Annotated in this window: 32 protein-coding genes and 2 pseudogenes; 6 read left to right on the top strand and 28 right to left on the bottom strand. The window is 50.5% G+C overall.

The annotated features are described in order from the left end of the window. Positions 1-3 precede the first annotated feature (3 nt). The 17 genes and pseudogenes from miaA to leuC all read right to left on the bottom strand — a co-directional run bounded on the left by miaA (position 4) and on the right by leuC (position 26,066). Positions 4-939 (bottom strand): tRNA (adenosine(37)-N6)-dimethylallyltransferase MiaA, encoded by a 936-nt coding sequence (gene miaA, locus Q9O24_09395; GenBank protein ID MDQ7075345.1) that lies wholly within the window; start codon positions 937-939, stop codon positions 4-6. A gap of 47 nt (positions 940-986) precedes the next feature. Further along, positions 987-4,092: pseudogene (locus tag Q9O24_09390) on the bottom strand (type I restriction endonuclease subunit R). A 196-nt stretch (positions 4,093-4,288) separates the two neighbouring features. Next, the gene (locus Q9O24_09385; protein MDQ7075344.1) at positions 4,289-4,819 is read right to left on the bottom strand and encodes a transposase; all 531 of its coding nucleotides are present in this window, start codon (positions 4,817-4,819) and stop codon (positions 4,289-4,291) included. Between the two features lie 554 nt (positions 4,820-5,373). After that, positions 5,374-6,623 (bottom strand): annotated as a pseudogene (locus Q9O24_09380) (restriction endonuclease subunit S). A 2-nt stretch (positions 6,624-6,625) separates the two neighbouring features. Continuing rightward, entirely contained in the window at positions 6,626-7,231 is a 606-nt protein-coding gene (locus Q9O24_09375; protein MDQ7075343.1) for a Fic family protein, read from the bottom strand. Continuing rightward, positions 7,228-8,784: a type I restriction-modification system subunit M gene (locus Q9O24_09370; protein ID MDQ7075342.1), complete on the bottom strand. Its 1,557-nt coding sequence runs from the start codon at positions 8,782-8,784 to the stop codon at positions 7,228-7,230. The genes Q9O24_09375 and Q9O24_09370 overlap by 4 nt, the downstream gene beginning before the upstream one ends. 83 nt (positions 8,785-8,867) lie before the next feature. Further along, the gene (gene mutL / locus Q9O24_09365) at positions 8,868-10,688 is read right to left on the bottom strand and encodes a DNA mismatch repair endonuclease MutL (protein ID MDQ7075341.1); all 1,821 of its coding nucleotides are present in this window, start codon (positions 10,686-10,688) and stop codon (positions 8,868-8,870) included. Positions 10,689-10,703: 15 nt separating this feature from the next. Continuing rightward, complete coding sequence (gene dbpA, locus Q9O24_09360; GenBank protein ID MDQ7075340.1) at positions 10,704-12,092, bottom strand: ATP-dependent RNA helicase DbpA; 1,389 nt, start codon at positions 12,090-12,092, stop codon at positions 10,704-10,706. Positions 12,093-12,157: 65 nt separating this feature from the next. After that, positions 12,158-16,228, bottom strand: a complete 4,071-nt coding sequence (locus Q9O24_09355; protein ID MDQ7075339.1) for a DUF5011 domain-containing protein — start codon at positions 16,226-16,228, stop codon at positions 12,158-12,160. A gap of 208 nt (positions 16,229-16,436) precedes the next feature. Next, the gene (locus Q9O24_09350) at positions 16,437-16,598 is read right to left on the bottom strand and encodes a hypothetical protein (protein ID MDQ7075338.1); all 162 of its coding nucleotides are present in this window, start codon (positions 16,596-16,598) and stop codon (positions 16,437-16,439) included. 168 nt (positions 16,599-16,766) lie between these two features. Next, on the bottom strand, positions 16,767-17,552 hold the full coding sequence (gene truA / locus Q9O24_09345) for a tRNA pseudouridine(38-40) synthase TruA (protein ID MDQ7075337.1): 786 nt from the start codon (positions 17,550-17,552) through the stop codon (positions 16,767-16,769). Positions 17,553-17,601: 49 nt separating this feature from the next. Next, positions 17,602-18,291, bottom strand: coding sequence for a CbiQ family ECF transporter T component (locus tag Q9O24_09340; protein MDQ7075336.1), 690 nt, complete (start codon positions 18,289-18,291; stop codon positions 17,602-17,604). A gap of 7 nt (positions 18,292-18,298) precedes the next feature. Next, complete coding sequence (locus tag Q9O24_09335; GenBank protein MDQ7075335.1) at positions 18,299-21,661, bottom strand: FimV/HubP family polar landmark protein; 3,363 nt, start codon at positions 21,659-21,661, stop codon at positions 18,299-18,301. 212 nt (positions 21,662-21,873) lie between these two features. Further along, the gene (locus Q9O24_09330) at positions 21,874-22,899 is read right to left on the bottom strand and encodes an aspartate-semialdehyde dehydrogenase (GenBank protein ID MDQ7075334.1); all 1,026 of its coding nucleotides are present in this window, start codon (positions 22,897-22,899) and stop codon (positions 21,874-21,876) included. Positions 22,900-22,928: 29 nt separating this feature from the next. Further along, complete coding sequence (gene leuB / locus Q9O24_09325; GenBank protein MDQ7075333.1) at positions 22,929-24,014, bottom strand: 3-isopropylmalate dehydrogenase; 1,086 nt, start codon at positions 24,012-24,014, stop codon at positions 22,929-22,931. Next, positions 24,011-24,664 (bottom strand): 3-isopropylmalate dehydratase small subunit, encoded by a 654-nt coding sequence (gene leuD, locus Q9O24_09320; protein MDQ7075332.1) that lies wholly within the window; start codon positions 24,662-24,664, stop codon positions 24,011-24,013. Before leuD ends, leuB begins: the two co-directional genes overlap by 4 nt. Position 24,665: 1 nt before the next feature. Beyond that, a complete protein-coding gene (gene leuC / locus Q9O24_09315) occupies positions 24,666-26,066 on the bottom strand; it encodes a 3-isopropylmalate dehydratase large subunit (GenBank protein ID MDQ7075331.1) in 1,401 nt (466 codons plus the stop codon). A 226-nt stretch (positions 26,067-26,292) separates the two neighbouring features. Between leuC and Q9O24_09310 the strand changes: the two genes are divergently transcribed. Continuing rightward, a complete protein-coding gene (locus Q9O24_09310; protein ID MDQ7075330.1) occupies positions 26,293-27,324 on the top strand; it encodes a carbonic anhydrase family protein in 1,032 nt (343 codons plus the stop codon). 47 nt (positions 27,325-27,371) lie between these two features. Here Q9O24_09310 and mnmC read toward each other — a convergent pair whose 3' ends face one another. Both mnmC and Q9O24_09300 read right to left on the bottom strand, forming a co-directional pair. After that, positions 27,372-29,330, bottom strand: a complete 1,959-nt coding sequence (gene mnmC / locus Q9O24_09305) for a bifunctional tRNA (5-methylaminomethyl-2-thiouridine)(34)-methyltransferase MnmD/FAD-dependent 5-carboxymethylaminomethyl-2-thiouridine(34) oxidoreductase MnmC (GenBank protein ID MDQ7075329.1) — start codon at positions 29,328-29,330, stop codon at positions 27,372-27,374. Positions 29,331-29,339: 9 nt separating this feature from the next. Continuing rightward, positions 29,340-30,560, bottom strand: coding sequence for a putative DNA binding domain-containing protein (locus tag Q9O24_09300; GenBank protein ID MDQ7075328.1), 1,221 nt, complete (start codon positions 30,558-30,560; stop codon positions 29,340-29,342). A 112-nt stretch (positions 30,561-30,672) separates the two neighbouring features. Between Q9O24_09300 and Q9O24_09295 the strand changes: the two genes are divergently transcribed. Next, positions 30,673-31,560, top strand: coding sequence for a LysR family transcriptional regulator (locus tag Q9O24_09295; GenBank protein MDQ7075327.1), 888 nt, complete (start codon positions 30,673-30,675; stop codon positions 31,558-31,560). On the opposite strand, the gene Q9O24_09290 is transcribed toward Q9O24_09295, so the two are convergent. Continuing rightward, positions 31,548-31,958, bottom strand: a complete 411-nt coding sequence (locus tag Q9O24_09290) for a helix-turn-helix domain-containing protein (protein MDQ7075326.1) — start codon at positions 31,956-31,958, stop codon at positions 31,548-31,550. The genes Q9O24_09295 and Q9O24_09290 overlap by 13 nt on opposite strands. A 78-nt stretch (positions 31,959-32,036) precedes the next feature. On the opposite strand from Q9O24_09290, the gene Q9O24_09285 reads away from it, so the two are divergent. Genes Q9O24_09285 through Q9O24_09270 form a run of 4 tightly spaced genes read left to right on the top strand, consistent with a single transcriptional unit; the run spans position 32,037 to position 33,682 of the window. Then, positions 32,037-32,249, top strand: coding sequence for a GDCCVxC domain-containing (seleno)protein (locus Q9O24_09285; GenBank protein ID MDQ7075325.1), 213 nt, complete (start codon positions 32,037-32,039; stop codon positions 32,247-32,249). A gap of 4 nt (positions 32,250-32,253) precedes the next feature. Continuing rightward, positions 32,254-32,649, top strand: a complete 396-nt coding sequence (locus Q9O24_09280; GenBank protein ID MDQ7075324.1) for a hypothetical protein — start codon at positions 32,254-32,256, stop codon at positions 32,647-32,649. 12 nt (positions 32,650-32,661) lie between these two features. Then, a complete protein-coding gene (locus tag Q9O24_09275) occupies positions 32,662-32,961 on the top strand; it encodes a heavy metal-associated domain-containing protein (protein ID MDQ7075323.1) in 300 nt (99 codons plus the stop codon). Next, on the top strand, positions 32,951-33,682 hold the full coding sequence (locus tag Q9O24_09270) for a hypothetical protein (GenBank protein ID MDQ7075322.1): 732 nt from the start codon (positions 32,951-32,953) through the stop codon (positions 33,680-33,682). The genes Q9O24_09275 and Q9O24_09270 overlap by 11 nt, the downstream gene beginning before the upstream one ends. Positions 33,683-33,821: 139 nt before the next feature. Here Q9O24_09270 and Q9O24_09265 read toward each other — a convergent pair whose 3' ends face one another. The 8 genes from Q9O24_09265 to Q9O24_09230 all read right to left on the bottom strand — a co-directional run bounded on the left by Q9O24_09265 (position 33,822) and on the right by Q9O24_09230 (position 45,508). After that, a complete protein-coding gene (locus tag Q9O24_09265) occupies positions 33,822-37,280 on the bottom strand; it encodes an SNF2-related protein (protein ID MDQ7075321.1) in 3,459 nt (1,152 codons plus the stop codon). A 2-nt stretch (positions 37,281-37,282) separates the two neighbouring features. After that, a complete protein-coding gene (locus Q9O24_09260; GenBank protein MDQ7075320.1) occupies positions 37,283-38,719 on the bottom strand; it encodes an EH signature domain-containing protein in 1,437 nt (478 codons plus the stop codon). After that, complete coding sequence (locus tag Q9O24_09255) at positions 38,716-39,468, bottom strand: OmpA family protein (GenBank protein MDQ7075319.1); 753 nt, start codon at positions 39,466-39,468, stop codon at positions 38,716-38,718. The genes Q9O24_09260 and Q9O24_09255 overlap by 4 nt, the downstream gene beginning before the upstream one ends. Continuing rightward, positions 39,468-41,804, bottom strand: coding sequence for an anti-phage ZorAB system protein ZorA (gene zorA, locus Q9O24_09250; GenBank protein ID MDQ7075318.1), 2,337 nt, complete (start codon positions 41,802-41,804; stop codon positions 39,468-39,470). Before zorA ends, Q9O24_09255 begins: the two co-directional genes overlap by 1 nt. 249 nt (positions 41,805-42,053) lie before the next feature. Then, a complete protein-coding gene (locus tag Q9O24_09245) occupies positions 42,054-42,863 on the bottom strand; it encodes a class I SAM-dependent methyltransferase (protein MDQ7075317.1) in 810 nt (269 codons plus the stop codon). Next, positions 42,860-43,171, bottom strand: coding sequence for a helix-turn-helix transcriptional regulator (locus Q9O24_09240; protein ID MDQ7075316.1), 312 nt, complete (start codon positions 43,169-43,171; stop codon positions 42,860-42,862). Before Q9O24_09240 ends, Q9O24_09245 begins: the two co-directional genes overlap by 4 nt. Beyond that, complete coding sequence (locus Q9O24_09235) at positions 43,122-43,769, bottom strand: hypothetical protein (protein ID MDQ7075315.1); 648 nt, start codon at positions 43,767-43,769, stop codon at positions 43,122-43,124. Before Q9O24_09235 ends, Q9O24_09240 begins: the two co-directional genes overlap by 50 nt. Beyond that, positions 43,766-45,508, bottom strand: a complete 1,743-nt coding sequence (locus Q9O24_09230; protein MDQ7075314.1) for an AAA family ATPase — start codon at positions 45,506-45,508, stop codon at positions 43,766-43,768. Before Q9O24_09230 ends, Q9O24_09235 begins: the two co-directional genes overlap by 4 nt. Positions 45,509-45,640 lie beyond the last annotated feature (132 nt).

Here is a 45,640-nt window from a genome sequence, read left to right as displayed (position 1 = left end):
CCCCTACACAATCTGCCGCAACAAAACCTCATAATCCAAATTTTCTGGATCATAAAACACCACCTCAGGGTAACTTCTCAACCACGTCAATTGCCGCTTAGCAAACTGGCGAGTGGCGATAATACCGCGCTCCAACAGCTCCGCCTCATTCAACTCACCGTCGAGGTGCTGCCACACCTGACGATAACCGATGGCGCGCATGGAAGGCAGATCCAAATTCAGCTCGGGGCGTGCTTTCAACTCCCGCACCTCGTCTACAAACCCCTGCGCCAACATCCGCTCAAAACGCTGCGCAATGCGCTGATGCAGCACCGCACGATCCGGCGGTGAGAGCGCCCATTTCAGCAATCGAAACGGCAACGCCTCTCCCGCCTGTTGCTGCAACTGCGTGAGCGTTTTGCCCGTCAAACGCCACACCTCCAGCGCCCGCTGAATGCGCTGCGAATCGTTGCTGTGAATGCGCTCTGCCGCAACAGGATCAACCTGCGCCAACTCCCCATGCAGTGCCGCTAACCCCCGCTGTTCAATCTCTCGATTCAACTCCGCACGCACCCCAGCATCGGCCTTGGGCAGCGGTGAGAGACCCAATTCCAACGCCCGAAAATAGAGCATACTGCCGCCCACCAGCAGCGGAATACGCCCCCGAGCGACGATCTGATCCATCTCGGCGCGGGCATCGGCACAAAAACGCGACACCGAATAAGCCTCGCTGGGATCAAGCAGATCAATCAGGCGGTGCGGCGCACGCGCCAACGTTGCCGCATCGGGTTTGGCCGCGCCAATATCCAAGCCGCGATAAACCATCGCCGAATCAACGCTGATGATGTCACAAGGCAGACGCTGCACCAGCTCCACCGCCAAAGCGGTTTTACCCGCCGCCGTTGGCCCCATAATAAAAAGAGCCAGAGGGCGTTTATCCTCTGTTGTTAAAGCCGTCATTCGTACCTCAATAAACTCATCACTTCAATTCGGGATAATGAACACCCCTAAACCTGCCCACCGACCCCTTTGAACTTCTCCACAAAGGCGGAGATCTTCTCAAACACGATTTGCTTCTTCGTTTTGTATTGCGGATTAAGTGGGCTCATTTTTGGCAGAGTGGCATTGAGTGCCGTGCCGTTTTCGGTCGCGTATTCACGCTTTAAGGACGCTTTGATATAACGTCTGGCCGCCTCCTGATTCAGCGCCTCGCTCTGGATCAGCTCCTCGGCTTCGCGCTTTTGTTCCGCTTGGGCAAAGCTGAAAAACACGTCGATGACGTTCGCCTTGTCGCCGATTTCATCGAGATCGGTTTGATTAATGAAGTCAACAACCAGACCCTTCTTTTGCTCGGCTGCCGATGCTGGCTCGAATCACCCGCCTCACTTCATCAATGAGGTCATCCTTGTTCTTGGCCTTTTTGTTGTGCTCAAAGATCAGTTCCAGAATGTAATCGAGATTGATCTCTTGGGATTTCAACAGATCCACCTCAAAGACCACATCATCCCAATCAACGCTCGATTCGACCTTCTGCTGCCCGTCCTTCTGACGCCGTAACCCGTCGCGGGTGTCATTGTAGGTCGAACGGTAATCTTGCACCAATCGCTCAGAGGGCACGTCGATTTTCTGCATCGCCTCCAGGTCGCCATCGCTCAGGTAGTGCTTTGCCTTAAACGCCTCGACCGCGGCCCCATCGTCCAGATTGAGCGCTTGCAAGGCCGTCAATCCGGTAAACTCATCGTAATTGCGCAGCACATTTTCCACCCGCAGGTATTCTCCGAACAGTTTCACGAACGCCTTTTTGTCCTGCTCTTTGACGATCTCAGCCGGATTGGGAAAACGGCTTTGCAGCTCGTTGACCACCTCCACATACCCACGACACGCCTTGCCGGTGGCGATGTCGGTAAAGCCCTGCATGTATTCCTTGTAGCTCTTTTCCAACACCACATTTTTGGTGTTCGCATTGCCGAAAAGCGTGATCGAATCAACCGTATTCTGCTCCAGATCACGGAAGGTCACGATGTTGCCAAAGGTCTTGGTGGCATCATAAATCCGATTGGTGCGCGAAAACGCCTGCAAAAGTCCGTGATAACGCAGGTTCTTATCGACAAAAAGCGTGTTGAGGGTCGGGGCATCGAAACCGGTCAGGAACATCCCCACCACGATCAGCAAATCCACCTCCTGTTTCTTCACCCGCTGAGCAAGATCGCGGTAGTAGTTTTGAAAACCCGTGCTGTCCACCCCGTAGTTGGTCTTGAACGCCGCGTTGTAGTCGCCAATGGCAGCACTGAGGAATTCCTTGGCGCTGCTGTTCATGGCCGACACCTCGAAGCTCTCGTCGGGAATGTCACCCACCGCATCCTGTTCCTCGTTGGCCGCAAAAGAGAAAATGGTGGCGACCCTGAGACGTTTCTTCTCTTCCACCTCTGTTTGCAGCTCACGGAAGGCTTCGTAATACGCCTTGGCGGCATCCACACTGCTCACGGCAAACATCGCATTAAAGCCCTTGGCTCCCATGTGGGCACGATGGGTCTTCAGGGAGAAATTCCTAAGGATGTAAGCCGAGATCTCACCAATCCGATCAGGGTGCAGCAGCAGCTGCGTATTCTCCTCTGCGCTGAGCTTTCCCCCCTCCTGCTCCGTCTCGATGGCTTGGAACTGAGGCCGCACATCGTTGTAGTCCACCTTGAACTTCAGCACCTTCTCGTCACGAATGGCATCGGTAATGACGTAAGCGTGCAGCTCCCGCCCGAAGACGCTGCCGGTGGTTTCGGCTCCCAAGGCGTTTGCTGGAAAGATCGGCGTGCCGGTGAAACCAAATTGGTAATACCGCTTGAACTTCTTTTGCAGGTTCTTCTGCGCCTCACCGAATTGACTGCGGTGACACTCATCGAAGATAAAAACCACCTGCTTGTGGTAGACGGCTAAGTCGCGATCCCCCCGCATCAGATTGTTGAGCTTCTGGATGGTGGTGACGATGATCTTGTTATCGTCTTTCTCCATGTTCCGCTTCAGACCTGCCGTGTTTTCGGAGCCGTTGACGCTATCGGGAGAGAAGCGTTGGTATTCCTTCATCGTCTGGTAATCGAGGTCTTTGCGATCCACCACGAAGAACACCTTATCGACAAAATCCAGCTCGGTGACCAAACGCGCCGCCTTGAAGCTGGTGAGGGTCTTGCCTGATCCGGTGGTGTGCCAGATGAAGCCGCCACTCTCGGTGTTGCTCCAGTTCTTCGCCTCGTAAGCACTCTTGGTCTTCCACAGAATGCGTTCGGTTGCGGCAATCTGATAAGGGCGCATCACCAGCAGGGTGTTGTCCGCCCCGAAGACGGAATACTTCAAGAGCACTTCCAGCAAGGTGTGTTTCTGGAAAAAGGTCGCGGTAAAGTCCTTCAGGTCTTTGATCAGCGAGTTGTCCGCCTTCGCCCAGTTCATGCTGAAGTCGAAGCTGTTTTTATCCCGCTTGGTCGTGTTGGCAAAGTAGCGGCTGTCGGTGCCATTGGAGATCACGAACAGTTGCAGATACTTGTAGAGGGAGTTTTCTGAATTGAAGCTCTCTTTGCTGTAACGGTGTACTTGGTTAAAGGCTTCACGAATCGCCACGCCGCGTTTTTTTAGCTCGACCTGCACCAGGGGCAGCCCATTGACCAGCAGGGTGACATCGTAGCGGTTGGCGTGGCTGCCCGTTTGCTCAAACTGTTTGATGACCTGAAGCGTGTTGTTGAGCACATGCTTTTTATCCAGCAAATAAATGTTCTCGATGTGGCCGTCATCAAAAACAAAGTCATGGATGTAGTCATCATGGATTTTTCGGGCTTTGTCCGTGCTGTTTTCACGGGCTGGGTCGAGGTATTGTTCTACAAATCGCCGCCATTCAGCGTCGCTGAAGCGCACCTGATTCAGCTCTTCTAGCTGAATGCGGACATTGGCCAGCATTGCCTCGGGGGTGCGGATTTCTGTGGCGTAGCGGTAGCCCTGATCCATCAGGTCGCCGATAAATTCCCGCTCCAGATCATATTCACTTTGATAGCTTTCAGCCACCTGCGAAGTTTTGCTGTATTTATCGAGAACGATGAAGTTATTGGATTCTGCGATGGTCTTGTAGTCAGTCATTGTCGTTGTCCATTTCTAATGATTTTTTCCCTCGTTCCCACGCTCCCGCATCCCCACGCTCCCGCATCCCCATCCCGCATCCCGCATCCCGCATCCCGCATCCCGCATCCCGCATCCCGCATCCCGCATCCCGCATCCCGCATCCCGCATCCCGCATCCCTCGTTCCCACGCTCCCGCGTGGGAATGCAGACTCAGCTACCATGCTGTACTAACCTCTAGCAATCCAGGCACATCGGCATAATCCCTCGCACTGGAATAACGCCAATGCTCTGCTTGATCAACATAACCCCGTTTGACTGGATTTTGATGAATATAGTCAATCTTCTGTCGCATCATATTTTCCCCTTGAATCAGCTCAGGATGGACACCCTCTTGCCAAAACTGGTAGGCACGATCACCTTTATGTGCTTTTTTATAAAAAGCCAGCTGATCCAGAATTTGCCTGACATTATGTGCAGCAAGATATTGAATCAGGTTTTTCGCCGTCCATGATTTCAATCGGGCAATATCATGGTCTAAGGCTTTGCTTTGCAACACAAAGTGACAATGGTTTTCTAATACCACCCATGCGTACACTTTAAGGCCATCTTTGCTTAAAAATCGTAGAGAGTCGAGCAAGATATTGACACTTTCTGGGCGTGTGAAGACAGGTATCCAGTGCAACACTGTCAGGGTGACAAAGTGCGGTTGCTGTGGATCAGTGATTTTATAGCGGCTTCTGCCCATTGATTAAGCTCCGTAAGAACGAGTTTAAACGTTTTCTGTTTGGGGTTCAGGCATTCCCACGCGGGAGCGTGGGAACGAGTTTAAAGGTCGCGGCGCAAATTCCCCGAAGTCACCGAAACGATGTCGTTTCCTCGTTCCCACCGTCCTCGGTGGGAATGCAGACGACTGTTGATCTTTACGCCATCCGTGCTTCCTGTGGCTCCGTAGGCATTCCCACGCGGGAGCGTGGGAACGAGTTTGAAGGTCGCGGCGCAAATTCCCCGAAGTCACCGGAACGATGTCGTTCCTCGTTCCCACCGTCCTCGGTGGGAATGCAGACGACTGTTGATCTTTACGCCATCCGTGCTTCCTGTGGCTCCGTAGGCATTCCCACGCGGGAGCGTGGGAACGAGTTTAAAGGTCGCGGCGCAAATTCCCCGAAGTCACCGAAACGATGTCGTTCCTCGTTCCCACCGTCCTCGGTGGGAATGCAGACGACTGTTGATCTTTACGCCATCCGTGCTTCCTGTGGCTCCGTAGGCATTCCCACGCGGGAGCGTGGGAACGAGTTTATCTCAAGCAACGTTCTCTGTTTGGGGTTCGGGTTTCGGGAAGTTCAGCAACAAGTCGCGGTAATACTCGTATTGCTTTTGGCGCAGCTCGATTTCCCGAGGGAGACCTTCGCTGATGGAATGGGTCAGGGTGTCGAACTTGTCGAGAATGGCGACGATGCGGGCTTGTTCGGCAAGGGAAGGGATCAGGGATCAACATCTTAGCTAAATTATCAGCATTCACTCGCCTTACTTTTGTGCCTGTAATATATTTTATTTTTTGTTTTTGAAATTGTTCTGTCTGATAAAAGTAAGCAACGTATTTGGGGTTTAAAGTATGCCTATAAATACAAGCATCGCTACTTATTGCAATATCTTTACTCCCAAGCCAAGCAACAGCTTTACAGACATCTTCATCGGTTTCACTTGTTGTAGCTATAACTAAGTCGCCTGTTTTAGCTTTTCGAGCTTTCTTGAAAAATTCTTTTGATACGTAAGTTTTAGTCTTATCTGTATACGTGCCGTAGTGCGTGTAAATTTGTCCATAGTGAATACAGCCAACACCCGTATCAGTAAAATCTTTTTTCTGTAAGCCTCCACCACGAATGAATTCCCGCCACCTCCTTCCCATAAGTCTTCCACTCCACCTCACCGTCTTCAAAGGTGAGTAGCTGGTCGCGGTAGTAGTTGTATTGCTTTTTTCGGGCTGTAAGCTCGGCTGTAAGCTCGGCTGTAAGCTCGGTGAAGGTGTCCAAGATGCGGACGATTTCCGCTTGGATCGCCAGCGATTTCTCAGGGTTGTTTGGGCAGGGAATGGGGATTTGGTACTTATTTAATAATCGTGCGTAATCCGATATCTGAGCGCATTATGCATTCTTCATGTACTCAAACCGCTAGGCAGTAGTGCTCATACTAGTAATATACATACTTAAGAAAAACATTGGCCTCATCATTCGATGTAATCATCTTCATTGCGGAAGATTTAGCCTGTAATAATCAGCAATCAACCCAACTTATTAGCCGTCGTCGAATTATCAAACAATGATTGCAGGCAGTCTTTTGATGCTTCGACTAGGGATTCCATCTAATTCATCTGTGTAACCAAGAATAAAAGTCTTACCTGCTGTCAAAACAGGGGTTTTGAAATCTTCATTGTAGTTTTTATCTTTAATGAGATATTTAGTAGGCTGCTCATATTGCGTTACCTCCCCCAAAGCCACCCATTCCACCTCAACCCCATCCAGCAGCTTGTCCAGAAAATTCAGTTCACTCATGGCTAAAGCTCCTCCGTTTTGAATTGGCTATAGCCTTCATAATAATAACTGACATCAATGCCTTTCATGAACAGGGCGCGGTCATTAATCCGGTCGGTCAGGGCTGTTTTTAGCAGGGTTTTGATTTCAATGTCCTTCACCACACTGCGCTCCATCGCGGAGAGATAATCCTCTTTATCCACCTGATTCCAATCAATCACCTGTTTGAGTGCTGTTTTAAGCATCAAATCCAGCCAGATGCGGGTGGCTCTGCCATTGCCCTCACGAAAAGGGTGGGCGATGTTCATTTCAACGTATTTTTCAATGATCTCATCAAAGCTGCCTTGGGGCAGACTGTCGATGTGTTGCAGCGATGGCTCAAGATACATCAGCGGCGCAAAACGAAAATTGCCCTTGGCGATATTCACCCCACGGATTTTGCCCGCAAACGCATAAATATCATCAAACAAATAGGCATGGACAAAGGCCAGCCCTTTGAAGGTTCCTGTTTCTACCTTTTCAATATCACCAGAGTCAAAAAGCTGTCTGGCCTTTTGCTTGCTGATTTTTTCTTCCGCTTTTGCCAACTCGACCTGATCGCTGATGCCTAATTTGTTTTCCAAAATCATGCCTGCGCGCCTTCGATTTCCGCAACGATCACCTCGATGTCGCGGCGCAGGCCGTCGATCTTAGTCACGGTGGTTTTTAGCTCGGCATTAAGTTCAGTAATATCAATTTTTTCACGGGTGTCCTTGGCCTCCACATAGGAGCTGACGGAAAGATTAAAGTCATTCTCTGCGATCTTTTCCATCCGCACCGACTGAGCAACGTACTCGACCGCTTCTTTTTGATCGAAGAGTCTCACAATCTCTGCGACGTGGGCATCGGTCATCAGGTTGTTGTTGGTGCTTTTCTTGAAAAAACCCTCACCAGAGGCATCAATGAACTGAACGGTGCTGTCGCTCTTGTGCTTGGAGAGCACGAGAATGTTCACGGCAATGGTGGTGCCGTAGAAGAGATTCGGAGCCAGTGAAATGACGCTCTCGACAAAGTTGTTCTCAACGAGGTATTGGCGGATTTTTTTCTCTGCACCACCTCGGTAAAAAATCCCCGGAAAGCAGACGATGGCCGCCCGTCCCTTGCTGGAGAGGTAATTGAGGCAGTGCATGACAAAGCCAAAATCGGCCTTGGACTTGGGAGCCAGCACACTGGCGGGCGCAAAACGCTCGTCATTGATGAGCGTGGGATCATCGCTGCCGATCCACTTCACCGAATAAGGTGGATTCGAGACAATGGCATCAAAGGGCTTATCCTCGCGGAAGTGGGGTTCGGTCAGGGTGTTGCCCAACTGCATGTTGAACTTATCGTAGTTCACGTTGTGCAAGAACATGTTCATCCGCGCGAGATTGTAGGTCGTGTGATTGATCTCCTGACCAAAAAAACCCTCCTCAATCAAGTGGTCATCCATGTGCTTCTTCGCCTGCAAGAGAAGGGAGCCGGAACCTGCGGCGGGGTCGTACACCTTGTTGACGCTCGTCTGCCCGTGGATGGCGATCTGGGCAATGAGTTTGGAGACATGCTGAGGGGTGAAGAACTCGCCCCCCGACTTGCCCGCATTGGCGGCGTAGTTGCCGATCAGGTATTCGTAAGCATCGCCAAAGAGGTCAATCTCGTTGTCCTCAAAGTGACCAAAGTCGAGATCGTTCACCCCTTTCAACACGGCACTAAGGCGAGTGTTCTTGTCTTTGACCGTTCTGCCCAAGCGGTTGCTTGTGGTGTCGAAATCATCAAACAGCCCTTTGATGTCCTCCTCAGAGGCGTAACCCATGGCCGAGCTTTCAATGGCGGTGAAGATCGTCTTTAGATCCGTATTGAGATCTTCGTTGCCGTTCGCTTTGGCAACGACATTGGAAAAGAGCTGGCTGGGGTAGATGAAATAGCCCTTGGTCTTGATCGCATCCTCTTTGATCTCATCGGTGATGACATCATCGCCAAGCTCAGCGTAGTCGATGCTCTCGTCACCGCCTTCGATGTAGCGAGCGAAGTTCTCACTGATAAAGCGGTAGAAAAGCGCGCCAAGCACATACTGCTTGAAGTCCCATCCGTCCACGGTACCGCGCACGTCATTGGCAATCTGCCAGATGCGTCGTTTTAATTCGTCAAATTGCTGGGTGCTGGTCATAGCGTTAACCTTGATTTAATCGAGTGAAAATGGATAATTCAATGCGTAGGTTGGGGTGATAACCCCAACATTTCACAACACGTTCACCGTCCGCGCAAAAAGAGCGTATCCAGCTCCTGCATGGAAAGCAGCGTCCAAGTGGGACGACCGTGATTGCACTGGCCGCTGCGCTGCGTCTGCTCCATGTCGCGCAACAGAGCGTTCATCTCGCTTAGATTCAATTGCCGATTGGCGCGCACCGAACCGTGACAAGCCATGGTAGAAAGCACCTCGTTCATGGCCGCTTGAATGCGCTCCGTCTCACCAAACATAAGCAGATCCGCCAACACATCCTGCACCAATTTTTCCACCTCGCTGCCGTGCAGCAGCGCCGGAATCTGGCGAATACGCAGCTGCTCTGCGCCGATGCAATCCAGCTCAAAACCCAACTCACTGAACACTGATTGATGCTGCTCAGCGGCGTTCACTTCGGCCTCACTGAGATTCAAACTCAACGGCACCAGCAACGGTTCACGAGCAATGCCCTGCTCGGCGTAAGCGGTTTTCAGGCGCTCATAAGTGATGCGCTCGTGCGCGGCGTGCATGTCCACCAAAATCAAACCGTCGTTGTTTTGCGCCACAATATAGACCCCATGCAGCTGCGCCAGCGCGTAACCCAAAGGGTGCTCCTCTTGCTGCACGGCCAATTTCGGTTCCAGAATCTGGTTTTTTTCACCCTTTTTTTCAAATGGCAGCGATTTTGCCAACTCAGAGTAAAGCCTGCTTTGACTGGCCAACTGAGAAGGTGAAGGGGAAGGTTTTACACTGGGCAACGTCAAGGCACTCTGCTGGCTCAAACGCGGCAACGGCTCAGAAGCTTGTTGCAACGGCGTGGCTTTCAGCACCGCCGCCTCACTCTCCCCCACCCGCGAGTCGGCCAACACTTTTTTCAGAGTGCGACGAATAAACTCATGCAGACGGCGCGAATCCCGAAAACGCACCTCGTGTTTGCTCGGATGAACATTGACATCCACACTGCGCGGATCCAGCTCCAAAAACAGCACAAAAGCCGGTTGGCGACCGTGGTAGAGCACATCGGCATAGGCTTGGCGCACGGCGTGGCTGATCACCTTGTCGCGCACCACGCGCCCATTGACGTAAAAGTGCTGCATGTCCCCTTGGCTGCGGGAAAAACTCGGCAACGCCAACCAGCCCCACAGTTTTAGATCAGCGGCATCGTGCTCAAAAAAACGCGCCGCCTGCATAAAGGCCTCACCGCAGACCCCCGCCACCCGCCGCTCACTGCCCAAAGTGGAGTCGGACACCGGCCACTGAAACAACTGGCGACCGTTGTGGCTGAGACGAAAGGCGACATCAAAACGGCTCAGGGCGATGCGTTTGACCACCGTATCAATGTGACCAAATTCGGTCTTTTCAGCGCGAAGAAATTTCCGCCGCGCCGGAACATTAAAAAACAGATCGCGCACGTCCAGCGTCGTGCCCAGAGGATGAGAGGCCGGTTTCACCTCCGGCAACCGCTCTCGACCCTCGCCTTCCAAAACCCACGCCTGTTCGCTGGCCGCACTGCGGGAGGTCAAGGTCAGGCGCGAAACCGAAGCAATGCTGGGCAAAGCCTCGCCGCGAAAACCCAAACTGGCCACCTGCTCCAGATCGTCCAGCGAACCGATTTTACTGGTGGCGTGGCGCGACAACGCCAAACTCAGATCATCGTGATGCAGGCCCGAACCGTTATCACGGATCTTAATCAGCCGCACACCGCCCTGCTCAATCTCTATCGAGACCTGATCCGCACCGGCATCCAAGCTGTTTTCCAACAGCTCTTTGACCACCGCGCTGGGACGCTCCACCACCTCTCCGGCGGCAATTTGATTGATCAGTTGATCCGGCAGAGATTTGATTCGCATAACAGGCTGTCTCTTCTAATGACCGATTTGGCGTACCCGAAACGAACGCCCTTTCAGCTTGCCAGTGGAGAGTTTTTTCAGTGCCATATTGGCCACGCTGCGTTTCACCGCCACATACGCCCAACTGGGGAAAAGATGAATTTTGCCCACGGCGCTGCCTTCGATGCCCTTGCCTGCGGTCAAGGCACCTAAAATATCACCCAGGCGCACTTTCTGTTTTTTACCGCCATCAATCTGCAAACAGACCATCTCTGCCGAATAGGCTTCGGCCTGCAACAAAGCCACATCGGGCAGCACAGCCCGCTCCACGTTGCGATCCAAATACACCTCCAGCGCCGCGATTCGATACGCCTCTGCTTCACTGTAAATCGTCGCGGCGATGCCTTTACCACCGGCACGCCCAGTACGCCCGACCCGATGCAGATGCACCTCTTGCTCATGAGCCAGATGGTAATTAAACACCGCATCCAGCGCCTCAATGTCCAAGCCCCGCGCCGCCACATCGGTGGCCACCAAAATGGAGATGCTTTTATTCGCAAAACGCACCAGCGCCTGATCTCGATCCCGCTGCTCCAGCTCGCCGTGCAACGCCAAGGCGCTAAAACCGAGACGATTCAGGGCGTTGGCCACTTCTTGCACCTCCTTGCGGGTGTTGCAAAACACCAAAGCACTGGGGGGGCGATGCAGTTGCAGCAGCAGATGCAGAGCATCAAGGCGATCAGCGTCTTCGGCCACTTGGTAAAAGGTCTGCGCTATGGTTTCGTTATCGTGGCTGCCCTCCACTTTGACCATCAAGGGATCGTGCATAATGCGTTCGGCAATGGAGCGAATTCGCTCGGGGTAGGTGGCACTGAAGAGCAGCGTTTGGCGCTGTTCGGGGATCTGCTCAATAATAAAATCCAGCGACTCCTGAAACCCCATGTCCAACATGCGATCCGCTTCGTCCAGCACCAAGGTATCGACGTGAGTCAATTTCAACGTGCCTCGACGCAAGTGATCCTCCACCCGCCCTGGGGTGCCGACAATGATGTGCGCGCCGTGCTCCAAGGAACCCACTTGTGGGCCAAAGGGTTTGCCACCGCAGAGGGTCAGCACTTTGATGTTGTGAATGCTGCGCGCCAAACGGCGAATCTCCACCGCCACCTGGTCCGCCAACTCACGGGTCGGGCAGAGCAGCAGAGCTTGAATCCGAAAGCGTTTCACCTCCAGTTTATTAAGCAACCCAAGACCAAAAGCAGCGGTTTTACCCGAGCCGGTTTTGCCTTGGGCAATCACATCTTTGCCCGCTAAAATGGGTGGCAGGCTTTCGGCCTGAATCGGCATCATCTTCTGATAACCCAATGAATCAAGGTTACTGATCAGGGAGGGGTTGAGTTTAAGACTGGAAAAATCGACTGCGGTCACGGTAAGACTCCTACTAAGTGCGCGCACGCTAGCATGGAGGGGGGGATTAAAGCAAAAAAACCGGTTTAAGTGCGTTTTCTAAGCCGAAAACCCAACATCAACGCCATCAGCCACCAGCTCAACGCGCCACCACCACCGCTGATGGAGGCAGAATCAACCACCGTCACCACCAAGGTTTGCGGCGCTGAGGCATTACCCACCGCATCGGTGGCAATTACCGTAATGCTGTAAACCCCCACTTGGTTGCTGTCCACACTGCCCGTTACAGCAATATTAGCGGGAGCCAACATGCCATCCACAGCATCCACAGCGATGATGTTGGGTTGGATGTAATTGTCGCCTTTCACTAAACTCAAAGCGTTGCTGGAGAGCGTCAAGCTTGGCGGGGTGGTATCCACCACCGTCACCGTGCGTGACAACTGAGCGGTGTTACCGGCTCGATCCACACTGGCGTATTCAACGCTCTGTACGCCGAGAACCGCCGTATCAACCCCATTTACAACACTCACATTTGCACTGATATTGCCATCCACGATGTCGCTGGCAGTGGCACCAGCATCAACATAAGTAGAGCCAAACTCGATACTCAAAGCCGCGTTGCCCAGCAGCGTGATCGTCGGGGCGGTGCTGTCCTCGACGGTCACCGTCACGCTGGTTTGGGCGCTGTTGCCGGTGGAATCTTGTACCGTGTAGATCACCACATAACGCCCAGGCAGCTGTTCATTCACCGTGCTGGTGACCACAATTGAGCCACTCAAATCACCCTCGATGGCATCACTGGCCGTCGCGCTCGGCACAACAAAGGCACTGCCTGCCTCATGGGTCAACGCAGTCACTCCCCCTGCAACCCCAATGACCGGCTTATCTTTGTCCAACACCACCACCGTTCGACTCACGCTTTGAGCGGCATTACCACTGGCATCACTGACGTTATAAACCACGCTGTACACCCCAGGCACAGCGGTATCAACGGGGTTGTTCACCACAATAGAGGCACTGATGTCGCCCTCAAACGCATCGGTAGCCACCGCTCCCGCATCGGTGTAAACCGAACCGGCGCTCAGATTAAGAATATCGCCCCCATTGCGTACCAAGGTAGGAGCAATGCTGTCCAGCACATTGACGATCCGAGTCACCGCAACAGCGGCGTTATTTGCGGCATCGCTGACGTTGTAGGTGACGCTGTAACTGCCAATGGCGGCTGTATTAACGCTATTGGCAATGCTGATATTCGTACTGATGTTGCCATCGACGTTATCAAACGCCGTCGCACCCAAATCTATGTAGGTGCTGCCCGCTTCAACACTCACCGTAGTTGCACCGATCAAGGAAATCACCGGTTGATCACTGAGTACATTCACCTGTCGTGTCGCCGTAGCGACATTGCCAGCGGCATCCGTTGAGGTGTAAGTCACACTGTAAGACCCTGCCACGGCTGTATTAACCACCGCAGCGGCATCACTGATGATCGTCACTACGCCATCAAAACTGTCATCTGCCGTTGCTCCCACATCGCTGTAGAGATCGCCCACCAACAAATTAACCGTGGAGGTGGTTTGGCCTGCGGGCACCACCACCGAGATAAGCGGAGCCGTGGTGTCGGAAACCGTCACTTGACGAGTCACTTGCAAGGCAGCATTGCCAGAGGCATCGCTGACATCGTAGTTGACGTTATAAATATTCGGTACAGAAGAGTCGGGTACGGCACCGCTAACCGTTGCCGCAGGCAAGGCGGCATCAAAACTGTCCGTGGCACTAAAACCGGGATCAGCATAGGTATCTGTTGGTGTTGCCTCAATTTGGATGGCCGTACCGCCGGTTAGAGTAATGATTGGAAGGGTGGTATCGGTGACGTTCACAATTCGTGTTGAAGTGGCGCTTAAAGCCGCGCCATCGGTGGCGGTGTAAGTGACGGTATAAGTACCCAAAACAGCCGTATTAACCACATTAGCGTCGTCCGTTAAAGTAACGGCAGCCGCTGCGTTGTCACTCGTTGTCGCACCCAAATCCACATAAGCCAGCCCCGCTTCTGCTTGCACCGTTGCTCCACCGTTGAGCGTGATGAGTGGCGGCGTGGTATCCACCACCGTCACCGAACGACTCGCTTGAGCAGCGGCATTGCCTGCGGCATCGCTGACATCGTAACTGACTGAATAGGTTCCTACGCGGGTAATATCAACAGAATTAACCGCGTTAATATTGGCGCTAATATCGCCATCCAGACCGTCAAGAGCCGTTGCACCAGCATCAGTGTAGGTCGCTCCCGCTTCGTGAGCGCCAATGTTGGCCCCCGTCATCGTAATCACCGGTGCCACGCTGTCCACCACCGTCACCGTGCGCGTCACTTGAGGTGCCGCATTGCCTGCCGCATCGCTCGCATCGTAGCTCAGAATGTACTCTCCTGGCAGGGCAACGTTAACCGTACCGCCGATGATTGCGGTTAAGGTATCAAAATTATCTGTGACCACCGCACCCTGTTCGTTATAAACCGCACCGGTCGCTGGATCCGCTTGCACCGTCACCGCCCCGCCATTTAGGGCAATGCTCGGCGCGCTCAGATCCACATTGAATAACGTTGCCGCTGAGGTCGGGCCAATATTACCCGCCAGATCGGTCACTTGAGCGGTTAAAGAGTAGTTTTGCCCTTCGGTAAACAGATGACTCAAACCCCAGTTTCCGCTGAGGTCAGCAGAAATTAAACCCAAATTGGTGGTGCCCAGCAGCACCTCCACCGTACCGCCCGCTTCCGCCGTACCGCTGATGGTGTTGTTGGCGGTTTTACTGCTGGAACCATTAATGGGAGAATCTATTACAGGCGCATTCAAGGGTGCTTGCGTATCCAAAATAATCGAGGCGCTCGCTTCGCTTAAATTACCTTCGGCATCCAGCAGTTGCACCGCCATATTTTTACTGCCATCAACATTTGCCAACAGCGGCCAAGAGAGCGTGGCAGCGTAACTCTGCCAGCTTGTCCACGTCGCCCCAGCGTCTTCGCTGATGCGCATCAAATCACAACCGCTGCCCGTCCCATCATCACAAACCACCCCCAAACTCAGCGTCGTCTGATTTGTGTGGGTCGAATTATTATCAATGGTCAAGGTCAGCGTCGCTGGGGTGGTATCCAAAACAATTTTGCGGATGCGATGATTATTGGTGTCGGCAAAATGCAGCACTCCTGCCTCCACCACAAACCCCGTTGGCAAGCGCAACGTGGCCAAACGCGCACTGCCACCATCCCCACTAAAACCAGCGATACCGCTGCCCGCCAAGGTAGAGATCAACCCCGCTGTATTAATTTTACGAATTCGATGACCGTCGTATTCTGAAACATACACATTACCGCTGGCATCCAACGCCAAGCCCGTTGGGTTATTCACTTGCGCCAAAGTCGCCAACCCCACAACAGCTCCAGCACTGTCTCCCGATGAAGCCGCCGTACCGTCACCCACCACGGTGGAGATCGTTGCACCGCTTATTTTTTGCACTCGATTATTAAAGGAATCGGCGATCAGCATATCGCCATTTACAGCAAAAATAACATCTTGAGGGTAGTTTAAAACAGGGGTTGTACCGTCTCCTAACACCGTTGTTATCTCTCCCAAACCGCTGACTAAAGCAATTTTTCTAATGCGGTTATTTAACGCATCTGCAATATACAGATCACCTACTGCATCAAGAGCAAGACCCGTGGGACCGTTCAACTGAGCGCTGCTGGCCGCTGCACCGTCACCGGAAAAACCCGCTGTAGCGGTGCCTGCAATCACGCTGAGAGTCTTTGTCAATAAGTTAATTTTTAAGACTTGATTGCTACCAAAACTGCTCACAAACAGATCCGTCGCATTAATCGCCAAACCACGCGGGGCATTAATTCCAGCAACAAGCGTAGAAATAATGCCATCACTGGCGTTCACTTTTCGAATCCGACTATTAACGGAATCTGCAATATAGAGATTACCCGCAGCATCCAAAACCGTATCATAAGGCGTGCTCAAGGTAGCTGAGGTTGCCGCAGCCCCGTCACCACTATTACCAGCAACCACCCCCGACCCCGCCTCCGTTGTTATTATTCCGGCAAAGGAAAATGACGAGAGCAAACTCGAAAGCAAAACAGTTAAGGTAGAAAAACGAACCATCATGGTATTTTCCTTGATTATAAACAGGCAGAGATAATTTGGATCAATGCAGACACTTTGTTTGATAACATCAGATAAAAACCTGAGTAGAGAGGAGAAACGCAGCACTAAAAATAGGAAGTGTGATCAGCATCACAGTTGTTATCGGGAGCAATGATTTAATCTTAACCGCATCGTAAAGAAGAGAAGCAAGATGTTAAATAAAACTGACTTATTTAAGCTCATTTTTATTTAGTGCATTTATGTTTTTAGCTTGCAGCACTTTTTCGGCACTGCTTCCAACGTACGTTGTCGCCATCAAAGTGTTGACGTATTGCCATGTCGAAAGTGTTAATAAGAGACCAAATAAGCTCATCCATTTTGCAAAGCTCATTGATTATCTCCTTGTATTAAATAGAGCGCCGTCCTTGGCATTATAGATCCTCCTTGCCATCCCTGACGACTTACGCTGTCACCACATCCCTAGTAGTAAACCCACTGACGTAAGCACAGGTGAAGTCTACGTTTGGCCTCTAACAAATAACTGACGCTAAAAATTGGCTCAAAAATGAGGCAGATGCACCTTGGTCGGCAAATGATACTCACTCGGATAACGAGGTGAGACAAAATAAAGCCCACGCCCAGGAGCCGTCATACCCGCCACAGTTCGATCTTTCGCGGCTAACACATCCGCCACCCACTCCGGTTGGCGCTCTCCCTTACCCACCGCCAACAACACCCCGCTGATAATCCGCACCATGTTGTGCAAAAACGCATTGGCGGTAATGTCGATATAGAGATAATCCCCCTGTCGATGGACAATCAAACTGTGAATGCTACGGTTTGGGTGAGAAGCCTGACAAGAGCAAGAGCGAAATGAAGTGAAATCATGTTTACCCAACAGATGCCATGCACCCTCATTCATTAATGCTGCATTTAATGGACGATAAACCCAAGTCACCTTATCTCTTAACAGTGCCGAACGCATAGGACGATTCAAAATAACATAACGATAACTGCGGGCCGTCGCCTTAAAACGCGCATGAAAATCATCTGCCACGGGCTGCGCCCAAAGAAAATTTACATCCGCAGGCAAATGGCTATTACCTCCCATTAACCACGCTTTTAACGGACGATCCAGCGCTGTCTCAAAATGAATCACTTGCGATAATGCATGCACGCCGGTATCCGTTCGACCCGCACAAATCACCTTCACTGGTTCAACAGCCACCTTGGCCAGCGCCTGCTCCACTGCACCCTGCACCGTACGCAGACCAACCTGCTTGACCTGACTTTGCCAGCCACAAAAATGACTGCCATCGTATTCAACACCCATGGCAATTTTCATTACAACTCTTTAAACCTAGATATTTGAAAACAGAGAAAGAAGAAAAACCCTACACAAAAGAAAAAGCAGCGACCCAACGCAATAACAACAGCAATAACACCAGCAAAAGCCACTGCCACCAGGGCGGGTTACTTTTCCCAGAAAGTTCAATCTGTCGCATAGGAGAAACATCGGCTTGCTGTAACGCCAAACGAAAGGCATGCACAAAATAAGCGGCTATTTTATCCATCAAAGAGAGCCCCGCCAGATCGGGTTTCAACTCCAACTGCCAGCGCTGACGCATGTCCGCCAAAGTCTCAATGACCAGCGCCAAACGCAGCGCCAACGTATCTCGTTTCAAACCCAGCAGAGAGAGCGGCATAACCAACCAATAAATGGCTTCAACCAACTGCGGCAGTGGCGTGGTTTCCAGCAGAATCACCACACTGACCGCCAACAGAGCCAAGATCAGACAGTATTGCAAACCGGCCAAAACGCCTGCCAACCAAGCCCATGAGTCATGCATCAAACCACTGGGTTGCATCCAGCTGTACAGCACCAAAATGGAGAGAAACAACCAGCGCAAACGCAGCAAAGAACGCAGCAGCAAACGCCACGAAATCGCCGCAAAATGCACCAACATCAGCAGCAAAAGAGATGAGAACAGCAATAAGGGCAAGGATGCCCCCAAGACCAAATTAATGGCAAACAGCAGATAAGCAGACAGCTTAATGCCCGGATGCAATGACAGATTAATCATCACATCGTTAAGATGACGACAACTTTTTCAACAGCCCCTGAGCCACACTTTTTTGATGTTCCGTGACCTTTTCAGATGCTAAGACATCCTTTAAGCTGTGTTGCGCACTCTCGGCATCACCCATATCAAGATAGGCTTGCGCCATATCCAACATCGTCTCCACTTCATCAACATCATCAATGATGTCTGATACATCGTCCAACTCAGCATCAAAACCCGAAGCACCATCCATCGTTTGATCCATGCCATCAATGCGTAACGAATCCGCCACACTGTCCAGATGCAGGCTGTCATCCATACTCTCTAGCAGCAAGCTGTCATCCATAAACGCATCGTCCAGCTCTTCAGGACCTTCAACCAAGGTCTCATCCCCATCACCCAAACTTGCCTCCAACTCATCCAGTGAAGGCAAATCATCATGGGACTCCTCCAAGGAAGGCAGAACTTGGGACTCATCCAAATCAGGCAACGGCTCCAGACCATCCAAGCTGCCCCCGAGAGAATCCAAATCCAGACCTTCCAAGCCCTGAGTATCCAAACCATCCAATAACTCGTCCTCTTCACGGCTCAACTCATCGTTAAAACCAGAAGAGTCAAGCATGTTAGTGGAGAGAGAGAGGTCGGTCTCATCCATATTGGTGCTCAATAATTTTTGCAAATCCGTATCATCAGGATCGATAATACCCGTTGCATTGACTGGCAACCCTGAAGACTCCGATTCGACATTTTTTTCTTCCAACTCTGGAATCATGGGTAAATCATCAGAAGTAAGCCCCATATCGTCCAGTTCCAGAGCCGACATATCCAGCTCTAAACCGTCGCCAATGGAAGCGTCCAATAACGCATCTTCTTCTAAACTCAATGGATCTTTATCCATGCTCGCTAATAAAACATCGTCGTTCAGCTGAGTATCATCCAAGCCTTCCAATAATGAATCATCGTTCAGCGAAGCATCACCCAAATCATCATCCAATCCATTCAGATCATCTGCGGGGATATCTAGATTAAGCTCTTCTCCAGCCAAACTCTCTTCAAGACGGAAATCAAGACCACTGACATCAGCAATGTCCGTTTCATCCAGCTCAAAATCCGCATTCTCAGGTTTTACCGGCGCTAAATCGGCCGCTTGAACATCAGTGCTGATTTCACCGGCAAACAATTCATTACGTGGGCAAAGCTCTTTGCCCATCACCACCACTCGCTCCCAAAGAGAGTTGTTGTCATCACCCAAGGATTCTTTGAAGGAGGCCGCACTCTCTTCAAAGGCAGGAATGTTTTTCGAAGCAAAATAAGTCTCTAACAGCTTCTCTTGGTACTCCTGACGATCAGGTTTGTCTCTCAGAGCCGCCTTGAGCAGATCCTCGGCCTGCGGATACAATCCATAGGCCAAATAAACATCAGCCTCGGCAATGGTGTCATCTTTGGGCAGTTCGTCCTCCAATGCCTCCAAAGAGTCACTGGAATCCTCTTGCTCATTTTGCACTCGGGCTTCGCGAGCTTCACGAGTGACGTCTTCCATCTGATCTTGATCAAGAACTTGGGTCTCTCCATGACCCTCATCAAAATTCGGCTCTTCATCCTCAGCGCCTATCTCACCATCAGCGTTCGCATCATCGGCATCCGACACCGGCTGCGATTGATTCAAATCAGCCGCATCAACATCAGACTCTTCTGCCATTTTTTTACGACGTACCATCCAGACTGCCAGCAATAGAAGCAGCGCACCTCCACCAATCCACATCAACAGTTGTGGCCGTTTCAACAATCCATCAAACACACCGTCTTCAGGTTCTGCATTCAGTAAATTAGGCAATGTTTTCGAGGCTTGCAGCTCCTCGGCGGTTAACTCAGGCAGAGGCTCTTCTTTAACCACAATGGGCTCCTCATTACCCATTGGCACCGATGGCTCGCTGGGAAGCAAATCTTCCTCAACCTGTTCTGTAACCGGCGTTTCCTGACGTTCGATTACCACCGGCTCGGGGGTTACTTCAGCAACCACGACCGGCTCAATAACATTTTCTTTTGCCGCTTCAGCCGCCTCACGCTCTTCGCGCAGGCGTTTCAAACGCGCCTGAAACTCCGCCAATTCAGACTCTTGCACACTGACCAACTGATCCATTTTGCTGGCGGTTTTTTCCAACTCAGCTACCTGCGAACGCAATTCACGATTACGCAATTTTTCCGAGGTCAGCTCTTCCTTGGCAAAACGAACCGTTGTGCTCACACCGGACTTTTGAGCCTGCTCCTTATCCGCAATCTGAGTACGGTCATCGGATTTTTCTACCGCCGTGTTTTTATCTGGCGCTTGAATCGAGAGGCGATCTTTGAACAACGATTTTTCAGCAACAACCGCAGGTTCCTTAACAACGTCTTTGGGAGCAACTTTAATTGGAGTTGGAATTTTTTTAGCTGGTTTACGAACCGTCGCGACTTTTGTTCTACCTTGGCTTGCCAAAGCACGCCAGAGTGTGTTGTGTTCGCCAACTTGGGCAATCGCTTCACCTGCCGTCAATGAACGCGCCTCATCGGCATCGGGAATGCGTAAGACCACCCCCCTTCTAAGAAAATTAATATTGTCATCAATAAAGGCGTGAGGGTTGTAGCGCAAAATGGCCAACATCATCTGTTGCACTGACACATTTGACGAACGCGAACCACTGGCGATCTTCCACAACGTTTCATGGCGTCGCACCGGACCATAGTCAGAAGCGGTCTCAGACTCAACTGGATTCACTCTGCTGCGAGACTCTTTGGCCAGAGGCACAGAGGCCATTGTACTCGGCACACTGCGACGTTCTGTGGCCGCATTATCAACAGAACGTTCACCGGCAGCCGCCGCACGAGCGCGACGCTGACGCTCCATACGATCCGCCAGAGACTTACGGCGGTCAAACAGAGTGCCACGACGAGGATCCTGAGCTTGATTGGATTCACGCTCAACAACAGGAGAAGCGGCTTGTGGACGACGAATCGGAGCAGGAATCGCTGGCGCAGGTCGAGCCATGGAGTCAGGCTCAACCCGAGCTGACACCACACCCATTTGCGAACGCGGTTGAGTCATAAAGACAGGAGGGTCTAATAACAGGGTGTATTCACGCACCAAACGGCCACGAGGCCAATCAATCTCAATTAAAAAATTGAGAAACGGCTCCACCACCGCCTTCTGGCTACTGACTTGAATATAGGGTTTACCGCGAAGATCATTCTGTACCGAGAAACGCAATTGAGTTAATAAGAGAGGTCGCTCCAGACCCGCCTTTGAAAAAGCATCTTCCGAGGCCAAGGTCACAATCATCTCTTCGGTTTCTGCTCCGCGCACAGAGAGCAGCTCAATTTGAGCATCCAGACGTTGATTTAGAGACGATTTCACCTCGATTTCCCCAAGCCCTAAGGCCTGAAGGGTTCCAGAGGACAACAACAAATACAAGGCAGATGCTAAGGCTAGTTTACGCACGATCTTCACGCTCTCTCAAGTTATCTCCTTCCAGTAGCGGCAAACCTAGCGGTTTTTTTGTCATGCTACTGGGAGCATTTCCATAGAATATACTTTAACTTAACCACTTAAGTGGCTCTAACTATAGGTTATAAGTACTCGTTAATCAAAATTTCTGCAATTTGCACGCTGTTCAGAGCCGCGCCCTTCCGTACATTATCTGCTACCACCCAGAGATTTAAACCCCTCGGGTGAGATATATCTTCGCGAATACGACCCACATAAACCGGATCTGTACCCGCACCCTCTGTGCCAGAAGTAGGGTAACCCCCATCTTCACGCTGATCCATTACCACCACACCGTCTGCCTTCTCCAGCAACTCACGCGCCGCTTTGGCACTGATTTTGTCACGGGTCTCAATGTGAATTGCTTCCGAATGACCAGAAAAAACCGGCACTCTAACAGCGGTTGGATTAACCAAGATGCTCTCATCCTCAAAGATTTTCTGCGTCTCCCAGACCATCTTCATCTCTTCTTTGGTGTAACCGTTGTCTTGAAACACATCAATTTGCGGTAAAACATTGAAGGCAATCTGTTTCGGATAAACCGAGACTTCCACTGGTTTGGCACTCAACAAAGCGTACGTCTGTCCCGCCAGCTCTTCAATTGCCTCTTTGCCTGTACCGGAGACCGCTTGATAGGTCGCCACATTAATGCGTTCAATCCCAACAGAATCATACAATGGTTTCAGCGCCACCAACATCTGAATTGTCGAGCAGTTCGGGTTGGCAATAATGCCGCGCGTGGTGTAGTTGGCAATGGCATGAGGATTGACCTCCGGCACCACCAGCGGAATGTCATCGTCGTAACGAAACTCCGACGTATTGTCGATCACCACACAGCCAGCGGCAGCCGCTTTGGGAGCGTAAATTTTGGAGATGGAACCACCCGCAGAGAAGAGGCCTATTTGCACCTTGGAAAAATCAAAACCGTCCAGCTCTTCGATCTTTAACAGCTTATCGCCAAACTCCACCCGTTTGCCCACCGAGCGACTGCTGGCCAGCGCGTAAATTTTACCGATGGGAAAATTACGCTCCGCCAAAATGGACAACATGGTCTCACCCACCGCACCGGTGGCACCCACAACCGCAACATCAAAGGTTCTGCTCATGATCTAATCTATTAATCCTATTAATTATTTTGTTATGCTTTAGCACACAAGGCGGCAACCACCGCATCGCCCATTTCAACCGTACCCACTTGCTGACACCCCTCAGCGGCGATGTCCAAAGTACGCAGACCTTGATCCAACACGTCCCCCACTGCCGCCTCAATGCGATCCGCCAATGCCACCTCATTCAAGGTGTAACGTAACATCATCGCCACGGATAAAATCGTCGCCAGGGGATTGGCCACCCCTTGACCGGCAATGTCCGGTGCAGAACCGTGAATCGGCTCGTACATACCAAAACCGTCCGAGTTCAAAGATGCCGAAGGCAACATGCCGATGGAGCCGGTTAACATCGCCGCCGTATCGGAGAGAATGTCACCAAACATGTTTTTCGTCACCATCACATCAAACTGCTTCGGCTCTTTCACCAGCTGCATAGAGGCGTTATCGACGTACATGTGCGACAACGCCACCTCAGGGTACTCCTTTGCGACCCGCTCCATCACGTCGCGCCACAGTTCTGAGACCTCCAACACATTCGCCTTATCCACAGAACAGACCCGCTTGTCGCGTTTCATAGCGATTTTAAAGGCGCTGTGTGCGATCCTTTCAATCTCGTGCTCAGCATAAACCAAGGTGTTGTAACCCTGCTGCTCACCGTTTTCCAAGGTACGAATGCCACGGGGCTGACCAAAATAGATCCCCCCCGTCAACTCACGCACGATCATCATATCCAATCCTGATACCACTTCCGGTTTCAGAGTAGAAGCATCCGCCAACTGCGGATACAAAATCGCAGGGCGCAAGTTAGAGAACAGTTCTAAATTAGAGCGCAAACCCAACAGACCCTTTTCTGGGCGTTTTTCACGGGGCAACTGCTCGTACTGCGGTCCACCCACCGCGCCCAACAGCACCGCATCGCTGTCACGGCAGAGCTGCAAGGTTGCTTCTGGCAGCGGATCACCTGCCGCATCGTAACCAGCACCGCCCACAGGGGCTTCGTTCAACTCGACCTCAAAACCGAATTCGCTCTGCAAGCAGCGCAGTACTTTAACCGCTTCCGCCACAATCTCAGGGCCGATGCCATCACCTGGCAAAATCGCAATTTTTTTACTCATGCTTCGCTCTCCTGCGCAAACAGCCAAGGTGCGCTTTTTCTACGTTGTTGTTCATAGGCGCGAACCTGATCCGCGTGTTTCAAAGTCAAACCGATGTCATCCAAGCCGTTTAACAGGCAATATTTACGAAACTCGTCCACTTCAAAGGCAATCGACTCACCGCTCGGCGTGCTCAAGGTTTGCGCTTGCAGATCAACGCTCAAAGCATACCCTTCAGCAGCGCTGGCCTCGACAAACAGCCGCTCAACGATTTGAGCATCCAAAACAATCGGCAACAAACCGCTTTTAAAGCTGTTATTAAAAAAGATGTCAGCAAAACTGGGCGCAATCACCACCCGAAAACCGTAATCGTCCAGCGCCCAAACGGCGTGTTCACGAGAAGAACCGCAGCCGAAATTTTCCCGCCCCAACAGCACTTGCGCACCGGCGTAACGCGGCTCGTTAAGAATAAAATCGGGGTTCAAACGGCGCTGGCTTGAGTCTTGTCCTGGCTCACCAGGATCAAGGTAACGCCAATCATCAAACAGATTCGGTCCAAAACCGCTGCGTTTAATCGACTTCAGATACTGCTTTGGAATGATGGCATCGGTGTCCACATTGGGACGATCCAACGGCGCAACCAGACCGTTAAAGGCATTAAATTTTTGCATATCAGGCTCCTAACTCCACAAAGTGACCAGCAATGGCCGCTGCTGCCGCCATCTCAGGGCTAACCAAGTGTGTCCGTCCACCTTGCCCCTGACGACCCTCAAAGTTCCGGTTGGAAGTCGAAGCACAACGCTCACCGGGCTCCAGACGGTCGGCGTTCATCGCCAAACACATAGAACAACCGGGCTCACGCCACTCAAAACCGGCCTCAATAAAGAGCCGATCCAAGCCCTCTTTTTCCGCCTGCTGTTTCACCAGACCTGAACCGGGCACCACCATCGCCAAGGTGATGGAATCGGCCACTTTACGCCCTTGAATCACCCCAGCTGCGGCACGCAGATCTTCAATGCGCGAATTGGTACACGAACCGATAAAGACCTTATCCAAAGCAATGTCGGTGATGTTCATCCCCGCTTTCAGATCCATATACGCCAAAGCTTGGCGCATACCGTTGGCTTTCACCTCATCCACTTCTGCTGCTGGGTCAGGCACACACGCGTCCACTGCCACCACCATCTCAGGCGAGGTTCCCCAGGTCACTTGCGGCTTGATCGCACTCGCATCCAGTCGCACCACCTTATCAAAATGCGCCCCCTGATCGGAAACCAGCTCCGACCATGCGGCAACGGCTTGCTGCCACATCGCACCTTTCGGTGCGTAAGGCCTGTTGTCTAAATAGTCGATGGTGGTCTGATCCACCGCCACCATCCCCGCCCGCGCACCGCCTTCAATGGCCATATTACAGACCGTCATACGCCCCTCCATCGAGAGGGCTTGAATGGCTGAACCGCCAAATTCAATGGCGTAACCGGTACCACCAGCAGTACCAATCTCACCGATAATGGCCAGCACAATGTCTTTCGCACTGACACCCGCAGCGACTTCACCGTCCACAGAGATCAACATCGACTTGGATTTTTTCTGAATCAAACACTGCGTCGCCAGCACATGCTCCACCTCAGAGGTGCCGATGCCAAAAGCCAGAGCGCCAAACGCGCCGTGAGTGGCGGTATGGGAATCACCACAAACCACTGTCATTCCCGGCAGCGTCGCGCCCTGCTCAGGGCCGATCACATGCACAATGCCCTGACGCAGATCACCGACCCGAAACTCGGTAATGCCCAGTTCGGTGCAGTTTTTATCCAGCGTTTCTACTTGCAGGCGCGCCACCGGATCAGCGATTCCAGCGGCTCGATCGGTGGTCGGTACATTGTGATCGGGAACCGCTAAAATACTGTCAATGCGCCACGGCTTACGCCCCGCCACAGCCAAACCCTCAAAGGCTTGTGGTGAAGTGACTTCATGCACCAGATGACGATCAATGTACAACAGTGCCGTACCGCCTTCTTCCGTGCGCACCAAGTGAGATTCCCAAAGTTTGTCGTATAAATTTTTAGCAGCCACCAACCGATCTCCTACAAAATGGATTCATCATCCTACCCTTAGTCTTAATATTACTCAAACGCATAATTTTCATACAACCAATACCCTTTAGGAATGAATAATGAACACCCATTTAAGCCAAATTTAAGCTCTATCCGATCTTTAAGGGTAAAAAACGGTATTATGCTACCAATAACGCCAAAAGAGCGTTTGAACCTCAACAATTCCAATCGACTAGGAGTGCCTCGTGCTCAATAAAAACCTCTTTATTCCAGCCATAACAGCCCTTTTCATAGCCAACATCACAGGCTGTGGCAGCGACTCCGAACCCCCTACGTTAAGCACGGAAAAAAATTCGGCCATTGAACGCGATGCCACTTCGGTAACCTCACCAACAAATACAAAAGAAGAAGCAGCAACTGAAAAAGCAGCCACAACCTCTGCTGAAGAATCCGCAGAGAGCGCGGATATGTCTAGCATTCTGAGCAGCATCAATGCCGCCAACAGCAATACTCCGATAAAAGATAAAGAGCCAGTGAAACCAGCACCCACCACCAAAAAAATGGCCGATCGCGCAAAACCCCACTTCAGCTACAGCGGTGCCACTGGACCGATCCACTGGGGTGAGCTGGATGCCGCATGGGCAACCTGTAAAGCAGGCAACCGTTCAGCTGTGGTAGACAAAAACGTGGCACATCAATCTCCCATCGATTTTGCCGGTGATGCCAAACTGATCACCTTAACCCTCACAGGTGCAGACAGCGGCCTCAATTTCAGCCGTAAAAACAACGGCCATACCATTCAATTGGATGAAAAGGACACCGCTGGCGCAATCAGCATTGAGCTGAAAAACGTCACCTACACCTTAGCTCAGTTCCATTTCCACGCAGGCAGTGAACACCAAGACCACAGCCAACAGAGCGCTATGGAAGTTCACTTTGTTTTTGCCAATGAAGACAATTTCAATCCACGTTACGCCGTAGTGGGGCTCTTTATTGATCAAGGCGAGAATAATCCAGCACTGGCAAAAGCCCTTTCTGCCGTTCTGCCCGCAGCCAATCAAACCGACTCAGCAACGATCAATATTGCCGTAGCCAACATACTCAATGACAGCGGCAAGGCCTACCGTTACACCGGTTCTTTCACCACACCTCCTTGTACCGAAGAGGTTCAATGGACTGTAATGGCAAAACACGTCACCCTCGGCGCTGCACAAATCAAAACGTTCACCGATCTCTACAGCGACAACTTCCGCCCCATTCAAGGCACTTTGAACTAAACCCTTTCTCTCGGGTGAAGCAACCGCCTCACCCTACCCCTTTCTATTTATTTTCTTTTCAACTTCCGCACTAAAAAACGATTCGGGTTTAACCCATCCACCAACGCTTTTTCCAGTGGCAGCGGCTCACCACTCATCTGACAGGCAAGCAACTCTGCACTCAATAACGCACTGCTCAAGCCTCTTGACCCCAACCCCGCCAAAACATAAAGCCCTTTTTCATAAGACGGTGCTGAATACTTCTCACCTGATCGACCATGACAAAGATCGTCATACACTTCATTAAATCCTTCTGGCTCCAGCAAACCACCCACCAATGGCAATTGATCCGGCGTTGTTCCTCGCAAAGCCACTCGCCCCGATAATGCCTCTGGCTTCCCACCCGCAAAACGGGGCAGATAACGCTGCAACGTCTGCCAATTTTTCTGCTGATCCTCTGCGAGCAATTCAAGGCTTAAATCCTCATTGCTGTAGGTCGCGCCGATCAAATGTTGCCCCTCAACACAGGGCAGCAGATAGCCCTCATGACAAAGCACACAGGCCAAACTTTCACTCTCCGTCGTCGCTGGAATTTGAGTTAATTGCCCTCGTGCCGGAGTCAGATCAAGATAACCCGCCTGCACCACATTTTTCAGCTCCGCACCGCTGGCCAACACCAGCAAATCGGCATGATAAAATTGACCGCTGTTTTTTTGTTGCAACTGCCACTGATCTTTTTTACGTTCTATTTTTTCAATCGGGCAATTAAAAATGCGTTCAATCGGTTTCGCCTCAGCCAGCAGAGCCTTACACAACTCGGTTGGATCAAGATACCCCGCCAGCGGATAAAACAGACCCGAGTTCGATACCGACACCCCAGAGAGCCGCTCAATCTCCGCCGCACTCACGGCACGACAGAGGGAGGGCTGATTTTGATAATGCGCTGCCACCGCCCGCTGACGTTTGAGCAGCCGCTGATTAAACGCCAACTGCACCACACCACAGCCTTGCCACACCATTTTTGGCTCTTTTTGCTGCAACGCCCCCAATCGCTGTTGCGTATACAAAAACGCCGCTCGATAAAAACGCCCATAGAGGCTCTCATCGGCGGTCAGGGCAGGCAAAACCACCGCCTGCGGATTGCCCGAAGCTCCAGCGGCCAGCTCAGCCTGCGCCTCAAACAGCGTCACCGCGTAGCCCCGATTGGCCAAGGCCGCCGCCACCGCCACCCCCGCGATGCCTGCACCGATCACCGCCACCGAAGTGGCCGCTTGCCGAGGCGGCAGATCAAACCACGGCGCTGATTTTTTCTGCGCTGGGTTTTTTAATAAACGCCCAAACAGCATTTCGCGCTTTTTACCAAAACCCTTGGCTTTTTTAACCTCAAACCCCACCGCTGTCAGCGCACGGCGTACGTTTCCCGCTGCGGTAAAGGTGGCAAACGTCGCCCCCAGCTTTAATTTTTCCGCCACCAGAACCAAGGTCTCTGGCCTCCACATACTGGGGTTTTTAGCCGGATTAAAACCGTCCAGATAACAAACATCCGCCTGCGCCACCAGCGGTGGCAACACCTCAGAGACCTCCCCCAGCAGCAGCGTCAACGTCACCCCATTGGAAAAATCCAGCCGATGATAACCGTCCACCAACACCGTGGGATAAGAGTCCAGCAGAGCCGCTGAAAAAGGCGCTAACTCAGACCAAGGTGCCAAGGCTTTTTGCACATGCGCTCGGCTCAAAGGAGCCTTCTCCACTGAAATAAAGTGCAATCTCGCGCCTTTGGCAGCCGTTTGAGACCAGAGCTGCCAAGTGGCCAAAAAATTCAGCCCCGTACCAAAACCGGTCTCTAGAACGGTAAATTGATCTCGGCCTAACCACGCCTGTGGTAAATTATTCTGCTGCAAAAACACATATTTGCTCTCCGCCAAACCGGAGCCGTGGGCGTAATAACAATCCTCTCCTTTGATGGAAAATGGGTCATTATCGCTCCACTCCAACAGAGCCGCTTCCACCTCTAACTTTTTTTGCATAATGGTATTTTAACGATAAAGAACCGTGGTCAGTGCATCCTCAGAGGCTATAAAGTCCGGCTCTTTGCCCGTCAATGCCCGTGTCAATGGCACAATTTTTGTTCGCACCCCCATGCCGCGATAATCCACATAACCGTAATCCCGCAGCACCTCCATGATAATGCTGTTTCGCGGCGAACGCTGACCGGCTTTCATCTTTTCAACGGACATGGAATTGGGCAACGCGCCTGGGCTGATCACCTCAAAGCGGTCTCGATAACTGCCCACCTCGATCTCCACAAAGCGCGTCCAATCTCGATGCGCCAACGCATTCAACAGCACTTCACGCACCGCTTCCAGAGGATAAAACCACTGCGTTTCTCGACGCAAACCAAGGTTGATCTCACTGCCTTGCTGTGAAATAAACGGGCTAATCGCGTCCATAAACCGTTCGACAAGCCCTCCGTCCAGCAGCGTTTTACCCGCTGCATCCACGTCCCAACGCCCCACCATCGGCGCATCTAAAATCTCATCCAACAGCGCCTGATACGATTTATCCTCACCCTGAAAGACAAACACCCGTAACCCCGCTTGTTTTAAATAGCGCCGTGGTTTTTTTCCAAATAGAACCAAGCCCGCAATGGTGCAGCAAACCTGATCCGCAACCTCGGTAAGAAAACCCAGCCCGAGCAAGCGCACCTGCCACTGCTCGGGTGTTGTGGGTAGATCTGGATCACGCAAAATGTCTTTCAGATAATTCAACAACCGCGCTTCATCTAAGCACTCCATGCCGGTACGAGGTATGGGCATCACCTCCGTGTGCAACATCCCCCCCAACTCAAACAGACGCATCTGCTGCTCTCTGGTCGCAAGACGAGAGGTCGAACCCACACGGATAAAAATCTCTTCTTTACCACGATCACGCACCACATAAGGTTTAGAAATCCCTTGCGGAAAACTGATAACCGCAACGAACGTTCCCTCAGCCACTTTTATCTCTTCGTAAAAAGGCAACATCATCGGGTGAATTTTACTTTGCAGCGTATTCATCACCCACTCTTCCAATTTATTGCGTTGAATGCCACTGACGCTGCCGTCATCTTCAACCCCCAACAGCACTTTCCCCCCCTGAAAATTGGCCAGCGCCACCACTTCTTTTGCCAATTGTTCTGGTCGAATATCATCGCGTTTAAACTCAACCCCAGAGTTTTCCCCATTGACAATGATTTCCAGCAGTTCCGTTTTCAACATGGCAACGATCCAGATAATAATAAAAAAATAAATCAGAGGAGAGCAGATTCAATCACACCCTTCATCTTTCGGATGATACGTTGGAAAGCAAGCGCGTTACAATGAGCAGAATATGGAAATCCAAACTCTACAGGCCTTTCTGGCCGTCGCCAAAAGCAACTCCTTTTCAAAGGCCGCCCTCATCCTGCACCTAAGCCAATCGGCCATCAGCAAGCGCATTGCCAACCTCGAAAACGAGCTGAACTGCCGCCTGTTTGATCGCATCGGTCGTCACATCAACCTCACCGAAGCGGGCAACCTTCTGCTGCCCCGCGCCAAAAAAATCATCGGCGAAGTCGAACAGTGCCGCCAATTGATGCACAACTTACACAACACCATCGGCGGCACCCTCAGCATCGGCACCAGCCACCACATCGGCCTGCATCGGCTGCCCACTCATCTACAGACCTTTACACACCGTTACCCCGAGGTGGAACTTGATCTGCACTTTCTCGACTCCGAAGAGGCCTGTCAAAAGGTCTTGAGCGGAGCCTTGGAACTGGCGGTGGTAACACTGCCACAAGAGAGCAACCGCCGCCTTACAACCCATCTGTTATGGCAAGACCCCATGCTCTTTATGGTCAACAAAACCCACCCCCTGAGCCAGCAAAAAAATTTAAAGCTAAAAGACCTACTGCCCTACCCCGCAATTCTTCCCAGCCAAGGCACCTACACCCGCGACCTCATCGACCAAGCGCTGCAACCTCAAAACACACCGCTCAAAATTGCCCTAGAGACCCACTATCTGGAGACGATTAAAAGCATGGTCGGCATCGGTCTCGGTTGGAGCGTACTGCCTGAGAGCCTCTGCAACGATGATCTGCTCTGTCTCAAGCTCAGCGACATCCAGATCCAACGCCAGCTGGGTTACGTCCAGCATCGAGAGCGAATCCTCTCCAACGCCGCTCACGCCTTTATCAACACACTCTCAGCACAAAAAAACCCAGATCACTCCAGATAAAGCGCATCAATAATCGGACAATTATCAATCGTATACACACTGCCCTTGCATTGCCCCACCATGTCGTTCAACGCCCCTTGCAGCCGTTTTAAATCCTCTATTTTTTGCTGCACCTCACGGGCTTGCACCATCGCCATCGCCTTCACTTCACCGCAGTAGTGACCCGGCTCATCAATAAATTTAAGCAACTCCCTAATCTGCTCAATGCGAAAACCCAACTCTCGACAGCGACGAATAAAATGCAAGCGTTTTACATCAGCCAAGGCATAAATCCGATGGCCGCCTTCCGTACGCGGTGGCTCTGGCAGCAAAGCGGCCTTCTCGTAGTAGTGAACCGTCTCCACTTTGCAGCCCACCTTTTTAGCCAATTGACCAATGCTAAATTTTTTTTCACTCATGATAAAAAAACCCTTGAACCTGTAGTAACTACAGGTTTTATAGTAGCAGATAGAAATCACCACAAGAGCAAAAGCACGATGAAAACCACCGTCACCGAATCCACTCTCACCTGTCCCAAATGCGGCCATCAAGAACAGCTCACCATGCCCACCGATGCCTGTCTCTGGTTTCATCAATGCAACGGCTGCCAAACCGTACTCAAACCCAAACAAGGCGACTGCTGCGTTTTTTGCTCCTACGGTTCCGTACCCTGCCCACCCATTCAACTGCAACAAACAACAGAGGAATAGAGATATGAAGCTAAATAACGAGCACCGCACAGGACAGCTAAAGTGGCTCACCCTGTTTATCAGCAGCGGCACTCTCATCTGCTGCGCTCTGCCCGTTCTGCTCGTTTCACTCGGCTTTGGAGCTGTGGTGGCCAGCCTCAACTACAACGTACCCGGCCTGCTCTTTTTGGCCGAACAGAAACTCTGGACACTGAGCCTAGCCGCTCTGCTGCTGGCTTTTCTGGCGTGGGTGATCTGGCGACCCAATCAGAGCTGTCCGACTGACCCTGTTCTGGCCGCTCAATGCCAAACCTCAAAGCAATGGAACAAACGCCTCTTTTGGATCAGCTTAAGCGTCTGGTGCATCGGCTTTTTCTTTAGCATTTTACTGTTACCCCTACGCCAACTGCTCAATCTTTAAAGGAGTAAGACCATGAAAAACCTCATTGTTAGCCTGCTGTTTGCCACACTCTGGATAAACCCCACAGCCCAAGCCAGAGTAGTCGAAATTGATGTCTACGGCATGACCTGCGCCTTTTGTGTGGACAGTCTGCAACGCACATTTGAAAAAATGAGCGCCGTCTCTAAGGTCGATGTCAGCCTAAAACAGAAAAAAATACGCCTTGAAACAGAGCCAAACCAACCCAGCTTAGAAAGCCTCAAACAAGCGGTGCTAGAGACCGGTTTCACCCCAGTAAAAATCACGGTTCAAGGAGATGAGAATGCAAAATAGGCACTGCACAAGAGCCTCAGTGACCGCCTTCGGCCTAACCCTGCTGCTGAGCAGCAACGCTTACGCGATGGCGTTACGCTCTTTTGTCGCCCTGCCCGTCAAAAAGGGCGGCGCGGTTATGCGCATCAGCATTGAACGTAATGACGACAGCAAAACAGACACCCTCAGCACAGGCGTGGCTTACGGTCTGGGCAGAAAACAGACGGTGCTGATCGGCCTGCCCTACCGGCTCTCACCCGCCGGTGAAAAACGCCAAGGAGACCTCTCTCTGCTCTACCGGCACATTCTGTGGCAACAAGATCACTTCAATGGCACCGACCGTCTGGCCTTATTAGGTGGTGCTGTTTTAGCCACCGAAACAGAACGAGACACCGCACTGCAAGCCGGTGTTGTCTTCACCCATTTCAAACAACGCCATGAAATAGACCTTGATGCACTCTATCAAATTGGCACCGGAGAGCGCCTTGATCGGGGTCGTTATGACCTCTCTTGGCAATATCGACTCACGCCAAGCGAGCGTCCCGAATGGGGCTTTAGCAATGAAATCAATACGGTAGTGGAATTAAATGGCCGCTGGCAGCAAGAGCAAAACACCACTCATCAACTGACCCTCGGCCTGCAATGGATTCAACAAAGCTGGGTACTGGAAGGCGGAATCAGCCAAGATCTCAATAACAACCAAGAACAACGCACTCTGATCAGTACGCGGTTTCATTTTTAACTGACTGATGTTACGCAGCAGAGAAGGCGAACATTTCAGGACTGCGTAGGGAGCACCAACCAAAGGGCAGTGCGCCGATAAAACCAAGCAAGAGCAAATCCCCACGATCCCTCCCCCTCAAAGTGGGAAGCCCAAGCCCTCACTTCACAGTAAACCTCTCTTTATCCAGTCGCCGCAATAAATCAATGTATTGGATTTCATGTGATTCCAATAATTTGGACAGCTCAGATTTTCCAACCACTTCAACCCAATACAGTTTCGCTGCTTTTCTTGTCTTTTCTGATAATCGTCCCGCATTTGTAGCAAAAATAAGGGATGTCACCGGCTTACTCAACTCAGCTGCGTATTTTATTTTTGCGGCGCATACCTCTGTTACGGCCTTATGACCATTGTGGTGGCCACGAACCGTGTGCTTACACTGAATCAAAATAACTTCATCCTTTTTAACCAGCACGACATCCGCCCCATAATCTGCGCCATCCGCTGTTAACCAGCAACTGTCTGCCTGATACACTTTAGCAAACAGCTCTGCGCACAACGCTTCAAACTGCTGCCAACTTAATTTGACCAGTTCATCAGAAGAGATGCGCTGCGAAGGAGACCACTCTTTTTGTGCAAAACCCGTGGGAGACGGCACCACCTGTTCGGGTGTAACAACCGCATCTTTTAACAAACTTTTCTTTGCCAGAAGCTGATGAAGATTGACATCAAACGATTGATATTCGGGGTGATGAATCAAGGGAATAAAAACATTAACCCGCCGCTTTTGACCAATACGGTACACACGATCCGTAGCTTGAGCCTCTTTGGCTGGATTCCAGTGGCGCTCTAAGTGAATCACATTGTTCGCACCCACCACCGTGAGACCTACGCCCGCCGCGATAGGCGACATAATGATGATATTAAAGCCTTCTCTGGCTTCAAACGCTTTAATCATACTTTTCCGAGTCGGAGTACCCACTCGTTTCGCCACCGCTTTGGCATCCCCATTAATAATCGAAAGAAGGGGAAGGTGATAAGTTTTAGCCAATGCCGAGGAGAGAAAAGATTGTAATTGCTTATTAATCACAAAAATAATGCATTTTTCTTTCTGTTTCTTAACCCCGTCAAGCACCGACAACACACTGCAAAACTTACCAGACTCCTTCATCAAAACAGACAGATCACCCTGATTATCAACAGAATCTAATCTTCCACCAAACACAAGACGTGGATGCAGTGAAACATCCCGCAACCGTTGTAACGCGGCCAGCGCCCTATTCTCTTCAGAGCTCTTTTCATCAGAAAGAATCAAGTCATATGCTTCAAGCTGACCCGCTTTCAGCGTTGAACTCAACTGATCTGAATATCGCCAATCTGAGCCTTCCATACCAACAAACATCACCTTGTTGGGCAACCCTTCCAAGTTATCTTCTTTCACCCGCCTCAACATTAAGGCACCGACTCGCTCTCGCAGTTTTCGACCAATATCTCCCCGAATCGCCTCTATTTCATCTCCCGCTGCGCGTAAAATCGGTGTAATGTACGCAGTTCGAAAGGCTTGATAACTGTCCAAATAACCTGGGCAGGCGGTATCCATCAAACACCAGAAATCAGCAAGCGTGTTCTCAACTGGCGTACCCGTTGCGACCAACCGAAAATCAGCTTTAATGCCTTTCGCTGCCCTTGTTTGCAGAGCATTTGGATTTTTAACATTTTGGGCTTCATCAAACACCACCATGCCCCAATCCACCGAACAAAGTGAAAACTGATAATCACGCATGGTCTGATAGGTGGTAATAACCAACCGTCTGGGAATATCAAGCCGCTCATTATTAAACCCTGCCCCCACTTTCAAAGAGTAACGAACGGTTGCCTCGCCTTCCTCAAGTAGCTCTTGATTCTTGGTTTCAACGCCCCCCACTTTGAAATCGCTCAACTGACCATCGGATTGCAAAATCACAATGTCTTTAAAAGGGCTTACTTCAAAGGTATCTTCAACCTCATCAGCCCAATTTTGCAATACACTCAGTGGAGCAACAACAAGACACGGCTTCTCTGCTTCTCCTGCCAAACGACACGCTTTATAAAGATGCTCTATGGCTGCCAACGCCATAAATGTCTTACCCAGCCCCATGTCATCAGCAAGCAAAGCGCCGCCATGACCTTGAGTTTCCAGTGCCAGACCTAAAATCCAACGCACCCCAACGATTTGATGAGGAAAGGGGGTGCGACGATAGCCACTCCAATCAAGTTGACTTTCCTCAATCAACACATCCTTAATTTTTCGATCAAGCACATCTGAAGAACATTCCAGATTTTCATCGTTTAATTCAATATCAACAACCGCAGAAATGGAGTTTGCATCACCCCCCTCTTTTTCCTCCCCTTGCTCCCTTTCAGACTCACCTTCAAGCGGTTCGGCGGGATTTTCTTGAGATAAATTCTGCTCAATCTTGTTAAGCACAGATTTAATCTGCTCAGTATCTGAAATATCAATCAGAGCGCCCTCAAACTCCAATTCCTGAGCCGCTGTTTTCTCAGCCGCACCAAACTCTTCTCGGAATTTTTCCAACCGCTCCTGATCTAATATAAGCTCTTCCAGTTTTTTTGCTGGAAAAATTTCCGCAGCAGAAAATTTCTTACCAAACCAATCAATTCCAGACTCATCAGTCTCACCAAAATAAGCGTGTCTAAATTGAGTCACCCCTTTTACCCGAGCGGAAAACCCCAAATCAAGATCAACCAAGCTGGCATCAATAAATGCAGTGGGGTTTTTGATAAAGGCCGCCACTTTCTCCTTGGGGATAAGCCTGTTACGCAAAACCTCCTGAATCGCCATCAGGCGTTTTTCATCAAATAAAACAATCTCTTTATCCACCCGTAAAGAAATTGCCTCATCATGGCTTAACTGTCCCAGAACCCTCTGAATGCGCTCATGACTGGCCGCTTGTCCCATTTGTGGCGTGAGGATTAAACGCCCCATTCCATCAAGTTCAGCCTCAATGGTAATGGACTCGGGTGCTAAAATCTTTAGCTTTTCAAAATGCCCTAGCGAAATATCTACACCCATTTTTTGCGCTTTTTGCAAGGCAAGCACAAGACTCAAATTATCAAACTCTGTTTTATCGGATAACGAATGCCTGTTCTGTGCATTAAAAATAACAAGTTGAGCCGGAGTAAGTAAATAACGATTTTCTGGTGAGAAGCCAATAATAGGACCTTCAACCGAATAACCATAAGTAAATTTACCAACATCATTGGAAACGCTCAACTCCACCTGAAACGATGAACTGCCTGTTTTTCCCTTTATATCGGCGTGAAAATTTCCTCCCCAAGGCTCTGGTAGCTTCAATAATGCACGTGAATTTTCATCCAGACAAACTGCAACAGACGATTGCAACAACACCCCATTGGGCAGCTCCTCTGCCTCACCTTGCTCTACCAACATTCTCAGAGTAATGTGCTGATGGATCAAAAGATCATTCGCTTGAGCATTATGAATGGCCTTAACCTGCTTAGCAGAGAAGATAAAATTGATCCCCTCACAGTCACTGCTCCAAGAACACCCAGACTTATCTTCCCCAACCAGTTTTCGCACCCACTCTTTCAATGACACTGTTATGCTCCGTACATCCGTTTATATTTTTTATAATCATCTAAAGTTAAAACATCTTTAGAATTAATGGGCACCCCAACATTTTTTAATGCCAAAATGGCCTCATGTTGCCAGTTAAATCTATGCGTAATGTCCACCTCATGCTGCAAACCCAACTTCAACATCTGATCTCGCAACCCACCCGTTAAAGAAGAATATGAAAAATGAGTCTTAGAGTAATCAAACAGCGTCGCAGACGGATCAAGTCGCTCATATACCCATAATTTGCAACTGTGACTGCCTTCAACAATATGACCTCCACCAGCAAGCTGAATATGTATCACTGAGATATTACCTTTGACCAAAGAATAATTAGGCAAATGCTCAGGCTCATAATTATTCTTCAAGTACTGCTCCGCACCACGAGAAAGAAACAACCGCGTTCCTATCACCAACTGTTTCTTTAACAACCCCTGCATAAACTGCTTACGCGCTGGGTACATCCGCTTCAACTCTTCTTTACCAGGAAGATTGGAAAAACTCTCCAATGCTTCGAGAAACAGTTTCAAATCTAGCTTTGAGAGCCAGCCTTTAACTTTATTCCCTAGCTGAGCATCGAGTTGCGACCACCATTTTCTATAATTCGGGTGAGCTTTCGGAACTCTTGGATCACCCGCAATGGCCAAAATGACATTCAACCAAACCTCACTCACGCCACTAATAGGCGATTTTTTGATAAGAATATTCAGTATCTGATGGCCAAGCAGCGAATTTTCATCGTATTGAGCATCATAGGCGGATTTTTTCTGCATCTCATCTAAAATAGAGTGCGCTTCATTTGGCTGCAAACCACGCAAAACCTCAAGGTAATAAATATTTTTTGCAACAGTGATAAAGCGCCCAACTGGATAACGGTCGAGCATTACCACCTTTAATTGCTCATCAAAATCTCGTCCGTTCCGGTAACTCTCCTCAGCCAACCATTTCGGCCCAATGCCACTGAGAATACGCTCAGTTTCCCCTGTCATCTCACTCCGCAGTTTTTTTGCCTCTCTCAACCAACGCTCTACGATTTTTACCTCTTGAAGTTGATCATATTTACTTAAATAGTGACCATAAATCGCTTCAACCAACAAAGCACCCGGTTTTTTTCTCACAGATATTATTTTTCTAAAAACAGGTTCAGACAGTACAATATTGGAGGAAAATTCTGTATTAAACAGTATTGCCAATACCCGCAAGTCTACAGAAGTACTCAATACAGGCACCAAACTAACACCCTGCTTCAGTGCCATTTCAATTCGTTTTCTTGCTTTGATAAACCGATCACTTTCAGTACCTGCCTTCTCTTTTAGCGTTTTAAGCTTCTCCGTTAACGCATCAACTTTCCTTATCTCTGATTCAAGAGGAGCCTTAGGAAGTTCAAAAAATAAGTGCGGAATTGACAATTTTGCATTCATCGCTCAACAATTTCTTTTAATTCCAAAATTTGCGGGCGCTTAACAGTAAAGCGAATATCAATTCGACGATTCTCTCTTCTATCTGCTGGGGTCAGCTCAACCTTATTAATCCGGCGGGTAGCCGAGTAACCACTCATAGAGAATAATTTCTTGCCATACGCATTGGACATCTCCTCAAATCTGGGCAACAGCGTTAACTCTGCGTTCCAATACTCCCAAAGCGAAATTGCTCGAAACGTAGAAAGCCCCCAATTACCCTTGATTCTCTTCGTGCGCTGACTGTCCGTATGCCCCTCAATAAACACCGTATCCAGATAATCAAAACGGCGTTTATCCGTCACGCTTTGGTTAAAGGGACGATTAATGGCCTTATGCAGTATTTGCCCAATAACCCGTACCGAAGCACGTACTGTTTTATTTTTTGGTAAATTATAGCTATTGGAAGAAAAGGCCAAAGTGCTCTCAGGAATTCGCAATACCGTATCATTTTCAGCAATCAACACCTTAACATTTTGTTTTTCTAGTTCTGCCTTTATTTCATATAAGATGTCACGGCGCGCCTGTTCTGCATTTTTCAGCTGATCAATGCTGTTTTCAACTTTTTTCTGCGTTTCAGTCAACTCAATAATCAAAGCAACTGCCGCTAAAATAAACACCACCAAAAGCGCAGACATTAAATCAGAAAAAGAGATCCAGTACGGATTTTCTTCATCAACAGACCGTGATTTTTCTCTGACCAACACCCGCATTATCGGCTCACTTTATCTTCAATTTCATCGACCACAGAAGACAATGCGTTTGCTGCTCTATTCATCTGCTCAGCGTATTGCGTCGTATGCTGAGCCCACACACCCAGATGCTCTGCCGTTTGAGCATTGGCCTGTTCAGCGTACTCCTTCAACAACTTAGAGCCGTCTTCAGCTAACTCCCGTACATTCTCCTGCAAACCGGCTAAATAATCCCGCTGATGCTTCTCAAGATGCACAAACGTTGAATCTGCGGCGGCAACCACAGAATTTAACGTTTCAACAACCCCATTCAAATTTTCAATGTCATGGGAAATTCTCTGATGAATCTGACCCACGGCTGTAGTGGATTTTTGATTTTCACGAGCAAGTTCAGCGGTCGATTTAGTCGCCTGATAAATCACACCACTCAGTTGCTCAGATGTATTCTTAACACCCTCACCAAAGCCTTTAAGCTCGGTTGCCGCAGAATGCAGATCCGATGCCCCTTGATGTATACCCTCGGAAAGTTTTGCTAAATCCGCTTGCCCACTCTCGACTTGCTGTTGCAGCAACCTGCCTTGCTCCAGTAGCGACGCGGTCGCTTTCGACTGATCATTGCTGGAGTTATTCACACCCACCATGACTTTTTCAAAATCTTTACTCAGCTTCGCCCCACTTTCATCTTGAACTTTGGTTGACTGCTCTAGGTTTTCAGCAACCTCTTTCAAATTAGTAATGACAACAGACATTTGACGATAAATATGCTGCGCCACCTTAGTGGCTTTTTGATTCTCACCGGCAAGCCCCTTGGTCGTCTCTGCGGCCTGATGCATGACACCGCCAAGCTGGGAAGAGGCTTGCTTAACACCTTCGCCAAACTCTTTAAGCTCCGTTGCAGAAGAGCGCAGTTCTAATGCACCCTTATGAATGCTTTCTGAAAGTTCTGCCAAATCACCCTGACTGCTGTTAACCTGCTGCTGAAGCATTTTTCCTTGCTCCAGCAACGACGTTGTTGCGCTTGATTGACGCTCCATAGATTGCCCCATACCGGTTACAACCTGCTCAAATTTATCTCCGAGCCGCGTTTCTCTCTCGGCTTGATCCTCGCTTGACTGACCCAGTGTTTCAGTGATTTTATTCACTTGATACCTCGCCACCTTCATCAGCAAGTTACCGTGTTCAGCGTTTTTCTCAACCAACTTATCAACCTGTGTTGAAATATGTTCAACCAGTTTCTGTTCCCGCTGCGCCGATTTGACGTGATTATTATTTAAACTTCCAACAAACCCCTCTAAAGTCTGCTTCATGGATGACAATGCCTCTCCCATACCATCAGATGCTGATCCGAGCGCCTCTCTCTGTGCATTACCTTGCTCACCAAATTTATCCAAAAATTTCTCAACAAGCTGCTCCAATGCTTTTTGGCTGCCATCTGCACTGTCATTAACCAACTTATCCATAGCCGGTGCCATTATTTTTTCAAGGCTTGCCTCCAGCCCGTGCTGAATCCCAGCTGTCGCTTCAAGCAAAGACTCTTGCATCTTTTCGCCAATCTGTTCCGCCATGCCCTGCAATGACTCTCTTGATTGTTTTCCATCTTCCGCAATTTTCTGTAACTGATTTTCTGCGCTAAAACGAGGAAACAGAGCATCAATACGCACTTGCAATCGATGAATACGCGACCTCGCCCATCCTTCAAAACCCTTTTCGATAAAATTAAACAACACACTGAGTGTCACACCCCACACCGAGGTCATAAAAGCGATCTTTGCACCACCAATCACATGAGCAAGACCGGCCTTCATCTCTTCCACTGCCACACCGTTACCGATGTTCAACTCAGATAACCCCAGCTGGAGACCAACAAAGGTACCAATCACCCCCAGTGCGGTCAAAAAACCAGGCACCGCAGCAAGCATACGGTTTTCAGTAATCTCTTTGGCTAACGTCGAGGCATTGAAAAACGCATTGGCCTCATAAATACTGTGCAGCTGAACCTTCCCATCTATTCTCAACTCAATCAGCGTTTCCTCAAACTCCTTCCACACATGCCCCGCACCCTTCTTCCACACATACCACGCACCATTATTCATTTTATTCGCTTGATCACGAAGAGCTTGACGCTGCATTCCAATAGATTCTGACTTTGCATTTCCCAATAATTTATAAAGCCACTGAGTTCGAGAACGTGCCTTCAAAAATGACCACAAAGACACCAAAAAGAAAATTCCTGTCACAGCTATAAGCACAACAACAAACCACGCACTGAGCTGCTCTGCTGTCTCCGGCCACCCTGGAAAGGAGTCAAAATCAGGCCACAATCCCGCAAGATTTATTTTTTGTTCATCTGATATCATGTCAATACGTCACATTCATAAAAATATAGCGGGAATAAACTGAAACCAAAAATAGGGAAATCACAAGATCAATAAAAAATGACATCATTTTTTTCATCGCACCACCCGCATAAAAACAAAAGCGCATGATAGTAGGAAAAAGATACTCACACAAGCCAACGCCACCAAACCCCAAGCAATGAATTTTTTTCTTGCTTAATTTTATCAACGCCCTAATCAGTACCCGTTTTAATGAAAAAACAGATTCCGCTATTTTGCCTCCACCACAGCAAACATCGTATCCGCATTCAAAGCAAGCCGACCGTCCATTATCAACGCCGCCACCTCAGCCAAATGATCCTCTTTAAAACGCGGCAGTTGCTCGGCATTCAATTGATCCAGCAGCCCCTTGTAACCGGCGCTGTTGAGCAGCGCCCACCACTCGGCCAAGGTGATTGAATAAGCAATCGGGTACACCTCGACCTTGATCTTAGCGGGATCAGCCAAAGCCGACAGCGCACGCATCTGTTCAACGCTTTTCAAACGCGCCAGCGAACGAATCGGGGTTTCGATCTGATATTCAGTTTCGATGCGCTGCAAAAACAGCTCAGCGTAAGGCTGAAACGCATCGGCAGTAAAAGAGGAGAACACCAAACGCCCCCCTGCTTTTAACTTACGAAAAATGCGCTGAAAGGTCAGCTCCATCTCAGGGTAAAAAAACATCCCATAACCACAGCTGATGCGATCAAATGAGCCGTCGTCATAGGCTAATTTTTCCACATCACCTTGTTGAAAATGCACGTTCTGTACACCCTGCGCTGTGGCTTTCTGCCGCGCTTGAGCCAACATGCCCTCCGACAGATCCAACGCTTCAACCTGAGTCTGTTGATGCCGCTGGGCAATTTCAAGAGCCACAATGCCGGTGCCGGTGGAGAGATCCAACACCCTCTGCTCTGCCAGTGGAGCCAGATGATCCACCAACCGCTTGGCAGAACGACTGAAAAACAGATTGCCGTCGTAACGCTCCGCCACATCGTTAAAGGTCGATGCAATCTGCTGCTTCATTTTTTCACCGTTCATGTCGAGATCCCCAGAGCGTTTATTTTTAACACCGCTTGTGCGCGGCGACTGACATTGAGCTTGCTGTAAATGTGTTTTAAGTGGGTTTTAATCGTATTAGGCGAGACAAACAGCCGTTCGGCCATTTCACGGTTCGACAACCCCAACGCCAATAAATCAACAATTTTACGCTCCTTATCACTCAAGGAGACCTCCAGCGTAGATGCCACACCCCCGTCCCCCGCACCATCGTCAGCGGGAAACAGCGCTAAAATATCCTCAATAAACACGTCCTGACCTCGGTTCAACAGCAACCTCAGCAGTGGCACCAAAGGCGCTCCTGCCAAGACAAACGGCTGCAACAGAGCCTCTTTGCGCGCCGCATCCAGCGCCAGCCTCAATGTCTTCACCGCCTGCTGCTGCTTTGCCCAACTGCTGCTGCGCCAAGGCGATCAAAATGCGTGCTTCAAGCGCACTCAAGCGCCGCTGTTGCGCTTCTGCCGCTGGCAAAAAAGCCTCCAATAGCTGCAATACCGCCGTCGCCTCTCCCCGTTGCAACAAACGACGCGCAAACAACAGCAGATCAAACTCACAACTGGCATCGGAAACCCGTTTAATATTGGCCTGCAACGTAAGCGCATCATGCTCTTTATTGGCCTCACCCAACTCGAAAGCCAACTGCTGACGCAACTGCTGCACCGACGGCAAAAAGGGCAAGACCATCGTGCCGCACTCCAGCAATTCAGGATCACGATACATTCGCAGAGCTTCATCACGCTTGCCCATCGCCAGCGCCAGCAACCCTTGGCGCAGAACCACCACACTGCGGGCAATTTGCCACGATTCGGTGGCAATCAACGCCTGCGCCCGTTGCAGACGCTTCACCGGCCAGATCAAAACGGCGCTGTAAAACAGCACTCTCTTCACCCACCAGCCACAACCACGCGCAATCGGCAATCTGATCCCAGCCACGCTCTTGCAGCAAGTGCCAACTGCTCTGCAACTGCTGCTCCGCCTGTTGCACACGCCCCGAACGCAGCAGCAACCTCACCTGCACCGCCAGCAGAGGAATCAACGAAATGGCGCTCTGTTGGCGTAGGCTCAGAGCAATGTTTTTCTCCAACAGAGCCTGCGCATTTTTGCAGCTGACCGGTAACAAAATAAGCCACGCAGAGAAGCAGACCGGGCGCGGTGTGAGTGTGACTTTCATCGACAGGCAACTGCGCCTGTGACGACTCCACCAAAGCCAAGGCACGATGCACATCGCCCTGGTGCATCGCCGAAAAACTGCGCATCAAATTCAACTGCGGCTCGGTACAGAGGCGCGTTTCTGGATCACTCTCGATTAATATTTCTATCTTTTGCAACCACGGCTCAACGTTTTCATCGGTGCTGGCAAACAGCGCCCAAACGTAGATAATCAGACGCTGCGCCGAAGCCTCAAGCACTTCGGTAGGCAACTGCTGCATCCAAGCGCGCAACGCCCGTACCGAGCCACCATGAAACAGACGCATACCAAAACGATCCAACAACGCACCGGCCCAGACAAAGTCCTCTGCTTGAAAGGCGTGCAACAGCGCCTCCTCCATGCTCTCTTGCTCAGCGTACCATTCACTGGCGCGGCGATGCACCGTCCGCCGCTCTGCCTCATCAGCGGATTGCTGCACCAACAAAGACGCAAACAGATGATGATAACGGTACCAACGTCGCCGCTGATCCAAAGGGATCAGAAACATGTGGCGCTGCTCCAGCTCCACCAGCAATTCTCTGCTGTCACCGCCACCCAACACCGCATCACACAGATCGGCATTAAAACGTGGTAGGTGGGCGGTCAGCAACAGAAAGCGGCGCAGTTCAGGTCGCTGCTGACTCAAGACCTCTTCGGTCAAATAATCGGCAATCAGACGATCATCACCGGCAAACTCGGCTAAAAACCCCGCCCGATCCGTTACCCGCTGCAAAGACAAACCCGCCAACTGCAACGCCGCCACCCAGCCTTCCGTGCGCCGATGCAAGGTCTCACAGGTACGCTCATCCAAAGAAAGCGCCATGCTGTTGGCGTAAAAAGACGCGGTCTCGATGGCACTGAAACGCAGTTGATGTTCGTGAATTTCCGTCAACTGCTGCGAGACCCGCAGCCGCGACAGGGGCAGTGCCACTTCGGTACGGCTGGTGATCAACAGGTAAATGTGCGACGGCAGATGCTCGATAAAACGCTGCATCGTGCGCTGAATATTGGCGTTGTCGATCAGGTGGTAATCGTCCAACACCAGCACCAAGGGTTCACCGCGTTGTGCCAATTGATTGATCAGTGCGGGCAATAACGCCTCCATTTTTGGCGGCTGGCTGCTGGCCAACGCGGTCAGAGCCGTGCGGGCAAATTCTGGCTCACATTGCTGAATCGCACTCAACAGATAGGACCAAAAACGCACCGGATCGTTATCCCACTCGTCTACCGAGAACCACGCCGTTGGCAAAGAGAGTGAATCCAACCACTGACAGACCAAGGTGGTTTTACCAAAGCCCGCTGGAGCCACCACCAAGCTCACCGCTCGCGGACGTTCTGCGCCCAGCAGCGCACAGAGTTGATCCCGTTGCAGCAGCGTTTCGCTGCTGCTGGGCGCGGTTAATTTGGTTTGGATCAACGTGGTTGGCACGGCGCTCATAAACTTTGACTCATCTCAGCGGGATTTTTTAGCTGGCCTATTCTCCCCCCAAACTCCCTGCAAGAGCAATAACGTGGAGTGCCAACCCAGAGCCGAAAGGATAAACTGCCCCTTTTAACCAGCAGAACCACC

The sequence above is a fragment of the Gammaproteobacteria bacterium genome, assembly GCA_030949385.1.
Lineage (GTDB): Bacteria > Pseudomonadota > Gammaproteobacteria > JAUZRS01 > JAUZRS01 > JAUZRS01.
Note: the sequence above shows the minus strand (reverse complement) of the source record. Positions and strands in the feature narration are given on the sequence as shown.

Bases quoted from the DNA above. Each gene is read 5' to 3' on its own strand.
- miaA (MDQ7075345.1), bottom strand. From the start codon at position 939: ATGACGGCTTTAACAACAGAGGATAAACGCCCTCTGGCTCTTTTTATT.
- Q9O24_09385 (MDQ7075344.1), bottom strand. From the start codon at position 4,819: ATGGGCAGAAGCCGCTATAAAATCACTGATCCACAGCAACCGCACTTT.
- Q9O24_09375 (MDQ7075343.1), bottom strand. From the start codon at position 7,231: ATGATTTTGGAAAACAAATTAGGCATCAGCGATCAGGTCGAGTTGGCA.
- Q9O24_09370 (MDQ7075342.1), bottom strand. From the start codon at position 8,784: ATGACCAGCACCCAGCAATTTGACGAATTAAAACGACGCATCTGGCAG.
- mutL (MDQ7075341.1), bottom strand. From the start codon at position 10,688: ATGCGAATCAAATCTCTGCCGGATCAACTGATCAATCAAATTGCCGCC.
- Q9O24_09355 (MDQ7075339.1), bottom strand. From the start codon at position 16,228: ATGATGGTTCGTTTTTCTACCTTAACTGTTTTGCTTTCGAGTTTGCTC.
- Q9O24_09350 (MDQ7075338.1), bottom strand. From the start codon at position 16,598: ATGAGCTTTGCAAAATGGATGAGCTTATTTGGTCTCTTATTAACACTT.
- truA (MDQ7075337.1), bottom strand. From the start codon at position 17,552: ATGAAAATTGCCATGGGTGTTGAATACGATGGCAGTCATTTTTGTGGC.
- Q9O24_09340 (MDQ7075336.1), bottom strand. From the start codon at position 18,291: ATGATTAATCTGTCATTGCATCCGGGCATTAAGCTGTCTGCTTATCTG.
- leuB (MDQ7075333.1), bottom strand. From the start codon at position 24,014: ATGAGTAAAAAAATTGCGATTTTGCCAGGTGATGGCATCGGCCCTGAG.
- leuD (MDQ7075332.1), bottom strand. From the start codon at position 24,664: ATGCAAAAATTTAATGCCTTTAACGGTCTGGTTGCGCCGTTGGATCGT.
- mnmC (MDQ7075329.1), bottom strand. From the start codon at position 29,330: ATGCAAAAAAAGTTAGAGGTGGAAGCGGCTCTGTTGGAGTGGAGCGAT.
- Q9O24_09300 (MDQ7075328.1), bottom strand. From the start codon at position 30,560: ATGTTGAAAACGGAACTGCTGGAAATCATTGTCAATGGGGAAAACTCT.
- Q9O24_09295 (MDQ7075327.1), top strand. From the start codon at position 30,673: ATGGAAATCCAAACTCTACAGGCCTTTCTGGCCGTCGCCAAAAGCAAC.
- Q9O24_09290 (MDQ7075326.1), bottom strand. From the start codon at position 31,958: ATGAGTGAAAAAAAATTTAGCATTGGTCAATTGGCTAAAAAGGTGGGC.
- Q9O24_09285 (MDQ7075325.1), top strand. From the start codon at position 32,037: ATGAAAACCACCGTCACCGAATCCACTCTCACCTGTCCCAAATGCGGC.
- Q9O24_09280 (MDQ7075324.1), top strand. From the start codon at position 32,254: ATGAAGCTAAATAACGAGCACCGCACAGGACAGCTAAAGTGGCTCACC.
- Q9O24_09275 (MDQ7075323.1), top strand. From the start codon at position 32,662: ATGAAAAACCTCATTGTTAGCCTGCTGTTTGCCACACTCTGGATAAAC.
- Q9O24_09270 (MDQ7075322.1), top strand. From the start codon at position 32,951: ATGCAAAATAGGCACTGCACAAGAGCCTCAGTGACCGCCTTCGGCCTA.
- Q9O24_09260 (MDQ7075320.1), bottom strand. From the start codon at position 38,719: ATGAATGCAAAATTGTCAATTCCGCACTTATTTTTTGAACTTCCTAAG.
- Q9O24_09255 (MDQ7075319.1), bottom strand. From the start codon at position 39,468: ATGCGGGTGTTGGTCAGAGAAAAATCACGGTCTGTTGATGAAGAAAAT.
- zorA (MDQ7075318.1), bottom strand. From the start codon at position 41,804: ATGATATCAGATGAACAAAAAATAAATCTTGCGGGATTGTGGCCTGAT.
- Q9O24_09245 (MDQ7075317.1), bottom strand. From the start codon at position 42,863: ATGAACGGTGAAAAAATGAAGCAGCAGATTGCATCGACCTTTAACGAT.
- Q9O24_09230 (MDQ7075314.1), bottom strand. From the start codon at position 45,508: ATGAGCGCCGTGCCAACCACGTTGATCCAAACCAAATTAACCGCGCCC.